The organism is Flexivirga alba, assembly GCF_042661025.1.
Taxonomy (GTDB): Bacteria; Actinomycetota; Actinomycetes; order Actinomycetales; family Dermatophilaceae; genus Flexivirga; species Flexivirga alba.
Genome location: NZ_JBHSWH010000001.1, coordinates 4,247,984 through 4,303,815, shown reverse-complemented (window position 1 = coordinate 4,303,815; position 55,832 = coordinate 4,247,984). Strand labels below are relative to the sequence as shown.

General features: G+C 67.1%; 55 protein-coding genes and 4 pseudogenes (2 of these 59 running past the window's edge). 40 read left to right on the top strand and 19 right to left on the bottom strand.

Features of this window, described 5'->3' with window-relative positions; genetic code table 11:
- Window positions 1-1,410, bottom strand: the 5' portion of a protein-coding gene (locus ACFQDH_RS21465) for a nucleobase:cation symporter-2 family protein (protein WP_382404400.1). It extends 30 nt beyond the left edge of the window; the window shows 1,410 of its 1,440 coding nt (coding positions 1-1,410); its start codon is at window positions 1,408-1,410; the stop codon falls past the left edge of the window.
- Between the two features lie 266 nt (window positions 1,411-1,676).
- Between ACFQDH_RS21465 and ispG the strand changes: the two genes are divergently transcribed.
- Window positions 1,677-2,819 (top strand): flavodoxin-dependent (E)-4-hydroxy-3-methylbut-2-enyl-diphosphate synthase, encoded by a 1,143-nt coding sequence (gene ispG, locus ACFQDH_RS21460; RefSeq protein WP_382404927.1) that lies wholly within the window; start codon window positions 1,677-1,679, stop codon window positions 2,817-2,819.
- Here ispG and ACFQDH_RS21455 read toward each other — a convergent pair.
- On the bottom strand, window positions 2,812-3,735 hold the full coding sequence (locus tag ACFQDH_RS21455; RefSeq protein ID WP_382404399.1) for a hypothetical protein: 924 nt from the start codon (window positions 3,733-3,735) through the stop codon (window positions 2,812-2,814). The two genes, ispG and ACFQDH_RS21455, sit on opposite strands and share 8 nt — an antisense overlap.
- On the bottom strand, window positions 3,732-4,238 hold the full coding sequence (locus tag ACFQDH_RS21450) for a DUF2867 domain-containing protein (protein ID WP_465253898.1): 507 nt from the start codon (window positions 4,236-4,238) through the stop codon (window positions 3,732-3,734). Before ACFQDH_RS21450 ends, ACFQDH_RS21455 begins: the two co-directional genes overlap by 4 nt.
- A gap of 226 nt (window positions 4,239-4,464) precedes the next feature.
- On the opposite strand from ACFQDH_RS21450, the gene ACFQDH_RS21445 reads away from it, so the two are divergent.
- The 4 genes and pseudogenes from ACFQDH_RS21445 (at window position 4,465) to ACFQDH_RS21430 (ending at window position 8,607) form a co-directional block, all read left to right on the top strand.
- The gene (locus ACFQDH_RS21445) at window positions 4,465-5,598 is read left to right on the top strand and encodes a sensor histidine kinase (RefSeq protein WP_382404398.1); all 1,134 of its coding nucleotides are present in this window, start codon (window positions 4,465-4,467) and stop codon (window positions 5,596-5,598) included.
- Window positions 5,574-6,221, top strand: a complete 648-nt coding sequence (locus ACFQDH_RS21440; protein WP_382404397.1) for a response regulator transcription factor — start codon at window positions 5,574-5,576, stop codon at window positions 6,219-6,221. The genes ACFQDH_RS21445 and ACFQDH_RS21440 overlap by 25 nt, the downstream gene beginning before the upstream one ends.
- Before the next feature lie 92 nt (window positions 6,222-6,313).
- Window positions 6,314-7,974, top strand: a pseudogene (locus ACFQDH_RS21435) (alpha/beta-hydrolase family protein).
- Between the two features lie 48 nt (window positions 7,975-8,022).
- A complete protein-coding gene (locus ACFQDH_RS21430; RefSeq protein ID WP_382404396.1) occupies window positions 8,023-8,607 on the top strand; it encodes a GNAT family N-acetyltransferase in 585 nt (194 codons plus the stop codon).
- Here ACFQDH_RS21430 and ACFQDH_RS21425 read toward each other — a convergent pair.
- Complete coding sequence (locus tag ACFQDH_RS21425) at window positions 8,604-9,185, bottom strand: DUF402 domain-containing protein (protein WP_382404395.1); 582 nt, start codon at window positions 9,183-9,185, stop codon at window positions 8,604-8,606. The genes ACFQDH_RS21430 and ACFQDH_RS21425 overlap by 4 nt on opposite strands.
- Before the next feature lie 82 nt (window positions 9,186-9,267).
- Here ACFQDH_RS21425 and ACFQDH_RS21420 point away from each other — a divergent pair, with 82 nt between their 5' ends.
- Genes ACFQDH_RS21420 through ACFQDH_RS21410 form a run of 3 tightly spaced genes read left to right on the top strand, consistent with a single transcriptional unit; the run spans window position 9,268 to window position 10,512 of the window.
- Complete coding sequence (locus ACFQDH_RS21420) at window positions 9,268-9,990, top strand: DUF4081 domain-containing protein (RefSeq protein ID WP_382404394.1); 723 nt, start codon at window positions 9,268-9,270, stop codon at window positions 9,988-9,990.
- Window positions 9,885-10,109: a GNAT family N-acetyltransferase gene (locus ACFQDH_RS21415; protein ID WP_382404925.1), complete on the top strand. Its 225-nt coding sequence runs from the start codon at window positions 9,885-9,887 to the stop codon at window positions 10,107-10,109. Before ACFQDH_RS21420 ends, ACFQDH_RS21415 begins: the two co-directional genes overlap by 106 nt.
- A gap of 13 nt (window positions 10,110-10,122) precedes the next feature.
- Window positions 10,123-10,512, top strand: a complete 390-nt coding sequence (locus ACFQDH_RS21410) for a DoxX family protein (RefSeq protein ID WP_382404393.1) — start codon at window positions 10,123-10,125, stop codon at window positions 10,510-10,512.
- A 7-nt stretch (window positions 10,513-10,519) separates the two neighbouring features.
- On the opposite strand, the gene ACFQDH_RS21405 is transcribed toward ACFQDH_RS21410, so the two are convergent.
- Genes ACFQDH_RS21405 through ACFQDH_RS21395 form a run of 3 tightly spaced genes read right to left on the bottom strand, consistent with a single transcriptional unit; the run spans window position 10,520 to window position 13,305 of the window.
- Entirely contained in the window at window positions 10,520-11,863 is a 1,344-nt protein-coding gene (locus tag ACFQDH_RS21405) for a CoA transferase (protein WP_382404392.1), read from the bottom strand.
- Window positions 11,860-12,513 carry an MSMEG_1061 family FMN-dependent PPOX-type flavoprotein gene (locus ACFQDH_RS21400; protein ID WP_382404391.1) on the bottom strand — a complete coding sequence of 218 codons (654 nt, stop codon included), beginning with the start codon at window positions 12,511-12,513 and terminating at the stop codon, window positions 11,860-11,862. The genes ACFQDH_RS21405 and ACFQDH_RS21400 overlap by 4 nt, the downstream gene beginning before the upstream one ends.
- A 6-nt stretch (window positions 12,514-12,519) precedes the next feature.
- The gene (locus ACFQDH_RS21395) at window positions 12,520-13,305 is read right to left on the bottom strand and encodes a maleylpyruvate isomerase family mycothiol-dependent enzyme (RefSeq protein ID WP_382404390.1); all 786 of its coding nucleotides are present in this window, start codon (window positions 13,303-13,305) and stop codon (window positions 12,520-12,522) included.
- 48 nt (window positions 13,306-13,353) lie between these two features.
- Here ACFQDH_RS21395 and ACFQDH_RS21390 point away from each other — a divergent pair, with 48 nt between their 5' ends.
- A complete protein-coding gene (locus ACFQDH_RS21390; protein WP_382404389.1) occupies window positions 13,354-15,009 on the top strand; it encodes an acyl-CoA dehydrogenase family protein in 1,656 nt (551 codons plus the stop codon).
- Here ACFQDH_RS21390 and ACFQDH_RS21385 read toward each other — a convergent pair whose 3' ends face one another.
- From ACFQDH_RS21385 to ACFQDH_RS21370, 4 genes are read right to left on the bottom strand one after another with little or no spacing between them, the layout of a single operon-like run.
- Window positions 15,010-16,644 (bottom strand): phospholipase C, encoded by a 1,635-nt coding sequence (locus tag ACFQDH_RS21385; protein WP_382404388.1) that lies wholly within the window; start codon window positions 16,642-16,644, stop codon window positions 15,010-15,012. It lies immediately after the preceding gene.
- A gap of 37 nt (window positions 16,645-16,681) precedes the next feature.
- Window positions 16,682-17,899, bottom strand: a complete 1,218-nt coding sequence (locus ACFQDH_RS21380; RefSeq protein ID WP_382404387.1) for a Dyp-type peroxidase — start codon at window positions 17,897-17,899, stop codon at window positions 16,682-16,684.
- On the bottom strand, window positions 17,896-18,321 hold the full coding sequence (locus ACFQDH_RS21375) for a hypothetical protein (RefSeq protein ID WP_382404386.1): 426 nt from the start codon (window positions 18,319-18,321) through the stop codon (window positions 17,896-17,898). Before ACFQDH_RS21375 ends, ACFQDH_RS21380 begins: the two co-directional genes overlap by 4 nt.
- Before the next feature lie 14 nt (window positions 18,322-18,335).
- Window positions 18,336-19,055: a hypothetical protein gene (locus tag ACFQDH_RS21370; protein ID WP_382404385.1), complete on the bottom strand. Its 720-nt coding sequence runs from the start codon at window positions 19,053-19,055 to the stop codon at window positions 18,336-18,338.
- Between the two features lie 252 nt (window positions 19,056-19,307).
- On the opposite strand from ACFQDH_RS21370, the gene ACFQDH_RS21365 reads away from it, so the two are divergent.
- Together ACFQDH_RS21365 and ACFQDH_RS21360 are read left to right on the top strand one after the other, a co-directional pair.
- Window positions 19,308-21,083, top strand: a complete 1,776-nt coding sequence (locus ACFQDH_RS21365) for a proline--tRNA ligase (RefSeq protein WP_382404384.1) — start codon at window positions 19,308-19,310, stop codon at window positions 21,081-21,083.
- The gene (locus tag ACFQDH_RS21360) at window positions 21,080-21,787 is read left to right on the top strand and encodes an HAD family hydrolase (RefSeq protein ID WP_382404383.1); all 708 of its coding nucleotides are present in this window, start codon (window positions 21,080-21,082) and stop codon (window positions 21,785-21,787) included. Before ACFQDH_RS21365 ends, ACFQDH_RS21360 begins: the two co-directional genes overlap by 4 nt.
- On the opposite strand, the gene ACFQDH_RS21355 is transcribed toward ACFQDH_RS21360, so the two are convergent.
- Together ACFQDH_RS21355 and ACFQDH_RS21350 are read right to left on the bottom strand one after the other, a co-directional pair.
- Window positions 21,743-22,252 (bottom strand): vitamin K epoxide reductase family protein, encoded by a 510-nt coding sequence (locus ACFQDH_RS21355; RefSeq protein WP_382404382.1) that lies wholly within the window; start codon window positions 22,250-22,252, stop codon window positions 21,743-21,745. The genes ACFQDH_RS21360 and ACFQDH_RS21355 overlap by 45 nt on opposite strands.
- On the bottom strand, window positions 22,249-23,100 hold the full coding sequence (locus ACFQDH_RS21350; RefSeq protein WP_382404381.1) for a DUF929 family protein: 852 nt from the start codon (window positions 23,098-23,100) through the stop codon (window positions 22,249-22,251). The genes ACFQDH_RS21355 and ACFQDH_RS21350 overlap by 4 nt, the downstream gene beginning before the upstream one ends.
- 92 nt (window positions 23,101-23,192) lie before the next feature.
- Here ACFQDH_RS21350 and ACFQDH_RS21345 point away from each other — a divergent pair, with 92 nt between their 5' ends.
- Window positions 23,193-23,705, top strand: a complete 513-nt coding sequence (locus ACFQDH_RS21345; RefSeq protein ID WP_382404380.1) for a MauE/DoxX family redox-associated membrane protein — start codon at window positions 23,193-23,195, stop codon at window positions 23,703-23,705.
- A 103-nt stretch (window positions 23,706-23,808) separates the two neighbouring features.
- Window positions 23,809-24,582: a DsbA family protein gene (locus ACFQDH_RS21340; protein WP_382404379.1), complete on the top strand. Its 774-nt coding sequence runs from the start codon at window positions 23,809-23,811 to the stop codon at window positions 24,580-24,582.
- Here ACFQDH_RS21340 and ACFQDH_RS21335 read toward each other — a convergent pair whose 3' ends face one another.
- Window positions 24,583-25,503, bottom strand: a complete 921-nt coding sequence (locus ACFQDH_RS21335; protein WP_382404378.1) for an aminoglycoside phosphotransferase family protein — start codon at window positions 25,501-25,503, stop codon at window positions 24,583-24,585.
- Window positions 25,500-26,405 carry a DUF4439 domain-containing protein gene (locus ACFQDH_RS21330; RefSeq protein WP_382404377.1) on the bottom strand — a complete coding sequence of 302 codons (906 nt, stop codon included), beginning with the start codon at window positions 26,403-26,405 and terminating at the stop codon, window positions 25,500-25,502. Before ACFQDH_RS21330 ends, ACFQDH_RS21335 begins: the two co-directional genes overlap by 4 nt.
- A gap of 116 nt (window positions 26,406-26,521) precedes the next feature.
- Between ACFQDH_RS21330 and ACFQDH_RS21325 the strand changes: the two genes are divergently transcribed.
- From ACFQDH_RS21325 to ACFQDH_RS21280, 10 genes and pseudogenes are all read left to right on the top strand, one after another.
- Window positions 26,522-28,165, top strand: a complete 1,644-nt coding sequence (locus ACFQDH_RS21325; protein WP_382404376.1) for a nitrite/sulfite reductase — start codon at window positions 26,522-26,524, stop codon at window positions 28,163-28,165.
- Window positions 28,162-28,854, top strand: coding sequence for a phosphoadenylyl-sulfate reductase (locus ACFQDH_RS21320; RefSeq protein ID WP_382404375.1), 693 nt, complete (start codon window positions 28,162-28,164; stop codon window positions 28,852-28,854). Before ACFQDH_RS21325 ends, ACFQDH_RS21320 begins: the two co-directional genes overlap by 4 nt.
- An 88-nt stretch (window positions 28,855-28,942) precedes the next feature.
- A pseudogene (cysC, locus tag ACFQDH_RS21315) lies at window positions 28,943-29,379 on the top strand (adenylyl-sulfate kinase); the annotation flags it as partial.
- 3 nt (window positions 29,380-29,382) lie between these two features.
- On the top strand, window positions 29,383-29,514 hold the full coding sequence (locus tag ACFQDH_RS21310; RefSeq protein WP_382404949.1) for a hypothetical protein: 132 nt from the start codon (window positions 29,383-29,385) through the stop codon (window positions 29,512-29,514).
- Window positions 29,511-30,425, top strand: coding sequence for a sulfate adenylyltransferase subunit CysD (gene cysD, locus ACFQDH_RS21305; RefSeq protein ID WP_382404374.1), 915 nt, complete (start codon window positions 29,511-29,513; stop codon window positions 30,423-30,425). Before ACFQDH_RS21310 ends, cysD begins: the two co-directional genes overlap by 4 nt.
- Before the next feature lie 2 nt (window positions 30,426-30,427).
- Complete coding sequence (locus ACFQDH_RS21300) at window positions 30,428-31,723, top strand: sulfate adenylyltransferase subunit 1 (protein ID WP_382404373.1); 1,296 nt, start codon at window positions 30,428-30,430, stop codon at window positions 31,721-31,723.
- A gap of 28 nt (window positions 31,724-31,751) precedes the next feature.
- A complete protein-coding gene (locus ACFQDH_RS21295; RefSeq protein ID WP_382404372.1) occupies window positions 31,752-32,162 on the top strand; it encodes an ABC transporter substrate-binding protein in 411 nt (136 codons plus the stop codon).
- Window positions 32,156-32,848 carry an ABC transporter substrate-binding protein gene (locus ACFQDH_RS21290; RefSeq protein WP_382404371.1) on the top strand — a complete coding sequence of 231 codons (693 nt, stop codon included), beginning with the start codon at window positions 32,156-32,158 and terminating at the stop codon, window positions 32,846-32,848. Before ACFQDH_RS21295 ends, ACFQDH_RS21290 begins: the two co-directional genes overlap by 7 nt.
- On the top strand, window positions 32,845-33,636 hold the full coding sequence (locus ACFQDH_RS21285; RefSeq protein ID WP_382404370.1) for an ABC transporter ATP-binding protein: 792 nt from the start codon (window positions 32,845-32,847) through the stop codon (window positions 33,634-33,636). The genes ACFQDH_RS21290 and ACFQDH_RS21285 overlap by 4 nt, the downstream gene beginning before the upstream one ends.
- On the top strand, window positions 33,623-34,501 hold the full coding sequence (locus tag ACFQDH_RS21280; protein ID WP_382404369.1) for an ABC transporter permease: 879 nt from the start codon (window positions 33,623-33,625) through the stop codon (window positions 34,499-34,501). The genes ACFQDH_RS21285 and ACFQDH_RS21280 overlap by 14 nt, the downstream gene beginning before the upstream one ends.
- A gap of 69 nt (window positions 34,502-34,570) precedes the next feature.
- Here ACFQDH_RS21280 and ACFQDH_RS21275 read toward each other — a convergent pair whose 3' ends face one another.
- Together ACFQDH_RS21275 and ACFQDH_RS21270 are read right to left on the bottom strand one after the other, a co-directional pair.
- Window positions 34,571-34,987, bottom strand: coding sequence for an SRPBCC family protein (locus ACFQDH_RS21275; protein ID WP_382404368.1), 417 nt, complete (start codon window positions 34,985-34,987; stop codon window positions 34,571-34,573).
- A complete protein-coding gene (locus ACFQDH_RS21270; protein WP_382404367.1) occupies window positions 34,984-35,301 on the bottom strand; it encodes an ArsR/SmtB family transcription factor in 318 nt (105 codons plus the stop codon). The genes ACFQDH_RS21275 and ACFQDH_RS21270 overlap by 4 nt, the downstream gene beginning before the upstream one ends.
- Window positions 35,302-35,318: 17 nt before the next feature.
- Here ACFQDH_RS21270 and ACFQDH_RS21265 point away from each other — a divergent pair.
- The 8 genes and pseudogenes from ACFQDH_RS21265 to ACFQDH_RS21230 form a co-directional block, all read left to right on the top strand.
- A pseudogene (locus tag ACFQDH_RS21265) lies at window positions 35,319-35,690 on the top strand (hypothetical protein); the annotation flags it as partial.
- Window positions 35,691-35,991: 301 nt separating this feature from the next.
- Complete coding sequence (nusA, locus tag ACFQDH_RS21260; RefSeq protein WP_382404366.1) at window positions 35,992-37,002, top strand: transcription termination factor NusA; 1,011 nt, start codon at window positions 35,992-35,994, stop codon at window positions 37,000-37,002.
- A complete protein-coding gene (locus ACFQDH_RS21255) occupies window positions 36,983-37,345 on the top strand; it encodes a YlxR family protein (RefSeq protein WP_382404364.1) in 363 nt (120 codons plus the stop codon). The genes nusA and ACFQDH_RS21255 overlap by 20 nt, the downstream gene beginning before the upstream one ends.
- A 202-nt stretch (window positions 37,346-37,547) precedes the next feature.
- Window positions 37,548-40,442 carry a translation initiation factor IF-2 gene (gene infB / locus ACFQDH_RS21250; protein ID WP_382404363.1) on the top strand — a complete coding sequence of 965 codons (2,895 nt, stop codon included), beginning with the start codon at window positions 37,548-37,550 and terminating at the stop codon, window positions 40,440-40,442.
- Window positions 40,443-40,567: 125 nt separating this feature from the next.
- The gene (locus ACFQDH_RS21245) at window positions 40,568-41,440 is read left to right on the top strand and encodes a Gfo/Idh/MocA family protein (RefSeq protein WP_382404362.1); all 873 of its coding nucleotides are present in this window, start codon (window positions 40,568-40,570) and stop codon (window positions 41,438-41,440) included.
- A 118-nt stretch (window positions 41,441-41,558) separates the two neighbouring features.
- Window positions 41,559-42,179, top strand: a complete 621-nt coding sequence (locus ACFQDH_RS21240; protein ID WP_382404361.1) for a hypothetical protein — start codon at window positions 41,559-41,561, stop codon at window positions 42,177-42,179.
- An 84-nt stretch (window positions 42,180-42,263) separates the two neighbouring features.
- A complete protein-coding gene (locus ACFQDH_RS21235; RefSeq protein WP_382404360.1) occupies window positions 42,264-43,196 on the top strand; it encodes an NAD-dependent epimerase/dehydratase family protein in 933 nt (310 codons plus the stop codon).
- A complete protein-coding gene (locus ACFQDH_RS21230; RefSeq protein WP_382404359.1) occupies window positions 43,193-44,116 on the top strand; it encodes an RNA polymerase sigma-70 factor in 924 nt (307 codons plus the stop codon). Before ACFQDH_RS21235 ends, ACFQDH_RS21230 begins: the two co-directional genes overlap by 4 nt.
- Window positions 44,117-44,118: 2 nt before the next feature.
- Here ACFQDH_RS21230 and ACFQDH_RS21225 read toward each other — a convergent pair whose 3' ends face one another.
- Both ACFQDH_RS21225 and ACFQDH_RS21220 read right to left on the bottom strand, forming a co-directional pair.
- Window positions 44,119-45,093 carry a zinc-binding dehydrogenase gene (locus ACFQDH_RS21225; protein ID WP_382404358.1) on the bottom strand — a complete coding sequence of 325 codons (975 nt, stop codon included), beginning with the start codon at window positions 45,091-45,093 and terminating at the stop codon, window positions 44,119-44,121.
- Between the two features lie 51 nt (window positions 45,094-45,144).
- Entirely contained in the window at window positions 45,145-45,525 is a 381-nt protein-coding gene (locus ACFQDH_RS21220; protein WP_382404357.1) for a VOC family protein, read from the bottom strand.
- 58 nt (window positions 45,526-45,583) lie between these two features.
- Here ACFQDH_RS21220 and ACFQDH_RS21215 point away from each other — a divergent pair, with 58 nt between their 5' ends.
- From ACFQDH_RS21215 to ACFQDH_RS21175, 9 genes and pseudogenes are all read left to right on the top strand, one after another.
- The gene (locus ACFQDH_RS21215) at window positions 45,584-46,492 is read left to right on the top strand and encodes a DUF6597 domain-containing transcriptional factor (protein WP_382404356.1); all 909 of its coding nucleotides are present in this window, start codon (window positions 45,584-45,586) and stop codon (window positions 46,490-46,492) included.
- Window positions 46,493-46,494: 2 nt separating this feature from the next.
- Window positions 46,495-47,523, top strand: a complete 1,029-nt coding sequence (locus ACFQDH_RS21210) for a TRM11 family SAM-dependent methyltransferase (protein ID WP_382404355.1) — start codon at window positions 46,495-46,497, stop codon at window positions 47,521-47,523.
- Window positions 47,524-47,575: 52 nt separating this feature from the next.
- Complete coding sequence (gene rbfA, locus ACFQDH_RS21205) at window positions 47,576-48,019, top strand: 30S ribosome-binding factor RbfA (protein ID WP_382404354.1); 444 nt, start codon at window positions 47,576-47,578, stop codon at window positions 48,017-48,019.
- A 9-nt stretch (window positions 48,020-48,028) separates the two neighbouring features.
- On the top strand, window positions 48,029-48,931 hold the full coding sequence (gene truB, locus ACFQDH_RS21200; protein ID WP_382404353.1) for a tRNA pseudouridine(55) synthase TruB: 903 nt from the start codon (window positions 48,029-48,031) through the stop codon (window positions 48,929-48,931).
- A gap of 106 nt (window positions 48,932-49,037) precedes the next feature.
- Entirely contained in the window at window positions 49,038-50,162 is a 1,125-nt protein-coding gene (gene nicT / locus ACFQDH_RS21195) for a Nickel transporter NicT (protein WP_382404352.1), read from the top strand.
- A gap of 9 nt (window positions 50,163-50,171) precedes the next feature.
- Window positions 50,172-51,137: a bifunctional riboflavin kinase/FAD synthetase gene (locus ACFQDH_RS21190; RefSeq protein WP_382404351.1), complete on the top strand. Its 966-nt coding sequence runs from the start codon at window positions 50,172-50,174 to the stop codon at window positions 51,135-51,137.
- Between the two features lie 32 nt (window positions 51,138-51,169).
- The gene (locus ACFQDH_RS21185; RefSeq protein ID WP_382404350.1) at window positions 51,170-53,002 is read left to right on the top strand and encodes an AMP-dependent synthetase/ligase; all 1,833 of its coding nucleotides are present in this window, start codon (window positions 51,170-51,172) and stop codon (window positions 53,000-53,002) included.
- Between the two features lie 181 nt (window positions 53,003-53,183).
- Window positions 53,184-55,138: pseudogene (locus ACFQDH_RS21180) on the top strand (TIGR03960 family B12-binding radical SAM protein).
- A 56-nt stretch (window positions 55,139-55,194) separates the two neighbouring features.
- On the top strand, window positions 55,195-55,832 hold the 5' portion of the coding sequence (locus ACFQDH_RS21175; protein ID WP_382404348.1) for a phosphotransferase. It continues 346 nt past the right edge of the window; the window shows 638 of its 984 coding nt (coding positions 1-638); it begins with the start codon at window positions 55,195-55,197; its stop codon lies beyond the right edge, outside the window.

The following is a 55,832-nucleotide window of genomic DNA, read 5'->3' as shown; positions in this document are numbered from 1 at the left end:
GGACCTTCGGATGTCGTCCTCCAGTCGGTCGCCGAACTGCTCGACGCGGTTGTCGCGCTCGGCGAAGACCGAGGCGCCCGGCTTGTTGCCCCACTTCCATTCGTTGAAGAAGAGGTTGAGCGCCACGGCACTGATCGCGGCGGCACTGATACCTGAGCCCATGATCACGCCGAACCAGTCCGGGAACTTGTCCCAGAAGGTCGGCATCGCGATCGGGATCACGCCGAATCCGAAGGTCACCGAGATGATGACCAGATTGAGGCCGTTCTCGTAGTCGACCCGCGCCAGGGTTCGTATGCCGCTGGCGGTGACCGAGCCGAACAGGATGATGCCCGCTCCGCCCAACACCGGGGAAGGGATGCCCGCGACTATCGCACCGACGACGGGCAACAGGCCGAGCACCACCAGCACACCGCCGCCGGTCGCCACGGCGAACCGGCTCTTGATGCCGGTGAGTGCGACCAGCCCTACGTTCTGCGCGAACGCGCTCGCCGGGAAGCTGCCGAAGAACGGCGCCACAGTCGTCGCCGCCATGTCTGCCCGCAGTCCTGCCGCGACGCGCTTGTCGTCGACCTCGGTCCCTACGATCTCGCCGATGGCCAGGATGTCAGCGGTCGTCTCGGTCATGATTACCAGGATCACGATGGTCATCGAGATGATCGCGCCGATCTGAAAGGTCGGCGAACCGAAGTGCAGGAATTGCGGCAGCGCGACGATCTTGGCGTCTTTCACGCCGGAGAAGTCTGCATGCCCGGTGGCTGCGGCGACGATTGTGCCGATCACCATGCCGATCAGGATCGACAGCCGCGAGATCGCTCCCTGGAAGAGCCTGCTGATCAGCACGATGATCAGCAGCGTGAGCCCGGCGAAGCCGATGTTCGTGGGCGACCCGAAGTCCTTTGCGGTCGAGTCGCCGCCCATGCACCAGCTGAAGGCGGTCGGCATCAGAGATGCGCCGATCACCGTGATGATCGACCCGGTCACCACTGCCGGGAAGAAGCGCACGATCTTCGCGAAGTAGGTCGAGGCGATGACACCCACCAGGCCGGCCACGATGATCGCGCCGAGCACCGGTCGCACGCCGTCCTTGCTCGCGATCGAGACCATCGTCGACACGCTGGCGAACGACACGCCTTGCACGATCGGCAACCGACTGCCGACCGGTCCGATGCCGAGGGTCTGCAGCAGGGTTGCGATGCCGCTGATGAACAGGCCGGCGGTGACGAGCAACGCGACGTCGGACGTCTTCAAGTGCGCGGCTCCGCCGATGATGATGGGTGGGGCGATCACTCCGCCATACATGGTCAGGATGTGTTGGGTTCCGTAGATGAGCAGACGGCCGGGACCATACATCGTGTCCTCGGGTCGGCCCTGATACTTCGGATTGCCCTCGCGTCGTAGGAGTTTCACGGCGCTCATCCCTCGGTCGGTGCCCGATGGGGCGGGCTCAGCGGTAGCTGGGCGGGAGGTTTGCTCACTCGGGTCGACACTGGCGCCACCCTCTCACTATGTGGAAGATTGATTTCGATGGATGAAATAGTGACACCAGGCACACTGTTCGTCAACGGTTTGTTGAAATTGGCTCGGTGGGTGGTATGACGCCACCGTCCTACTCGGCCACATTTCGGCCGATGGAAGCCGCGAGTCATACTGAAGGGGTGACAGTTTCTCTCGGTATGCCGAGCGCTCCGGCGCCCGTGCTCGCGCCCCGCCGCAAGTCTCGCAAGATCAAGGTCGGGAAGGTCGAGGTCGGGGGAGATGCGCCGATCTCGGTTCAGTCGATGTGCACGACGCCGACCACTGATATCAACGCAACCCTGCAGCAGATCGCCGAGCTGACTGCGACCGGTTGCGACATCGTGCGTGTCGCGTGCCCGAGCCAGGACGATGCCGACGCCCTGCCGGCGATCGCGAAGAAGTCGCAGATCCCCGTCATCGCCGACATCCACTTCCAGCCCAAATACGTCTTTGCCGCGATCGATGCCGGCTGCGCGGCGGTCCGCGTCAACCCGGGCAACATCCGCAAGTTCGACGACCAGGTCAAGCAGATCGCGAAGGCAGCCAAGGATGCCGGCGTCTCGCTGCGCATCGGCGTCAACGCGGGCTCGCTCGACAAGCGACTGCTGGAGAAGTACGGCAAGCCGACGGCCGAGGCGCTCGTCGAGTCGGCGGTCTGGGAGGCGAGCCTCTTCGAGGAGCACGATTTCCACGACTTCAAGATCTCGGTCAAGCACAACGACCCCGTCGTCATGGTGCGCGCCTACGAGATGCTGGCCGAGCGCGGTGACTGGCCGCTGCACCTCGGGGTGACGGAAGCAGGCCCTGCCTTCCAGGGCACCATCAAGTCCGCGACCGCTTTCGGTGCGCTGCTGTCCAAGGGCATCGGCGACACGATCCGCGTGTCGTTGTCCGCGCCGCCGGTCGAGGAGATCAAGGTCGGCAACCAGATCCTGCAGTCGCTCAACCTCAAGCCGCGCAAGCTGGAGATCGTCTCCTGTCCGTCGTGCGGCCGCGCCCAGGTCGACGTCTACACGCTCGCCGAGCAGGTGACCGCCGGCCTCGAAGGTATGACCGTGCCATTGCGCGTTGCCGTCATGGGTTGTGTCGTCAACGGTCCCGGTGAAGCTCGCGAAGCCGACCTCGGGGTCGCGTCGGGCAATGGCAAGGGTCAGATCTTCGTCAAGGGCGAGGTCATCAAGACTGTCCCCGAGGCGCAGATCGTCGAGACCCTCATCGAGGAAGCGATGCGCATCGCCGAAGAGATGGGCGAGCCGATCGACGAGGACTCTGCGGGCAGTCCGAGCGTCACCGTCAGCTGATTCGCCGTATGGCGAACAGCAGGCTCGCCCCCGTGAGCGCCTTCGCGGCCGACAACGCAATGTCGATGCCCGCAACCTGCCCGGTGACCAGATCGTTGGGAACCGTCTGCAGCACCAGGTGATAGACGCCCCACGCCGTCCAGGCGCCGGAAGCGGTCCACACCACAGCCATGGGGACGGCGCGACGAAGCCGACGCGGTCGCCCGGCGACACCCGACCAAAGCCCGGCCAACGCCATCAGCCCGATGACCGCGTCGATCGCTGGGCCCATCGCCTCGAGGGCGGAGTCCGCGAATGCGCTCCGGACCACGAGAGCCAGCACGAGCGTCGCAGTCGCAAGGGCTGGGAGCTTTGGCAGCCGGTCTCGGCGTACGCCGGCCAACCGCTCGCCCCATCCGCGATCGGCGCCCCAGCGCTGCCAGGCGTAGATCGCGAAGGCCGGCAGTAGGCAGAGGCCCAGGCCGCTGAACCCGGTGTAGACCGCGGCATACACCCAACCGGCGATGGGCGTCGCCGCGCTGCTGGCGTCCGTTGGTGGTCCGGTGGTCGCCTGGACAATCACCGACGGGCCGATGATCATCACGATCTGTCCCAGTAGTCCGTATCCCACCCACATCGTCGGCAGTAAGAACCAGCGCGGTGCCCGTGCGCCGGTGAAGAAGACCAGGGCGAGAGCCAGCGCGACCAGATCGAGCCCGAGTGTCGCAGTGTTGAGTAAGTGCATCGTGGCGCTGGTTCCGAACTTCGCATCCGACAGGCCTATCCGTGAACGGCACAACCAGGCGACCTTCAACGCGCTGTAGGGGAAGGTCGCGAGCACTGCACCGACCGCCAGGCGTCGCCGTACGCGGTCAGCAGTTGTCCGGTTCGAGACCTTCCCGGCCAGCGCGGGCCGCGCCGCGTGAACCGCGGTCATGGCTGGACACTCTCGTCGAGCGCGGCCCACGAGCGTTCGATCTTCCGCAGTAGTGCCGGATAGATCAGCGAGTGACGGAACGGCCGAATCCCGGCCATGTAGAGGCGCCCCTTGGTCCCGTTGGGTTTCGAAAGAATTGCCAATTGCGCTGTGTAGCAACCGGACTCGGTCTGGACCCACCCCATATGCAGCACACCGTGACACGTTGAGTTCGCCAGTTCGGCGGCGAACTCGTCACTCAGCAGGTAGAGCGAGGTGAAGGGCAGGCGCGCGAAGTCAGGCCCAATGGGCGCATCGACCAGGTCCGCCGGAAGTCGGGCGCGAAGGGACGGCACCCTGATGCCGACCCCGTTCTGCGGATCGTCCCAATGCAGCAGCTTGCCGAGGCCCCACCGAACCGACCAGACGAGGCGGACGATCGGTGAGTCGCCCCCTCCATGGTTCCGGCGGCGAAGATCTCCACCAGCCGGCGGAGGTCGCCCGGCCCGCCCGGCGTAGGCAATTGCCAGACGTCGATCAGGTCGAAATCACCTGCGATCTGATGGATCCGCCACGGGCGGTTGCGAAATTCGCTCTCCGGCAGGCGTCCCGCGATCTTCGAGGTCGTCGATGTACTCATGATCTTCACGATGCTGTGTACGTACGCCGATCCGCCTCACCTGGGCAGGGGTTCGTCGTCCCTCTTCCGGGGGAATCGCCGCTTCGTGGTCTCGTGACAGCATGGAACTCGTGAGGCGAGGGACACGTGGCGCGGCATACCTGGTGCTGGGTGCTGCGGGTGCAGCACTGCTGGGGTGGCTGGTCTACGCCTTCACCATCTCCGTTCAGGGAACGTCGGGACAGGACCGGGTGTTCGTGGTGGCGCTCGCCGGCGTGGCCGTGGCCGTCGCCGGCATCGTGCTGTTGAGCCCGCCGGTGCGCGACGCCGAGGTCGCGATGGCACGACCGCTGCTCGGGGTCGAGCTGCCCGCGGTTCGCGACAGGCATTCGTGGGACAGCAGATGGCACGGTGCCGCGTGGGCGGGGCTGGTCCTGGTTGTCGGGGCGGTCGCTGCGATCGTGCTGCTCGGTGGGGTTCCGGCCGGTGTCGGACTGGCCTCCGGGGGTGTCGGCGACGGCGTCCAGGTCCTCTGGCGTATGCCGCTGGGAATCGCCGTCGTGCTCGGATCCTTCGCCATACAAGCGGGTTTCGGCGGCATCCTCGTCTGGGCCGCGCCGCGCGTGCTGGGTCCGACGAGCGCCGACAAGCTGGCGTTGGCCGCCGAACGCGAGCAGGACCTGGCTCGTAGCAATCAGTTGGCTCGCGAACTTCACGACACGATCGGTCACTCGCTCACCGCGATCAGTGTGCAGGCCGAGGCCGGCAGCGTGGTCGGCCCGACCGACTCCCGAGTCGCTCTGCGTGCGTTGGAGCGGATCAGTGCCACCGCATCGGCAGCACTGGAAGAGCTGGACGAGGTGTTGGGCTCACTCCGCAGCGGTGGCACCGGGCGCACCGCGGCCGACCTGGCAGCTCTGGTGCGCAGTGCAGCGACCAGTGGGCCCTCCGTGCTTCAGTTGAGAGGGGACTGGGGGAGGCTGCCCGGGGAACTGTCCGGTGACGTGTTCCGAATCGTCCAGGAAGGACTGACCAACGCCGTGAAGCACGGCAGCGGCCCGGCCCAGGTGCGAGTCGCGATCGGCTCCGAGGTCGAGGTGAAGATCACGAACACGACCACGCAGCAACCAAATTCGCGAGCGGCGGGTGGACGCGGACTGGTCGGCCTGCGGGAGCGCGCAGCGCTCGCGGGTGGCGCCGTGGACGCCGGTCCGAGCGCGAGTGGGAAGGAGTGGCACCTGTGCGTCCGGCTCCCGAACCGGTGATCAAGGTCGTCATCGCCGATGACGACGAGATGGTCCGCGATGGCTTCGCAGCGATCCTCGGTGCGCAACCAGACATGGAGGTCGTCGGCCTCGCCGACGACGGCGTCACGGCGCTGCAGACGGTCCGAGCCGGCACACCGGACGTGGTCGTCATGGATGTGCGGATGCCGCGACTGGACGGCATCGAGGCGACGCGCCGGCTGCTGGCTGCGCCGGGCGCTCCGAAGATCTTGGTGGTCACGACGTTCGAGCACGACTCCTACGTGTATGACGCCCTGATGGCCGGCGCCCACGGCTTCCTGCTCAAGCGGTCCGGCGCCGCGCAACTGGTGTCCGCGGTGCGTGCGCTCGCGCATCTGGACGTCGTTCTCTTCCCGGAGTCGATCCGCGACCTGGTCGACTCCCGCCCGGCTCGTGGACGCACCCTGCCTCGACTCACCGAGCGCGAGCAAGAGGTGCTGCGGCTGCTCGCCCGCGGTATGACGAACGCCGAGATCGCCGCCGAACTCTTCCTCGGCGTGGAGACGGTCAAGTCCCACGTCGCGACACTGCTCGCCAAGCTGTCGGCACGCGACCGGACACAAGCCGTCATCGCGGCATACGAGAGCGGTTTCGTGGACTGACCGCAGCGGTCCGGCGTCATACCCGCTGGATACGCTGCGGGGTGACCGCCGCCGAGCCGACCGACGAGCCGCATGCTTTCGTCCGGTTCGTGATGCGACGTTCGGTGACCGGCCTGGTGCTCGGCTGGTTGGCACTGCTGGTCAGTTTCGCGCCCAGTCTGTTGCCGCGGCCGTGGGCTGTGCAGGCGGCGGCCTCCGCGCTGTCCGCCATCACCGGGTATGCCGCCGGCGCGTTGCTCGGCTCGGCCGCATCGGTGATCTTCGGCTGGCTCGGTGTGCGCGTGCTGGTTGCCGATCATGCCCACCGGACACGGCTGCACGGCGTGCTCTGGACGCTCGCGGTGGCGATCACGATCACGGTCTGGTTCGCGGGCTACCGCGGCCGCCGGCACAGCGCGCGTCTGGTCGACCTGCCCGAGCCGTCGCTGTGGAACGACGCGCTGTCGCTGGTCGCTGCCGTTGCGCTGACCGCCGTGCTGATGGCGATCATCTGGACGGTGCGTGGCGCGTTCCGAGCGTCGCGTTTCGTGCTCGGCTTCGCGCTGCCCAAGCCCGTGGCGGGTCTCCTCGCGGTCTGTCTCGTCGCGGGGTCGGTCACCTGGCTGACCCGCAGCGTCATCGCGGTGAAAGGCCTGGAAGCGCTCTCTGCTTCGGCAGCGAAGGTCAACGGCGCCCCGCCGCAGGGGCTGAGTGCACCGACATCGCCGCTGGTCTCCGGCAGCAGGGGGTCGACTCAGCCGTGGTCGAAACTGGGCCGCGAAGGTCAGATCTATACCGCTCACACCCCGGATCCGGCGGCGATCTCAGCTATCACCGGGCGACCCGCGAAGCAGCCGATCCGGCTGTATGCCGCGCCGGAGACCGGTGATGTCGATCCGCACCAGCTGGTGCAGACCATCGTCCAGGAGATGAAGCGCACCGGAGCGCTGGACCGCAAGTACGTCAACGTGGTGGGCACCACGGGCAGTGGCTGGGTCGACGAATACAACGTCCGGACGCTGGAAGTCCTGACTGGCGGCGATGTGGCGACCGTGGCGGTGCAGTACTCCTTCCTGCCGAGTGTCGTGCAGTTCCTGACCAACCGGACCCTTCCTGCCCAGGTCGGAACGGCGTTGGTCCGCAAAGTCATCGCGATGATCGATCAGCGGCCGGCCGGCGAGCGGCCACGTCTGTTGCTCTCCGGCGAGTCACTCGGCGCGCTCAGCACCGAGGCCGCCTTCAGCGATGCGGATCAGTTGCTCTCGGCGGTCGATGGCGCGCTCTGGAGCGGCACCCCGAACTCCACCCCCTGTGGCGTTCGATCACCAGCAGCCGGCAGCGCGGCAGCCCGCAGGTTGCACCGGTCATCGACAACGGACGGCACGTTCGATTCGCCGGCAACCCGCAGCAGATCGGCCGTGATGCCTACGGGCGACCGCTGCCGCAGGAGTGGGACTCGCCACGGGTGCTTTTCATGCAGCACCCGTCCGACCCGATCGTCTGGTGGGATCCTTCGCTGATCTACCGGCAACCTGCGTGGGCACGCGAACGCGCCGGCCACGATGTAGACAAGGATCTCACCTGGTACCCCCTGATCACCTTCTGGCTGACCACCGTCGACCTGATCTCGGCGAACTCCTCGGTCGGGGGCCATGGCCATCGCTATCGTGCCGAGATCATCGACGGATGGGCAGGGGTGCTCGGCGTGACGGTCAGCCCACCGGAGAAGGCGGCGATCACCTCGGCGGTCGAGGCCTTCGACAACGAGGAGTGAGCGGATGGGACGAGGTCAGTTGTCGGTGCCGAGTGCCATGCTCGACGCGTGTCCAACGAGACAGGCGGGGCCTTCCGCACCGCGCCGCTGAGTGGTGACACCTGGGCCGACTTCGCGGCCCTCGTGGAGGCCAACAACGGCGTGTGGGGTGGCTGCTGGTGCATGGGGTTCCATCCCGAGGGACTTGACGGGACCAGCGCCGAGCGAAACCGCGACGCCAAGCACGCGCTTGTCCGCACGGGCTCGGTGCACCAGATCCTGGTCTATGACGGCGACGACTGCGTCGGATGGTGCCAGTTCGGGCGGCCCGTGGAGCTTCCGAACATCCAGAATCGCAAGAAGTACGCCGCGTCGGCCGGTGACCCGCCCGACTGGCGGATCGGTTGCATCTTCACCGGCAAGGGCCGCCGGCAGGCCGGTGTGGCAAGAGCGGCGGTGCGCGCGGTGCTGGATGCGATCCGAAACCAGGGTGGCGGCGTGGTCGAGGCCTACCCGGAGCAGGTCGACGGCCGGGGGCCGCAACGCGGTGCCTACTTCCACACCGGGCCGGAGACGCTCTTCGCCGATTTCGGCTTCGAGCGCGATCGCAAGATCGCCAAGTGGCGTTGGGTCATGCGCCGTGAGCTCGACTAATGCAGTGAGTCGGAGCGCTCAGCGGCGCCGGGTTCGACCAGCCGCCGCATCCATTGCCAACCGGCGCCGTCGAACGGCGCCCGACCGTCCCGGAGCCCCTCGAAGACCGACCGGGTGTCGGCCTCGGCCTGACGTATGACGTCGTCCGGGTATCCGAATTTCCGCTGGTGGTCAGCGAATTCGTCCTCGTCATCGACGTAGCTGAAGCCATTGGCCCGCTGGACGACATCCAGATCAAGATCGATCATCGTCACCTGCCAACCCCCGTCGTCGGTGCGTGACCAGACGGGTGGGGTGGTGATGTCGACATACACCACGACCTGCTCAGGGCGATCGGTCGGCCGGTTGAACGCAGGTGTGTAGCCCGCATCGGGGAAGAGGGAGACCGAGTCGCGGTCGAGATCGAACGCAGCCCCGGGTCGTTCGAAATGCGTGCCCTGCGGGAATCCGACCCAGCACCCGTTCTCATCGACCCCGAGCAGCGTGCCGTCACTCTGCCAGTGCGGCGTTCCGTCCCACTTGCGATAGTCGACATGAATGGGTGTCCCGGGACGGTCGGAGGCAGTGGGATTAGTCATCACCGGCACTGTAACCAGAGACGGCTCGAATCGATCAGCGGTTTTCGGTGTGCGCGGCGCCTGTCGGTGCAAGGCTGGTGCCGTGTTACGGACGCTCAGCGGCGCCCGCGCCCTGGGGCCGGGCGATTTCCCGGCGGCGTTGGACCTGTGTGCGGTTGACCCGCTGGCCAACGTCTTCGTTGCTGCGCGCCTGATCGAGGGTGGGCCCTCGTATGCCGGAGCGTTGCTCGGCACGGACGATGGCCGGCGGTTGCGCTCGATGTGCTGGACCTCGGCGAATGTCGTCCCGATCGGCGCTGACGAGGCGGCCTTGGACGCGTTCGCCACCCGATTGCGTCGCAAGCGCCGCCGTTGCTCGTCCATCTTCGGTGACGCAGAGCTGGTTCTGGGGCTCTGGGGGCGGTTGGAGAGACACTGGGGCGACGCTCGATCGTTGCGTCCAGACCAGCCGATGATGGCCGTTTCCGCCGTGCCCGCCGGTGGGTCCGGCCCGGTCGATGCCCGGGTGCGTCGGGCTCGCCTGGACGAGGTCGACCAAGTGCTGCCGGCATCGACGGCGATGTTCACCGAGGAGATCGGCTACCCGCCATACGTCGGCTCGGATCGCGAATATCGGCGCATGGTCACGTCCCTGATCAGGGCTGGGCACACCTTCGTGGTGACCGAGGGGCACGAAGTGATCTTCAAGGCGGACGTCGGATCGCTCGCGGCGGAGTCGCGCAGCTGCAGGGTGTTTGGGTCGCGCCCAGGCACCGCGGCAAGGGTTTGGCAACACCGGCGATGCGCGCCGTGGTGCGGCAGGTGATCGAGACGATCGCGCCGACCGTGACGCTCTACGTCAACGCCTACAACGAGCCGGCCCTGCGGACCTATCACTCCGCCGGCTTCCGCCAGGTCGGGAAATTCGCGACTGTCATTCTCTGACATCATTCGTCAGATGGTTTCCTCCCTGACGCCGACAGCAAAGATCCTCGTTGCGGCCTTCGCCACCTCCGGTGTCATCCACCTGGTCCGCCCACAGACGTTCGTCCCGAGTATGCCGAGCGTGGTGCCGCGCCAGGTCGACGTCATCCGCGCCTCCGGCGTGGCCGAGTTGGCGTGTGCTGCCGGACTTCTCGTTCCGAGCACACGCAGGGTCGCCGGTCGTGCGTCCGCAGCGCTGCTGATCGGTGTGTTCCCGGCCAACGTGCAGATGACGGCCGACGCGGTTCGTGTCGTCGCCAACCGCGGATCGTCGCCGAAACGAGTCGCCTGGTGCGCCGGCACCATTGCACGGCTGCCGCTGCAGTGGCCGCTGATCCGCGCGGGCTGGCGCGCCGGCCGTTGACGGCTGGTCAGTCCGTCAGCCACCACTCGGGCGGGTCCTGTCCATAGCGACGCGGCGGTGACGGGAAGTCCAGCGGGACGTCGCCGACAAAGAGCGGTGGGCGCACGTATTCGATTGCCCCGTATGACGATTCGGCAGTCGCCAGCCACAGAGGGCAGTCCGGTCCGTCGAAGGTCTGCTCCGCGTCGGTGGCCGACCCGTTGTGGTGCAGCAACCACTCGGCGGTGCGGGCCAGAGCGAGTTGCGCGCTTGCACCGCCTTCGTGCGGCCGCCGGTTGAGTAGCCGCAGAGCCGCGGCCGCCATCAGGTAGCCGGTGGCGTGGTCCAGCGCCTGCACCGGCAGGGCGCCCGGCCGACCGTCGGCGTCGGCGTAGGTGGTCGCGATCCCGCTGACGGCTTGCACGATGCTGTCGAATCCGCGCTCGCCACCCCACGGGCCGGAGTCACTCCAGGCGGACAGCTCAACGACGACCAGGTGTGGGTGCTCGGCCAGCAGCGACTCGCGGTCGAGTCCGAATCGGCGCAGGGCGCCGGGGCGGTAACCGGTCAGCACGATGTCGGCGGTGCCGGCCAGCTCCTGAGCAGTCGCCTGCCCGTCCGGGCCGGCGAAGTCGACGGTTGCGGTCCGCTTGGCGAAACCGGTGTCCAGGTGTTGGTCCAGCAGCTCGGGTGAGTCCGGCCGGTCGATGTGCAGCACGTCGGCACCGAGCGCTCCCAGGAAGCGCGCAGCGGTCGGCCCGGCGATGACACGGGTGAGGTCCAGGACGCGAATTCCCTGTAGTGGCAACGACGTTGACGGCACCAGCCGACGGGTTGCGCCCGTTGACGCACCTAGGGTCACCAGCGGGCGGTCCTGAATCGCCGCTGCGTGGTGTGGGTGTGCCCGCCATACGTCCGGGGTGCGAACGGCGCCCGCGATGCCGCCGGCCGCCCGCAGGGTCTCTTCGAGCGCAACCCCTTCCCACTCCTGTATGGCGCTCTCCGCACCCGACCGATTGGAGACGCCCAGAACGGACCGGATGACCGCGGCGTGGTGGGGGTAGTTGCCGTGCAAGCGGATCCAGCCGTCCGAGGTGCGGAAGAACCCGGACATCTCTCCCCAGCCCTTGACCGGTTCTCCGGCGACCCGCAGCCGACTGATGGAGCCGAACGACGCACCGACGAGGCCGCTGGGGACGAACGCGTTCCAGGACGAATCCCGGGTGGCAGCAAGTGCATTCGCTGCTGACGCAGCCGCAGAAACGCTGCCGACGGCGAGGCCCTCGACATCGAGCGGCCCGGCCCACCAACGCCGCGGGCCACGGGCGACCGCAGCGGTTGCCCAGGGAACGGGCAGCGTCGGCCAGCTCACGAGCCGGGGTAGAGCGCAGCGGCGTAGCGGTCGTCGCGGTAGTGCTCTTCGACGATGTCCGGGTCGTCGCCGGCCCGCCAGAGTGCTTTGGCGATATCGGCATACCGTGCCACGGCGTCTGGCTGCCAGGTCTCCGGCCGCCATGCCTTGGCACGCATGAACGCCTTTGGGCAGTGGTAAAAGACCTCTTCTATGTGCACGATGAGGACCAGCTCCGGCCGGTGGCCCTGCACGACGAGGTCGTCGAAGAACGGGCCGTCGGTCACCAACTGCCCGACACCGTTGACCCGCAACGTGTCCGGCCGTCCAGGGATCACGAAGTTCAAGCCCACGTGCGGGTTGGCCAGCAGATTGTGGAAGCCGTCCATGCGCTTGTTGCCGCTGCGTTCCGGGATCACCAGCGTGTTGTCGTCCAGGACCAGGCCGACGCCCGTCGGGTCGCCCTTGGGCGAGACGTCACATCGCCCGTCGGGAGTCGCGGTCCCGACGAACACCAGTGGTGAGACGGCGAGCCAGTCCTTGTCGAGCGCGTGCAAGTGGTCCCGAACCTTGTCGCGCACGGGCGGGTCCGGCAGGCCGAATTGCTCGAGCTGACCGGCCGACGTCACCGTGGGTAGGTCGCGATAGGGGTTGTTCTGCTCGTCATACATGTGCGATCAGTTCCATTCGATGCGGAGGCGCTCACGCCAGAAGGTGAGCACGTCGACACCTTCCTGGTGGATCTCGGTGCCGCGGTTCCAGAGTCCGAGGTAGAGCTGTGCCGCGGTGCCCGAGAGCCGTGCGTCCGGGCTCTGATCGGTCGTGCCTTCGTCGCACACAGCGGGCCCATCGGACAGGCGCAACGTCCACGACCGCCCAACGTCTGTGGCCTCGAAGACGACACTCACGGTTTCTGCCGACGTGGTGCGCAATTCCTCGTGCTCGCGGGTGGCGAAACCCCGCAACAGTTCGTCGATCCCGTCGGTGCCGACGGCTGCGAGTATCTCGGTCTCGGCTGCGGTCGGGAACTGCCCGAGCCGAGCACTAAGGCCGTCGACGGCATGGATCGAGGTCTCGTGGCATTGTCGGCGGGCCCAGGCGATCTTGCTGGGCGGCGCGTCGTTGAGGAAGAAGAATCGCTCCAGGTCGTCCGGCGCTTCCTCCAGGGCCTCCGCCAGGTCCCCTGCGCCGGCCAGCAACCAGCCACCGGGATCGTCGACCAGCATGCCGTCGACCTCGAAGCGGTCGGTCGCCGTCGTGGCATTGCGAGAGTTGATCTCGCCGCGGATGATCCCGGTCGCCCAGCGGTGCACCATCCCGGTATGGGCCACCAGCTGTCGCACGTTCCAGTCGCGGCACGTCGGGACGGGTTGGTCGGAGATGTCCAAAGCGTGCTCGCTCAGGCGCTCGGCGGCGGTGTAGAGCACGTCGAGGTAGTCGTCGAACTCGAGCATTGCGGGCATGTGTAGACCGTAACCTGTGGCGCCTGGCTCATGCGTAACCTGAGTCGTATGACGGAGAACAGCGATCCCTTCGCGCATGCCCCGAGCAACCAGCCGCCACTGCTGGTCGGTCACAACACCGTCACGGGTGACGCGGCGCTGCTGGACGCGGTCCACGCCCAGGCGGGTGACTCCGCCCCGCAGCTGATCGAGTCACTCCTGCCGCTGGGCGAGCTCGCCGGTTCGGCGGAGGCCCGGGAGTACGGAATGCTCGCCAACGCGAACGAGCCGATCTTCCGCCCGGTCGACCGCTTCGGTGCCCGCGTCGACGAGGTCGACTTCCATCCCAGCTGGCACTGGATGCTCGACAAGGGCGTCGGGTTCGGGCTGACCGGAGCTCCGTGGACGTCGCGCGAGCCGATGCCGCACGTGCGTCGTGCCGCGGCATACATCGCCTGGAGCGCGATCGAGCCGGGGCACGGCTGCCCGATGACCATGTCGTATGCCGCGGTGCCCGCGCTGCGGGCCGACGCCGCGCTCGCGGATGAGTTGGTGCCCGGATTGTCCTCTGCCACTTACGATTTCGGGCTGCGGCCGATCGCTGACAAGCGAGGACTGCTCGCCGGCATGGGTATGACGGAGAAGCAGGGTGGCTCCGACGTACGCACCAACACCACGGTCGCGGTGCCGCAGGCCGACGGTGCCTATCGGCTCACCGGGCACAAGTGGTTCACCTCGGCGCCGATGAACGACCTCTTCCTGGTTCTCGCCCAGGCACCGGGCGGGTTGACCTGCTTCGTTGTCTCGCGCGTGCTGCCCGACGGCAGCCGCAACGGCCTGCAGATCGTGCGGTTGAAGGACAAGTTGGGCAATCGGTCCAACGCTTCCAGCGAGTTGGAGTTCGTCGACGCTCATGCCCGTCGCCTCGGCGACGAAGGTGCCGGGGTGCGCACCATCATCGAGATGGTGGCCGCGACCCGGTTGGACTGTGTGCTCGGGTCGTCGGCGTTGATGCGGCGCAGCCTGGCGGAGGCGATCTGGCACGCAGAGCACCGCAGTGCGTTCGGTGGTCTGCTGGTCGATAAGCCCGCGATGCGAAATGTGCTGGCGGACCTCGCGATCGAGTCCGAGGCGGCCACTGCTCTCGGCCTCCGGCTCGCTCGTGCGGTGGAGTCTCCGGACGACCCGGCTCAGCGCGCCTTGCGTCGGATCGGCTTGCCGTTGGCGAAGTTCTGGGTCTGTAAGCGCACCTCCTTCCACGTCGCGGAGGCGTTGGAGGTGCTCGGTGGCAACGGCTATGTCGAGGATTCCGGGCTGCCGATGCTCTTCCGGGAGTCGCCGCTGAACTCCATCTGGGAAGGCAGCGGCAACGTCAACGCCCTCGACGTGCTGCGCGTCCTGCAACGTCAGCCGGAGGGCATCGACGCCTGGCGCGACGAGGTCGAGTCGGCCGGAGTGCCCGAGTTGCACGACGGTGTGACCGAAGTCTTGAAAGCCATTGCGAATCTTGTCGATCCGTCAGAGGCGGAGTATGTCGCCCGCTGGCTCGCCGCCCGTATGGCGGTCCTGTTGCAGGCCAGCCTGCTGGTGCGGCAGTCGCCGACGGCGGTGTCCGAGGCGTTCCTCGTCTCACGGGTCCTGGGGCAGCACGCCGGCGTGTTCGGGACTCTGCCTGCCGGGCTGGACACCGCCGCCATCGTGCGGCGGGCCAGCACCGAGAGGTGACTACTTCGCCGGCGGCGTGACGCTTGCGACCGAACCGTCGTCCTTGAGCAGCACGGTAGAGGCCCTTGGCTTCCCGAAGCTCAGCAGCGATGAGAACGACGTCGCCCGCGAGTCGAACGATCCGTTGCCCAGCTGCGGCAGCTTCCAGTTCTGCTCGACGAACTTGATCACCGAGGCCTGCTCGAGTGGCTGGTGGTTCACCGAGTTGACCTTCGAGTACGGCGAGATCACCAGGAATGGCAGCCGCGGTCCAGGGCCACAGCGGTCGTCCTGCGGGCCGCTGCTCGTGACCGGCTCCTTGACGCTCGTGCACATCGGTTCATTGAGCGATGCGTCCTTTGCGCCGGTGATGATCTTGGACACCTTGTGGTCGTACCAGCCATCCGAATCGTCATACGTCACAACGATTGCGGTGCTCTTCCACTCGGGTGACTGCTGGATCGCGTTGATCTCGCTCACCAGGAAGTCCTGCTCGTCGGTCGGGTCGGAGTAGCCGGCGTGCCCGTCCTGGTAGGAAGGCGCCTTCAAGAACGACACGGCCGGCATGTCGCCTGCCTTCAGCGCCTCGTTGAAGTAGCTCAGGTCGTACTGGTGGTTGGCCTGGCCGTTGTGGCCGACCTCGGCCAGCGACTTAGGCGGCAGGTGGTGCGGGTTGGCCGTCGACTTGTAGTACTGGAACGGCTCGTGATGCGGGCTGTAGTCCACGGAGGTGCCGCCGCCGACGTTGGCGTGAGAGGTGGTGCACTGGGCGTAGCTGCCGTCGCCGGCGTAGGGCGCGTTCGGAGTGAAGCCACCCTGGAACCAGCCCCACGAGACGCCGGCCGAGTTCAGCTCGTCGCCGATGTTCTTGCCCTGCATCACGCCGAGGTTATTGGTCGAGGTGTGGTTGTGACCCGAGCAGTCGTCGTATGCCGGGTCGGGGTCGTTCGTCATGGTGCCGACACCCTGGGCGTTCGGCGTCGAGACGACATAACCGTCGGAGGTTGATGCGCCGGTCGTGGGATCGACAGCGTGGATGCCCCAGGTGTTGCCGGACACGAGGTTGATCGCTCCAGGTGAGGACGGGCCGTAGTTCGAGCCGTAGTAGTTGTCGCTCATCGCGTAGTGCTGGGCGTAGTTCCACATCCCGGTGACGGTGTTGCCGTCGAAGTAGCCCATCGCCAGCCCGGGTGCGCCGAACTCACCGGTGCAGGTGTCGACGCTGGTGTTCTCGATGACCTTGTCGTTCTTTCCGCCGTTGGCGGCCTTCTCCTCCGGCTGGTAGGCGTGGTTCTGGTCGCAGGTGACGGCTTGGTCGGGAGTCAGTCGGAACGGCTTGTAGAGGTTGGGATTCGACCGGATCAGGCCGGCGTTCTGCTCGGTGTTGGCCCGCGGTGTATGCCGGGCCGCGGTGAATTTCGTGCCGTCGGTGTTGGCGGCGTTCGGATAGGTGCCGAAGTAGTGGTCGAACGAGACGTTCTCGTCGAAGAGCACCACGACGTGCTTGATCGGGGTGCTCGCGTGGTGAGCCACGTGCTGCTTCGTGTGCGTTGGGCTCGCGGCGTTTGCAGTGGCCTGTACGGCGACAGTGGTGCCGGCCGCGAGGATCACGGCGCCCGCCGATGCTGCGGCGAGTAGTGCGGATTTCTGCTGCACTGTGCTTCCTTCCTTCCAGGGTGATGATGCGAGGTCGCTACGTGAACAGGGCGCTCCCGTAGAAGTCGGTGGTGTTGCGCACGCCGGGCAGAGCGAAGAAATAGCCGCCGCCGACGGGCGTGATGTAGTCGACGAGCGGTTCGTCGGCCAGCCGTTTCTGGACCGTCACGAACTGGCGGTCCAGATCCGCGTTGAAGGCGCCGAACATCAGACCCATGTCCAGGTTGCCGACCGAGTCGACGCCCGCGTCATACGAATAGGCGCGGCGCAGGAACTGCGACTTCGCCGTCTTCGGCGTGCGCGGGTTCGCCAGCCGGATGTGGCTGTCCAGCGGTATGGCGTTCCCGTTCGGATCGTTGCCGTAGTCCGGTAGGGAGTTCTCCGCGCCACCGGTCAACGGCGCCCCGGTGTCCTTGCGCCGCCCGAACATCCGCTCCTGCTCGGAGGTGGAGACCCGGTCCCAGAACTCGACGAGCATCCGGATCCGGCGCATGACGTAGTAGCTGCCGCCGGCTGCCCAGGCCGGCTCGCCGGCATCCACCCAGACGAGCGAGTTCATCTGTTTGTCGTCCGTGGGGCTGGGTCCGGCGATGCCGTCCTTGAAGCCGAGCAGGTTGCGGGGATGGCCGGTCGGCCGTGGGGCAGAGGTGAATCCGTCCTGTTTCCAACGGATCTGCATCGCGCCCCGGGTAGCTCGGCATACCTCGCGCAACGCGTTCGTCACGACATCACGGTCGTGACCCTGCAAGGTGAGTAGCACGTCGCCGCCGCACCACGCCGGGTCGAGCTGGTCGTTCGCGAAGGTGTCCATTGCGCGCAGGTGCCGCGGTTTGGCCGTTGTCAGGCCGAACGCGTCAGTGAAAACACCCGTACCGAGGGCGACAACGGACTCGAGCGCCCGTGCGGGAGCGGCCGGCCCGAGGATCCCGGTGCCCGCTGTGTCAGTGATGCCGGGGGAGGGCGAGATGCCGCCGGCGGTGAGCGAGCGAATCGTCGTGGTCAGCGTCTGCAGGAGTGTCGTCAGTCCCGATCGTCCCGTGACGGTCAGGTCGAACGCGACGATCGTTGCGGCGGGGAGCGGATCGCCCAGCACGCCGCTCTGGTGCGGACCGTGGAATGGTCGCAGTGCACGCCGCGATGCATCGTGTGCCGCGTTCGTTTCGGCCAGCGCTGGTCCAGCGGCGGCCGCGACAACACCCGCGCCACCGGTGAGGACTCCGGCGCGGAGCATGGTGCGGCGATCAGGTTGTCTCATGACACTCTCGGCTCGAGCATGGTGGGGATCGGGGTGAGCAGCTCGGCGAGCTGGCCGATGTCCGCATCGACGAGGCGGTGGCCGGCATCCGCCGCGCCGCCGGGCGGTGTCACCTGCCAACCGCGTTGGGTACGAATGTCCTTGCGCGACTTCGCGATCCAGCCGTCGACCTTGGAGAGCTGCGGATATCGTGGGGCGAGCAGCGGACGCAGCACCTTCAGCAAAGCACCGGTGCCGTCCAACTGTGCGAGCGCGTCGGACAGCTCGACGCGTGCGCCGTAGTCGTCGTGCCCGGTGAGTGTCTGCTGCAGCGTGTCCTCGGTGATCTCGTGCGTGCGTCTCACGACGTCGAGGGGCTGGAACTGCGTGGTCTGCAACTGCTTTCCGAGTGCCTCCAGGTCCTTTTCCAGCAGTCCGCTCATTCCGACCAGTGAGGTCAGCGGCTGGCCGTGCCAGAGGCCGTATTCGATACGCAGCAGCCCGGTCCAACGGGAGTCGTGTACACCGCGCGGGAACGGGAGGCGTTGCCGGCGATGCCATTGCCGACACCGCCGAACGCCTCGTACGCGCCGCCCATGGTGTTCCAGGTCCGGTTCGCCTTGCGCCAGGCTGCCTGCGCCGTGCCCCGATTACCCGATCGCAGCGCCACCGACAGCGTCTTCGTTTCGCTCTGCAGCACTTTCAGTCGGCCCTTGACCCAGCGTTGATAGCCGATCACTTTCGGGGCGAGGTCCGCAGATGTGACCGGCTGCACCCCACGCACGCCCTGTGCGTCACCGGTGACCGAGACCTTCGGCCCGTGCGCCGGTGTGCCGTCGTTGACCGAGCACACGAGGTGGTAGGTGCCCGCGGACAATTCGGTGCGCAGGATGGCCGTTGTGCCCGGGGCGAGGGGGTCGATCTCGCCATACAGCTTGCCGGCGGAGTCGGCGAGGTAGACCTCTTCGGCGTTGACATCGGTGTTGCGAAGTCGCACTTGCACGATGCCCGACGTTGCGTGCGCCCACCCCTGCCCGCAATGGCTACGTGACGCCTGCGCCTCAGGTATGGCGGTCGCGGCGGACGTCGCAGCTCCGGTCGGATCGTCGGCCCGGCAGCCCGACAGCGCGATCAGGGCGACGGCCATCGCGGCGAGCGGCCACATCTTCAGCGGCACTCGTGTCACGCTACCGCTCGCAAGGTCACCGGATGAGCTTACGAAGCATCCAACTTGAAATGTGCTGTCGTTCAACGGTGTTCAGCTAGGTACGCCCGGAGTTCACTCCGACGTCGCCGATCTCCCAGGTCATTGCCAGCTTTGTCCACAGGGCTCCGGGTAGACGGTCGGCGGCACACGGCTGGCTCGCCGGATACGCTTCGGTGTTATCCACAGAACCTTTACCAACGCCATACCTTCCGAAGGAGCCCCGTGGCACTGCGCATGTCGACCCTGTTCCTGCGAACCCTGCGCGAGGACCCGGCCGACGCGGAGCTGCCGGGCCACAAGCTGCTGGTGCGCGCCGGCTACGTCCGCCGCGTGGCGCCCGGCGTCTACACCTGGCTGCCGCTGGGGATGAAGGTGCTCGGCAAGGTCGAAGCCATCGTCCGTGAGGAGATGGAACGCATCGGCAGCCAGGAAGTGAAGTTCCCGGCACTGCTGCCGCGCGAGCCCTACGACGCGACGGGCCGCTGGAGCGAGTACGGCGACCTGCTGTTCCGCCTGCAGGACCGCAAGGGTGCGGACATGCTGCTCGGCCCGACGCACGAGGAGATGTTCTGCCTGACGGTGAAGGACCTGTATTCGTCATACAAGGATTTGCCGCTCGCGCTCTTCCAGATCCAGAACAAATACCGCGACGAGGCGCGCCCGCGGGCCGGCATCCTGCGCGGCCGCGAGTTCATCATGAAGGACTCCTACTCGTTCGACGTGAATGAGGCCGGCCTGCAGAAGGCGTATGACGCCCACCGCGAGGCCTACATCCGCATCTTCGACCGGTTCGGCTTCGAATACGTGATCGTCAAGGCCGACTCAGGTGCGATGGGTGGCTCCGCGTCGGAGGAGTTCCTCGCGGTCAGCCCGCACGGCGAGGACACCTTCGTCCGCGACGACAGCGGGTATGCCGCCAACGTCGAGGCCATCGAGGTCCCGCAGGCGCCCGAGGTCGAGGTCACCGCCGGCCCCGCGCACGTCGAGCCGACCCCTGACACGCCCACCATCGAGACGCTGGTGGCCGCGCTCAACAAGGACCACCCGCGTGCCGACGGCCGCGAGTGGACCGCCGCCGATTCGCTCAAGAACGTCATCGTGATGCTGGTGCACCCCGACGGCACCCGCGAACCGCTCGCGATCGGGCTGCCCGGTGACCGCGAGGTCGACGCCAAGCGTCTCGAGGTCAAGGTCGCACCCGCCGAGGTGGAAGCCTTTGAGGAGAAGGACTTTGCGTCATACCCGATGCTCGCCAAGGGTTACATCGGACCCGGCGTTCTAGGGGAGAGCAAGAGCAGTCACATCAAATACCTGCTCGACCCCTCCGTCGCTGTCGGCTCGGCCTGGGTCACCGGTGCGGACGAGCACGGGCACCACGTGATCGACCTGGTCCACGGCCGCGACTTCACCGCCGACGGCACCATCCAGGCAGCGGAGATCCGCGAGGGCGACGCCTCGCCGACCGGTCACGGCACGCTCAAGCTGGCCCGTGGCATCGAAATGGGCCACATCTTCCAGCTCGGCACCAAGTATGCGGAGGCGCTCGGCCTGAAGGTGCTCGACGAGAACGGCAAGCTCGTCACGGTCACCATGGGCTCGTATGGCGTGGGTGTGACCCGCGCAGTCGGCGCGATCGCCGAGGACAACCTGGACGACATCGGGCTGATCTGGCCGCGCAACATCGCGCCTGCCGACATACACGTCGTGGCGACCGGCAAGGACGAGGAGGTCTTCGTCAAGGCCGAGGAGATAGTCCGCTCGCTGGAAGCCACCGGCATCGAGGTGCTCTTCGACGATCGCCGGAAGGTGTCGCCGGGCGTGAAGTTCAAGGACGCCGAACTCATCGGTGTGCCAACGATTCTCGTGGTTGGCCGCGGCCTGGCCGATGGCAAGGTCGAGCTCAAGGACCGGCGTTCGGGCGAGCGTCGCGAGGTCCCGGTGGACGACATCGTCGCCGAGGTCACCGCAGAGATCGCCGAGCCCGACTCGAACCTATGACGCAAGAAGTCCAAGCCGTCATCTTCGACTGGGGCGGCACGCTGACGCCCTGGCACGACATCGATTTCGAAGCCGAGGCGATGTCGTATGCCGCCGCGTATGGCGACCCGGCGCTCGCGCAGCGGCTGCTCGACGCGACCACCGTCGCGTGGGCACGTGCCCACGAGGAGCACACGAGCGCCCGCATCGAGGAGATTCTCGTCGAGGCGGGCGCGGACCTGCACGGCGAGGCGCATCGGTCGGCGCTCGCGGCATACCGCGCCTTCTGGGAGCCGCACACCGCGACTGACCCGCAGGTTCGGCAGGTCTGGGAAGGATTGCGCGATAACGGGATTCGCGTGGGCGTGCTGTCCAACACGATCTGGGAACGTGACTACCACCGGGATCTCTTCGAACGCGACGGCGTGCTCGACCTGATCGACGGCGACGTCTACTCCAGCGAGATCCCGTGGGTGAAGCCGCACCACGAGGCGTTCCTGACGGCCGCCGACGCCGTCCGGGTCGACCCGACGAAGTGCGTCTACGTCGGCGACCGGCTCTTCGAGGACATCCACGGCCCGCAGCAGATCGGCATGCGGGCGATCTGGATCCCGCACTCGGTGCTGCCCGAGGCGCAGGTCGTGGCGACCGACGCCCGCCCGGACGCCGTCGCGCACGAACTACTCGACGTGCTGACGATCGTGAGCGGCTGGTCCGCTGCCTGAGTCGTCAGACAGGGTCGGCACCCGCAGGATCTGCCCGACTATCAGCACGAAGAACAACACGAACGTGATCACGTGAACACCGGTGCACCACAAGCAGATTGCGTGGATCTTCACGAACTCCGCCCACACTAGGTAGAAGACCATCAGCAGGCCGACACCCGCGGCGCCGATCCGGAGGTTGTCCAGCATCGGTGTCGTACGTCGCCATACCTGGGGCAGGCAGAGCACCGTCATACCCACGAAGAACAGCAGGCCGAGCAACGCGACCGGCACACCGGCGATCGACGACCACTGGCTGGTGGTGACCTTCGCGCAGTCGACCGTGCCGCTGTCCGAGCAGGCCAGCGAGGTCGACCCGCTGTAGTGCTCGAAGGTCAGGTATGCCGAGTCCGCCAGCCCGAGGACGCTCAACACCAAAGTTGTCGGCGCGAGCCATCGGGGGTGACGCAACGTCAGGACGGTCATCGCTTCAAGGCGCCCGCTCGCGCGACTCCGATCGACGTGCACACCGACGCCGGCTCGCCCTTCGTCAGCTGGCACAACTGATTGGTGATGACGTTGGCGGCGCCCAGGATGTTCTGTGACTCGGTTGAATTCGGGTCCTTCAGCTTCGCCGCGATCGCGTTGCCCGAGACGTTCTGCATGAAGCTCGCGCCCTGGTACGTCGCACCCGAGGTGACCGCGACGTTGCCGTAGTCGACGAACGGGATGCTTCCGCCGCTGTACTTCTGCGCCAGCGACTGCGCCTGCGTACTCGGTGCCTGCAGGGGATTTTGATCCCGGTCCTCGGTCTCAAAGGACGTGAAGGTGAGGTACTTGCTCGTGTACGTCGCCTTCAGATAGGTCATCGTCGGGATGTTCACGACATTGTCGCGTTGGGTCGACACAGCTGTCTTGAGTCCGCTGAACGTGCCGAAGCGCGACAGCGCCGCGGTGAGCGCCCACCGCTCCATGCCGCAGTAGGGACAGAACTCCGCGCCGACGTAGAGCACCTCGGGCTTGCCGTCCTTGGTCAAGGGCGTGTCCTTGATCTGCTTGGGCGCGCCGCTCGCCGAGCCGGCGCCGACGGTGTCGAACGTCTTCGCCGGGATGTTCTGCACGGTCTTGAGGTATGCCGCGTCAGCGGTGGCCGAGACGGCCTTCTTGTTCGCCGAGTCGGCGTTGCTGCGGCCGACGAGATAGAAGACGGCGACGATCGCGAGGACCACGACGACGGCGCCCGAGGTGAGCGCGAGCAGCTTCTTCTGGCGAGCCGCCCGGGCTTGCTGGGCCTGGAGGGCAGCGAGTTTCTCGCGGCCGGTGGGTGTCGACATGGTGGCGTACGGACCTTTCCGATGACTGTGATGGCACTCGCCTGCCGCCTGGTAGCGCGGCGCCGACAGATTAGTCGTTTAGTCTGTCTCGCGTGGCAGAGCAGACCCAGTCGGTGTCATCGGGCACGACCGCGACGACCAAATGGCACCAGCATCCCGCGATGGAATGGGTAGGGGTCGCAGCCCGGCTGATCCTCGGCGTGACCTACCTGGTGGCAGGGATCCTCAAGGCCCGCGAACTTGAGGCGACCCGGATGGACACTCGTGCGTTCCGCATCCTGTCCTACGACCTCGCCAACATCTGGGGCACGTTCATGCCGTTCCTGGAGATCATCCTCGGCCTGCTGCTCATTGCCGGGCTGATGACGCGGATGACCGCGGTGCTCGGTGGACTGTTGATGATCGCCTTCATCATCGGCATCAGCTCGGTGTGGGCACGCGGCATCGTCATACAGTGCGGCTGCTTCGGCAGCAACGGCAAGCTGCCCACCACTGCGGCATACAAGTGGGACATCTTGCGCGACGTCGGGTTGTTGCTGTGCGCCGCCTGGCTGGTGATCTGGCCGCGCACCAAGCTGAGCGCCGACCGCGCTCTGTGGGGCTGACGCGCAGCTCGGAACCGCCGGCCCAAGCCGCTCGTTCGTATCGACGCAGTCGTGTCAGATTCAGAGACCTCCAGTTAAATAGACCTCCAGTTAAGGTGACTCCATGCCACGCCCTGATGCATCGCAAAAGCTTGCCGCGACCAAGCCCAAGGACGGCCCGTCCAAGGGCCTGATCGGCGGCGTCATCGCCGCCATCCTTGTGGTGGCCGTGGTGGTTGCGGTGTTCGTCACGCAGGCGAGCAAGAGCGGGTCCTACTCCGGGTCGGTCCCCAAGAGCGGCTCCTCCAATGCCGACGGACTGCGCGCCTACCCCGACGTGAAGCTGAAGTCGGGTGCGCCCACGGTCGACATCTACGAGGACTTCCAGTGCCCGATCTGCAACGACATGGAGAAGGCCAACGGTGAGCAGATCCTGGCCGACGCCAAGTCCGGCAAGATCAAACTGGTCTGGCACCTGATGACGTTCCTCGAGGACAACATGAAGAACCAGCCCGCGTCGACGATCGCGGCGAACGGGCTCTACTGCGCATCGGACGCGGGCAAGGCGGCCGAATATCACAAGGCGACCTTCGCCGGGCAACGGCCCGAGAGCCAGGAAGCGAAGGGCGACACCTTCAAGAACGCGGACATCAAGAAGTACGGCAAGCAGGCCGGCATCACCGGCGCCGCGCTGACGAAGTTCAACTCGTGTGTCGACAAGGGCACCTACACGAAGTACGTCAAGGCGACTGCCGACAAGGCGGGTAAGAACGGCGTGACCGGCACGCCGACGCTCTTCTTCAACGGCAAGGAGCTCAGTAACAGCTCGGCGGACTACACGTCGCTCCTGCAGACCAAGAACAGCTTCGACAGCGTGCTGGCCAAGCACACCAAGTAGCTAGTCCGTCATCGCCTTGGCGATGGTGATCCAGCGGGAGAGGGCGTCCTTGTCGGGCGCCCTTTCTTGCGTTTCCCAGATCGCATTGGTGACCATCCGCACGAAGCTCCACGCCAGCGCCCGGTCTTCGTCGATGCCCGCGGCCTCACTGACGACCCCGAGCCGCAGGCGCAGATGCGTCCGCACGTTGTATGCCGCGCTCGCTTCGTCCCAGCGGTTCCACAGCACCGGTGCGACGGCGAATGCCCACTCGCCGGAGAGCGGCTTCGGGTCGATCGCCAGCCACGGCTCGCGCTCTGCTGCGAGGACGTTCTGGAAGTGCAGGTCCTGGTGGATCAGCCGTCCGTCGCAGCCATCCCGTAGGTCGGCCAACAGACTCGCAGCCTGCTCGGTCAGCCGACGAGGGACCAGCGGAGAACCGTTCTGGCACAACGGGATCCAGCGATCCAGCTCGTGGCTGAGTCGGGTGAACTGCGGTGTCGCCGGCCGATCCAGGCGGCGCATCAGGCCGCCGATGACCTCGCACGCCTCGAGCAACTCCGGTGCGTCGAGGTTGCGGTCGTGCACGAGCGGCTCCAGCAGCATCGCCCAACGGGCTGGATCGGCCGCGATGAGTCGCACCGCGCCCTGGCCTGCCCAGGCCTGGAGCGCAAGATGCTCCAGCCGAGCTTCCTCGTGCGGCCAGCTGACCTTCAGGACCACTGGCTCGTTGCCGCGGTGACACGGTATGACGACGGCGCACACTCCGTGCCAGACCCGCCCGTCGGCGACGAGATCCCACTCGTCGGCGAGCTCGGCGACCTGCGCGGGCAGGTGCGCCAGCCAGTCGTCGCCGCTGATGGCCGGTTCGGCCGGGCGCCCCTGCACCAGTTCCCGGAACGCGGCCGGGATGCTCGGACCGAAGTCGTGCAGAACACTCATTGCAGGCCGGGGAAGGGAGTCGGTTTCGCTCCCCACTGCCACAGCTGAGCGGTGCTGTCCGCCCACAGCGTCGTGAGTCCGATGAACCCGCCACGGTCCGAGCGCGTCGCCGTGACCTGGCCCGCGCATGCATCGACCAGGTCGGTGAGCACCAGCTGGGCGAGCTGCTGTCGTCGGGCGTTCGTCGTCGGTTGCACCGGCAGGGTGAAGCCGTCGGGGGACGTCGGGAGATCCTTGCCGAGCGAGGCCTCCCAGGTCGCGCGGACGGCGTGCAATCCGGTGAGGGTCGCCTCGGCGCGCTTGCGGGCCTTCAGTGGCGTCTTGGCGATGATCACCTCGAACGCGTAGATCGCGGCGCGCAACGACGGCAGAATCGCTTGCACGACAGCGGGTTTCGGCACGACGCCACCGTTGACGGCGACGCGGTGGCCGAGCAGCGCGGCGCCTGCGTTCTGCGTGACCGCGATGGCCGCAGCCATCGGGAGGTTTCGCGCCGACAGGGTCATCAACGACCCGATGGCACGCGCTCCGGCCTGCTCGAACCTGAACATTGCACCGGGATCGACGGCAGGTCCGGTCGGCTGCGCCGTGGTCGCGGCGGGCGTCATACCTTGTGTGGCCATGACGGCGAGGAGCCTGGTCCGTTGGGCGCGGTGCACGCCGGCGAGCGTGGTTTCCCAGGCGGAGTGCCCCGCTGCACTGATCGCAGTATCGATCGACGTCACGAGCACGCGCAGCGTCGCCTGGTCGGGCGGTGGACCCTGCTTCTGGATGCCGGGGATGTGAGGCGCGTCACCTTCCATGCGGATGCCGCAGCCGGCCAGTCCCGCCACCGAACCGGTGAGGACGGCAGCCAGGAGCGCGCGGCGGCCCAGCATGGCGCGCTGATCGGCGTTCGGCATGCTCGCATCTTCGCACGCGACCGGCATCCGCCTCCGGACCGCTTCCGCGGCGCGCGGTGTGCCACCTGGTGAACATCATTTGACGTTTGGGATGTCCAAATGGAATGTTATGCAACGTGGTAACCAAGACCAACGGGCAATGGGCCCTCGGCGAGCACGAGCCCCTGAACCATAACGAGCAGTTCAAGCGGGACGACGACAGTCTCAACGTGCGGGCGCGCATCGAAGAGACCTATGCCCGTGAGGGTTTCGCATCGATCCCGGCCGATGACCTGCGCGGCCGCATGCGCTGGTGGGGTCTCTACACCCAGCGCAGGGACGGCATTCCCGGTGGCCAGACCGCGACATTGTCGCCGGAGGAGCTCGAGGCGCCTTACTTCATGATGCGGGTGCGAATCGACGGCGGCGTGCTGAGCACGGAGCAGTTGCGGGTCATCGCCGGAATCTCGCAGGACTTCGGTCGGGGCACGGCCGATCTCACCGACCGCCAGAACGTGCAGTTCCATTGGATCGAGATCGAGAACGTCCCGGAGATCTGGCGCCGGCTCGAAGCCGTCGGGTTGGAGACGACCGAGGCGTGTGGAGATTGCACCCGGGTCGTCATGGGCTCGCCCGTTGCCGGGCTGAGCGTCGACGAGGTCGTCGACGTTTCTCCGGCTGTCGAGGAGATCAATCGGCGCTACGTCGGCGATCCCGACCTCTCAAACCTTCCGCGCAAGTTCAAGACGTCGATCGCTTGGTTGCCCGACGCAGCACCCGAGATCAACGACGTGTCGTTCGTGGGTGTGCAGCACCCCGAGCTCGGGCCGGGGTTCGACCTACTCGTCGGCGGTGGCCTGTCGACCAATCCGTTCCTCGCTGAGCGGCTCGGCGTTTTCGTCACCCTGGAGCAGCTTCCGGAGGTCTGGGTGTCCGTTGTCCGGCTGTTCCGCGACTACGGATATCGCCGCAGCCGGAATCGGGCGCGGATGAAGTTCCTGGTCGCGGACTGGGGTGTCGCCAAGTATCGAGAGGTCCTCGAATCGGAGTATCTCAAGGCAGCTCTGCCGGACGGCCCCGCCGCGACGTTGCCCGCCACGAAGATGGACCACGTCGGCGTCCACGATCAGCGCGGCGGCGGCAAGTATGTCGGCTTCAGCGCCGTCGCGGGCCGCGTCAGCGGATCGACCCTTGAATCGGTTGCCGACGCCGCGGAAGCGGCCGGATCGAGGCGGGTGCGGCTGACGCCATACCAGAAGCTGATCGTGGCCGACGTGCCCGACGATGCTGTCGACGGTCTCATCGAGGCGTTGAAGCCCCTTGGCCTGAATGCGGATCCGACCCCGTGGCGTCGCAACCTGATGGCCTGCACCGGTGTCGAATACTGCAAGCTCGCGATCGTCGACACCAAGGAACGCGCGCACCGCCTCCTGCCGGAGCTGGAGCAAAAGGTTGCGGACCTCTCACCGGACACGCCGATCTCCGTGCATCTCAACGGTTGTGCCAACTCGTGCGCCCGGGTCCAGGTCGCCGACATCGGTCTCAAGGGGCAGATCGTCACCGACGCGGACGGCAATCGGGTCGAGGGCTTCCAGGTGCAGCTCGGTGGGCGACTCGGCCAGCAGGCCGACTTCGGCCGGAAGTTGCGTGGCCACAAGGTCACCTCGGCGGAGCTGGGCGACTACATCGAGCGGGTGGCCCGCAACTTCATCGCGGGACGCACCGACGGCGAGACCTTCTCGGACTGGGCAGTTCGTGCCGACGAAGAGGTGCTGCGATGACCCGAACAGCGACGGAACTTCGCGAGCTCGCGGCCGAAGGTGCTGCGACGCTTGCCGATTCGTCGGCGACCGACGTGCTGCGTTGGGCAGTGGACTCCGGCCTGCGACTGGCCGTCGCCGGGTCGATGCAGGACACCGTCCTGGTCCACCTGGCCAGCGCCGTTCTACCCGGGGTGGACGTGCTCTTCCTGGACACCGGCTACCACTTCGCCGAGACGTTGCAGACGCGGGCCCGGGTCGCTGCGTCATACCGGGTGCACCTGCGGACCATCACGCCACGGCAGACGGTCGCCGAGCAGGACGCCGACCACGGCGTTGCCTTGCACGAGCGCGATCCGGACCTGTGCTGCGCACTGCGCAAGACACAGCCCTTGGACGAGGTTCTCGACGAATATGACGCGTGGGCAACGGGATTGCGCCGCGTCGAGTCCGAGTCGCGTCGTGACACTGCCGTCGTGTCGTTCGACGAGCGCCGGGACAAGATCAAACTCGCCCCGCTCGCTGCGTGGACCGACGAAGACGTCGCGGCATACATCGAGAAGCACGACCTGATCAGCAATCCACTGCTGGCACAGGGGTATCCGTCCATCGGCTGCGGTCCGTGCACCCGACGCGTGGCTGCGGGCGCCGACGCCCGAGCCGGGCGCTGGGCAGGGACCGACAAGACAGAATGCGGGATCCACTTGTGAGTAAACGAAAAGACTGGTCATCGGATCACGGGGTCCCCGCGAAGTATTCGGGGGAGCGAAGCGGAGGAGAAACTTCGTGGGGTGTGGAATGCGGGATCAACCTATGACGAGTCGAGACGCGAGCGGCGTTGGCGCCACCGTCTGGCTGACGGGGCTGTCCGGGGCCGGCAAGAGCACCATCGCCGAGGCGGTTGCCGGCGAGCTGGCCGAGCGCGGGCATCGGGTGCAGATCCTGGACGGTGACGAGCTGCGTACGAATCTGTCTGCGGGGCTTGGTTTCTCGCGGGAGGACCGCAATACGCACGTGATGCGGGTCGGCTTCGTCGCGGAGCTGCTCGCCCGGCACGGAGTGATCGCGCTGGTGCCCGTCATCGCGCCGTATGCCGACGCTCGCGAGGCGGTCCGCGCACACCACGAGCAGCATGGCACGCCGTATCACGAGGTGTATGTCGCCACCCCTTGCGGGAGTGTCAGCGTCGCGACGTCAAAGGCCTGTACGCCAAGGCCGCCGCCGGGAAGCTCACCGGTATGACCGGCGTCGACGACCCCTACGAGCCGCCGCGGCAACCGGACCTGACCATCGACACCGAGCACGTGGACCTGGCCGACGCGGTGACCGTCATCGGCACCCTGCTGAGCCCCCTCAAGGAGACTGCATGAGCACGCCAACGTTGTCCGCGACCGACGTGTCGCTCCGCGAGCTGGAGGCCGAGTCGATCGAGATCATCCGGGAGGTGATCGCCGAATTCGACCGTCCCGCACTGCTGTTCAGCGGTGGCAAGGACTCTGCGGTGCTGTTGCACCTTGCCCGCAAGGCGATCCGTCCGGCACCGCTGCCGATCACTTTGTTGCACATTGACACCGGCCACAACCTGCCGGAGGTCCTTGAGTTCCGCGATCGGGTCATCGCCGAAGGCGGTCATCGACTGGTCGTCGCCGAGGTCGAGAAGTGGCTCGCGGACGGCCGGCTCACCGAGCGTCCGGACGGCACGCGAAACCCACTGCAGACCGTCCCGCTGTTGGACACGATCGCCGAGCAGAAGTTCGACGCGCTGCTCGGTGGCGCCCGCCGCGACGAGGATCGGGCGCGGGCGAAGGAACGCATCTTCTCCGTGCGTGATGCCTTCGGCGGCTGGGACCCACGCAAGCAGCGTCCGGAACTGTGGCGGATCTACAACGGGCGCCACGCGCCGGGGGAGAACACCAGGGTCTTCCCGATCTCCAACTGGACCGAGCTGGACGTATGGCGCTACATCGAGGCAGAGAACGTCGAGTTGCCCAGCATCTACTACGCCCACCAGCGGGATGTCTTTCAGCGCGACGGGATGTGGCTCACGCCGGGACCATGGGGTGGCCCGCGCGGCGAGGAGTCGTTGGAAACATTGAGTGTTCGTTACCGCACGGTCGGAGACGGCTCATGTACCGGCGCTGTGCTCAGCACGGCAACAACGGTGGGTGAGGTGATCGAGGAGATCGCGGTCAGCACGCTCACCGAGCGAGGTGCGACCCGGGCCGACGACCGGCTGTCGGAGGCTGCCATGGAAGACCGTAAGCGGGAAGGCTACTTCTAAACATGACTCTCGAGACCACGACCGCCGAGACCGGGCTCACCGAGCGCGACCAGTTGCGACTGGTGATTGCCGGGTCCGTGGATGACGGCAAGTCGACGCTTGTGGGTCGGCTGCTGCACGACACCAAGTCGATCTTGCCTGACCAGTTCGAGGCAACCCTCCACGCGAGCCAGGGGCGAGGTGCGACCGAGTTCGACCTGGCGCTGCTGACCGACGGACTGCGTGCCGAGCGGGAGCAGGGCATCACGATCGACGTCGCCTACCGCTATTTCGCAACGCCACGAAGGAATTTCGTGCTCGCGGACACACCCGGTCACGTGCAATACACCCGCAACACCGTGACCGGAGCCTCCACCGCCGAGGCGGCCGTCGTGCTGGTCGACGTCCGCAACGGCGTCTCGGCACAGACCCGGCGGCACGCCGCGGTCCTGTCGCTGCTGCGCGTCCCGCAGGTGGTCTTCGCGATCAACAAGATGGACGCCGTCGGCTGGTCGGAGGACCGCTTCGCCGAGGTTGCCGACGAAGTCCGTGCCTTGGCCGAACGCGTCGGTCTGGAGGCCACGCACATCATCCCGGTGAGTGCTCTGACCGGGGAGAACGTCGCCGCACCGGGACCCGACTGGTATGCCGGACTCCCGCTGCTCGATGTGCTGGAACAGCTGCCGGCAAGGACCACCCCGGACAGCGAACCGTTCCGGCTGCCAGTGCAATTGGTGATCCGGCCACGCACGCCCGAGCACCCGGACTACCGGGGTCTTGCCGGACGTGTTGCGTCCGGCACGGTCCGGGTAGGTGACACGGTGACGGCATACCCAAGCGGGCGTAGCTCGACGGTCGTGGCGATCGACGGCGCGACCGGTGAGGTGCCGCAGGCGGCCTCCGGCGACTCGATCACGATCCGGCTCGCGGATGAGCTCGACGTGGGTCGCGGTGAGGTGCTTGCCACTGAGCCCGTTCGGGTCACGCAAGAGCTCGACGCTGTGCTCACCTGGCTCGACGAACGGCAGTCGGCGTCGCGCCAGCGTGTCCTGGTCAAAGTCGGCACCAAGACCACCCGGGCCTTGCTGGCCGCACCACACGCGGTCTGGCACGTCGACGACCTGGAGTGGCAGGACAGCTCAGCACCACTGCAACTGAACGACATCGGCCGCATCCGGCTCCAACTCGCTGAGCCGGTCGCGGTGGATGACTATGCGCAACTGCGCGCCACGGGCGCCTTCGTGGTGATCGACGCGGACACCGGCGCGACCCTCGCGGCCGGCCTGACCGGGTCGGATCTCGGTTCGCTCGCAAGCTGAATCTTCCTCAACCGCAAGGACTTCTGTCATGAAACCCGCCCGCAAGGTGAGTGTGCTCACCGTGCCCGTCATCGCTGCGCTCGCGATCGCGTCGCTCAGCGGCTGCTCCCGCAGAGCGGATGCCGCAGGCACTCCGTCCGCCGCAGCCACGCACGGGACGCCCGCTGCAACGCTCCGGCTCGGCTACTTCCCGAACGTCACGCATGCGGTGCCGGTGCTCGGCGTCGCCGACGGCGAGTTCGCCAAGGAACTGGGCAAGACCAAGCTCTCCACCCAGACTTTCAACGCCGGCCCCGCGGCGACCGAAGCATTGCTCGGCGGCTCGATAGATGCGGTCTACCTCGGGCCGAGTCCGGCAATCAACGCCTTCGCGAAGACCGGTGGCAAGGATGTCCGGATCGTCGCCGGCGGGCCTCCGGCGGCGCTGCGCTCGTGGTGAAGCCGTCGATCAAGTCGGTCTCCGAACTGGCCGGAAAGACCCTGGCCACACCGCAATTGGCCAACACGCAGGACGTAGCGTTGAAGTACTTCCTGAAGCAGGAGGGCTTCACCGTCAACGGCAAGGCCACGAAGAACGTCAATGTCATCGCCCAGGACAACGCGCAGAGCCTGCAACTCTTCCAGCAGGGCGCGATCGACGGTGCATGGCTGCCCGAACCTTGGGCGACCCGGCTGGTGAAGCAGGGCGGCGGCAAGGTCCTCGTCAACGAGAAGACTCGTTGGCCGAAGGGTCAGTTCGTGACCACGAACCTGCTGGTCTCGACGAAATTCCTCCAGGAGCACCCGCAGACGGTCAGAGCCTTGATCACCGCTCAGGTCAAAACGGCGGAGCAGATCACGAAGGACCCGTCCGGGTCGGCGAAGCAGCTCGACGCCGCTCTCACGAAACTCAACGGGAAGGCCTTGCCGGCCGGCGTGACCGCCGCTGCGCTGAAGAACCTGACGCCCGGCTGGGATCCCTACGCGGCGTCGCTGCGCGGTTCTGCAGAGCACGCCGAGTCCATCGGGCTGTTGAAGAAGACCGATCTCAACGGAATCTATGACCTGTCGATCCTCAACAGCGTGCTGAAATCGCAAGGTTTGAAACAGGTTTCGGACGCGGGACTGGGTCAGGAGTCGAAATGACCAGCACGCTGACAGCCGATCGTCCGGAGGTCGCTGACTCGTTGACAGCTCGAGTCGAGGTTCGCGCGGTACGCAAGGATTTCCGCCAGCGGGACAACGTCGTCACTGCGCTGGACGGTGTCAACCTGAGCGTCGCGCCAGGCGAGTTCGTGACGGTGGTCGGTGCGTCCGGTTGTGGCAAGTCGACTCTGTTGCAGCTCATCGCCGGGCTGGACAAGCCGACGTCCGGCAGTATCCGGACCACCGAACGTCCCGCGCTGATGTTCCAGGAGTCAGCCCTCTTTCCGTGGCTGACGGCCCGAGGAAACATCGAGTTGGCGCTGAAGCTCGGTAGGACTCCGGCGAGCGAGCGTGCGGACCGGACCCAGGAACTGCTCGATCTGGTGCGGCTCGGCACTGCCGGCGATCGCAGAGTGCACGAGCTGTCCGGCGGTCAACGGCAGCGAATCGCGTTGGCGCGCAGTCTTGCTCAAGGTTCACGCCTGTTGCTGATGGACGAGCCGTTCGCCGCGCTCGATGCGATCACCCGCGACGTGTTGCACGAGGAGCTGAGTCAGCTCTGGCAGGAGACCGACCTGAGTGTCGTCTTCGTGACGCACAACGTCCGGGAGGCCGTTCGGCTCGGCCAACGCGTCGTGCTGCTCTCATCCCGGCCGGGTCGAGTGCTGCGCACGTGGGACGTCGACCTGCCCAACACACGATCACTCGAGGATCGCTCGGTGATGGAGCTCGCCGCCGAGATCACCAGCTCGCTGCGATCGGAGATCAGTCGCCATGCCGGTGCGTGACGAGGAACGTACGAAGAGCGAATTCGCCCGGATCAGTGACGGACTTGACGCACTGGAGGACAAACCGCGCCGCCGTCGACGCATCGATCCGGTGGCGATCATCGCTCCCATCGTGGTCGTCCTCGCGTTCATCGGTATCTGGCAGGCGCTGTGGGCCTCGGCCATCAAGCCGGAGTACGTCATACCCTCGCCGTCAACGGTGTGGCACCAGCTGTGGCAGATGGTCACCGACGGCACGGCGTGGGACGCGACGTCGACCAGCCTGCGTCGGGGTGTGCTCGGGTTCCTGCTCGCGTTGGTGATCGGCACGGTGCTCGGACTGGTGGTTAGCCAGATCAGCTTCCTGCGCAAGGGGTTTCGGCCGATCCTGAGTGCTTTGCAGTCGATGCCGTCAGTGGCGTGGGTGCCGTTCGCGGTGCTGCTGCTCGGACTCAGCCCGTCCGCGATGTATGTCGTGATCCTGCTCGGTGCCGTGCCGTCGATCGCCAACGGATTGGCCGGCGGGCTGGATCAGACGCCGCCCATCCTGCGGAGGGCGGGCACCGTCCTCGGCGCCCACGGATTCTCGTTGGTGCGGCACGTACTCGTGCCGGCTGCATTGCCGGCATACCTGACCGGTCTCAAGCAGGGATGGGCGTTCTCGTGGCGGTCACTGATGGCGGCCGAGCTCATCGTCAACAGCCCCGAACTCGGCACCGGCCTTGGCCAGGTCATGCAGAACGGTCGCAACCTGAGCGACATGCCGACCGTGATCGCCGTCATGGTGCTGATCCTGGTGGTGGGCATCATCGTCGAGCTCGGAGTCTTCGCTCCGATCGAACGAAAGGTCCTGCGCGACCGCGGTCTCGCACCAACCGGCCTCTGACGGTCGCTAAGAGCGGTGCGCTGGACCAGCAGCACGTGCGCTCGCCAGCACCTTCGCCGTGAGGTGGACTCAGGGGAGCGCCGTGACGGCCAGGCGGTCGAGGACGTCGCCCCAGCCTTGCCGCAGGCCTTCCCCGGTGTCGCCGGGCTGGTTCACCTGGTGGGTGACCGTGACTGAGGTGCCGTCGCCGTCGGGCCGTAGGTCAACGCGCACGTGATCGGGCACGTCCTGGACATCGCCGCCGATCCACATCCAGGTCAGTTCCAGCCGGCGCGGCTCGTCGACGGTGCTGAATTCGCCGTGCACGCCGATGCCGGCCGCCTTCGACTCGAAGTGATAGCTGCCACCAACTCGGGGCTCGAGTTCGTATGTCGTATCCGGCAACTGCGGCCACCACCACGTCGCGATGCCCTCCCGGGTGGTCCAGGCACGCCATACGGCCTCGACGGGGGCTTGGACGTGGCGCTGCAGGGCGAAATCGGTCATTGCTGCTCCAAAGCGGTTGCGAGTGAGTCGAGTTGGGTCGTCCAGAAGGCCTGTAGGTCGCGCAGCCAGTCCGACGCGTCGGCGATCGCCTCGGGGGTGACCGAGCACCAGACCGTGCGGCCGACCTTGCGTCGCCGGACCAGGCCGGCGTCCTCGAGGACTTGCAGGTGTTTGCGCATGCCGGTCAGCGTGATCGGAGCACAGGCGGCTTGCAGTTGCGACGTCGATCGCGGGGCGCGGCAGCACTCGGTGATCACACGCATCCGAGTGGGGTGCCCGAGTGCCGCGAAGACGGCTGCCTGTTGCTGAACCATATGGTTCAGTATTGATCATGACGGCCCAGGTGACAACCTCCGATCGCGATCGGGCGGCCGGTGCGCCAACTGCGTGTCGCGCTCGCCTGGGACCCCGCTCGGTGCCCTGTAGGCTGGGCATTCCACTCGAGAACAGCAGGAGCGCGTCAGTAATGAGCGAGAACCAATCCGCCCGGACGGAACGCATCTCCGCCGACCTCACCGAGGTCCTCGCCCCGCTGGATCTCGTTGTCGAGGACGTCAGCGTCATGCCCGCGGGCAAGCGCCGGCTCGTGCGAGTGCTGGTCGATAGGGACATCCCCGCCGAGAGTGACCCGACCGCCGCCATACCTCCGCTGGACCTGGACCAGGTCGCGTCTGCCACCCGAGTGGTCAGCGATCGCCTCGACGAGACCGACGCCATGGGAGAGCAGGCCTACGTGCTCGAAGTGAGCTCGCCCGGCACCGACCGGCCGCTCACCCTGCCGCGCCACTTCCGTCGCAACGTCAGCCGGCTGATCGAGCTGAACGTGCCCGATCAAGGCGCGGTGACCGGTCGCATCACCCGCGCCGACGACGCCGGGTTCTCCTCGAGGTCGCCGGCGCCAAGGGCGCGACGACCGAGCAGACTTTTTCGTATGACGACGGCCTGCACGGTGCAGTGCAGGTCGAGTTCAACCGCAGCAGCGACTCAGAAGGAGACGACCACTGATGGACATCGACATGGCCGCGTTGCGGGCGCTGGAGCGCGAGCGGGACATCCCGATGGACGTGATCGTGCCCGCCATCGAGCAGGCACTCCTGACGGCATACCACCGGGAGGACGGCACCTACCGCAACTCCCGCGTCGAGCTGGACCGCAAGTCCGGCCACGTCGTGGTCTGGGCGCGCGAGGACGCTCCGGTCGACGACGAGGGTGTGCGCGGCGAGCCCGGCCCCGAGTTCGACGACACACCCACCGACTTCGGGCGCGTCGCTGCCGCCACCGCACGCCAGGTGATCGTGCAGCGTATGCGCGACGTCGAGGACGAGGCGATCCTCGGCGACTTCCGCGGCCGTGAGGGCGACGTCGTGGCCGGCGTCATCCAGCAGTCCAGTGATCCGCATGCCGTGCACGTCGACTTCGGCACCGTCGAGGGCTTGCTGCCGTCGGCGGAGCAGGTCCCCGGCGAGCGTTACGTCCACGGTGAGCGGTTGCGTGCGTATGTCGTCAGCGTCAAGCGTGGTCCGAAGGGCCCCCAGATCCTGCTCTCCCGCAAGCACCCCAACCTGGTCCGCAAGCTGTTCGCCCTGGAAGTTCCCGAGATTGCTGATGGCACCGTCGAGATCGCCGCGCTGGCTCGCGAGGCGGGTCACCGCAGCAAGATCGCCGTGCACGGCAAGCAGCAGGGAGTCAACGCCAAGGGCGCGTGCATCGGACCGATGGGGTCGCGGGTGCGCGCGGTCATGACGGAGTTGCGCGGCGAGAAGATCGACATCGTCGACTTCTCGCAGGACCCGGCGGAGTTCATCGCCGCGGCGCTTTCGCCGTCCCGGGTGGAGTCGGTCGACATCGTCGACGAACGTGCACGCTCGGCGCGCGTGGTCGTCCCCGACTTCCAGCTCAGCCTGGCGATCGGCAAGGAAGGGCAGAACGCCCGCCTCGCGGCCAAGCTGACCGGCTGGCGGATCGACATCCGTCCGGACACCGACGTCCCCGGCGATGCCGGGGCAACCGACTGACTGCGGTAGGCTGGTAGTGAGCGGTCGGACGCGAGCCCGCCGCAACCCACCCATTACCCCCACTCGGCACGCCGGGTTGCGGACGTGTGTGGGGTGCCGGACTCGCGACGAACGATCAGTTTTGCTGCGGGTGGTCGCACTCGTCGGGAATGACGTGGCGCAACGAGAAGTTGCGGTGCTCGTGCCCGACGAACGCGGCCGGTTGCCTGGTCGAGGGGCCTGGCTGCATCCCCGGCTGGACTGTCTGGAGAAGGCAACCCAGCGGCGAGCTTTTCCCCGTGCGTTACGGATCACCCAGGTGGTGGACGCGGCGCAGGTCCGGGAGTGGATCGCCGAGCGATGATGCCCGTCATACAGCCGGTATGACGAGTGAACTGTGACGCGTGGACGGCAACGTCCACGCTGGCAACAACAACCGAAGGCGGGTTTTGACGCTGATGAGCACCCGATGAGTACTCAGCGATGAAGCACCCAAACTGGCGGTTTGTGCTGCCCGGCTGACTTGGCCGGCCAACCTGGACCGCCGCAATCCGACAAGGAGAAGTGTGGCTAAGGTTCGGGTTCATGAGCTCGCAAAAGAGCTCGGAATGCCAAGCAAGGATCTGCTGTCCTACCTCAAGGAGCAGGGAGAGTTCGTCAAGACGGCGAGCTCGACCATCGAAGCTCCGGTAGTCCGCAAGATCAAGGAGAACCCTCCCGCCGGCGCACATGCCGGCGATGGAGCGACCGAGAACAAGGCTCCGGCGAAGAAGGCGGCCCCCCAGCCCCCGACCGCCGAGAAGTCCAGCTCAACGACAACGACGCCCGCACCTGCGGCGCCCGGTAGCAAGGCTGCGCCGCAGCCTGGCCCGCGGCCTGGCCCCAAGTCGGCGCCTCAGCCGACCCAGGCACCAGAAGCACCTCAGGCACCAGAAGCACCTCAGGCACCGGCGCCTGCTGCACCCAAGCCGGCAGCCGAGAAGCCCGCGGCGGCTGCGCCGGAGGCGACAGCACCTGCCGCCTCGGCGACGCCCGAAACTCCGGCGGCCCGTAATGCAGGTCCGCGTCCGGCGGCTCCCGGCCCGCGCCCCGAGCGTCAGCAGGGATCCCCACGTTCCGGCGGCGGCCGTGGCGGTGCGCCGCGTCCAGGCGCTCCGCGTCCGGGTAACAATCCGTTCTCGTCGAATCAGGGCATGCGCTCCGGCGGCAGCGGTGGTGGCCCGGCACGGCCGGGTAACAACCCCTTCGCGCCCAGCCAAGGTATGCCGCGCCCGGCCTCCGGCCGAGGTGGCGCCGGTGGCGCAGCCGGCCCCCGTCCGGGTGCCGCTCGTCCCGGTGCGCCGCGTCCGGCTGGTGCCGGAGCAGGCGCAGCTGGTGGCGCGCGTCCCAACCCCGGCATGATGCCGGACCGCGCGGCGGTCCGACCCGGCGAACGCCCGGCCCGTGGTGGCCGCGGTGGTCCCGGTGGTGCCGGCGGTGGTCCCGCTCGCGGTGGATTCGGCGGTCGCCCCGGCGGTCGTGGTCCCGCTCGCGGCGGCACTGCAGGTGCGTTCGGACGTGGCGGTGGGAAGGTCCGCGGTCGCAAGTCCAAGCGCGCGAAGCGCCAGGAGTTCGAGCAGATGCAGGCGCCGTCCGTCGGCGGTGTGACTGTTCCCCGCGGCGACGGCAAGACCGTCGTGCGGATGCGTCGCGGTGCGTCCCTGACGGACTTCGCCGATCGCATCGACGCCAACCCGGGCTCGCTGGTGACCGTGCTCATCCACCTCGGCGAGATGGCCACGGCCACTCAGTCGCTGGACGAGGACACGTTCGCGCTGCTCGGCTCGGAGTTGGGCTACGACATACAGATCGTGTCGCCGGAGGAGGAGGAGAAGGAGCTGTTCGACTCCTTCAACATCGACCTCGAGGCCGTGGAGGACGAAGAGAACCTCAAGGCGCGTCCGCCGGTCGTGACCGTGATGGGCCACGTCGACCACGGTAAGACGCGCCTGCTGGACGCAGTCCGTCACGCGGACGTGCAGTCCGGTGAGGCCGGCGGCATCACCCAGCACATCGGTGCCTACCAGGTGCACGTCGAGCACGAGGGCCAGGACCGCGCGATCACCTTCATCGACACCCCGGGTCACGAGGCGTTCACCGCCATGCGTGCTCGTGGTGCGAAGGTCACCGACATCGCGATCCTGGTTGTCGCCGCCGACGACGGCGTCATGCCGCAGACGGTGGAAGCGCTCAACCACGCGCAGGCCGCGGACCTGCCGATCGTCGTCGCGGTCAACAAGATCGACGTCGACGGTGCCAACCCCGACAAGGTCCGCCAGCAACTGACCGAGTACAACCTGATCGCCGAGGAGTATGGCGGCGACACGATGTTCGTCGAGGTCTCTGCCAAGCAGGGCCAGAACATCGACGGTCTGCTCGAGGCAGTGCTGCTGACCGCGGACGCTGCACTCGACCTGCGCGCCAACCCCGACCGTGACGCCCAGGGTGTCGCGATCGAAGCCAACCTGGACCGCGGTCGCGGTTCGGTGGCGACGGTTCTGGTGCAGCAGGGCACGCTGCGGGTCGGTGACGGCATCGTTGCCGGCACCGCGCACGGACGTGTTCGCGCCATGCTCGACGAGCACGGCAACAACGTCTACGAGGCAACGCCGTCACGGCCGGTGCAGGTGACCGGTCTGGCATCGGTGCCGCGTGCGGGTGACACCTTCGTGGTGGCCCCGGACGACCGCACCGCCCGGCAGATCGCCGAGAAGCGTGAGGCTGCCGACCGGCAGGCCGCGCTGGCGAAGGTCCGCAAGCGGATCAGCCTGGAGGACCTCAACGAGCAGCTCGAGGCCGGCAAGATCGAGACGCTCAACCTCATCCTCAAGGGCGACGTGTCCGGTTCGGTCGAGGCGTTGGAAGACGCTTTGCTGCAGATCGATGTCGGCGACGGTGTCGACCTGCGGATCATCGACCGTGGCGTCGGTGCCATCACGATGAACAACATCAACCTTGCGGTGGCCTCGGAGGCGGTGATCATCGGCTTCAACGTGCGAGCCGAGGGTCAGAACGCCGAGTACGCCGACAAGGAAGGCGTCGAGATCCGCTACTACCCGGTGATCTACCAGGCCATCGAGGAGATCGAGCAGGCTCTGAAGGGCATGCTCAAGCCGATCTACGAAGAGGTCGAGCTCGGCACTGCGGAGATCCGCGAGATCTTCCGGTCCAGCAAGTTCGGCAACATCGCCGGTTCGATCGTCCGGTCCGGCGAGATCAAGCGTGGCTCGAAGGCGCGGATCACCCGCAACGGCACCGTTGTGTCCGAGAACGTCGAGGTCGCCGGTCTGCGGCGCTTCAAGGATGACGTCACCGAGGTCCGTGAGGGCTTCGAGTGCGGTATCAACCTCGGCTCGTACAACGACCTGCAGCTGGGTGACCTCATCGCGACATACGAGATGCGCGAGAAGCCCCGCGACTGATGCAGGGCTGCTCTGATTGAGCGGCATACACACGCATGGAGCGGCGTACCGATTCGGCCCGAATCGGTACGCCGCTCAATTCATTGGTATGCCGGTCAATCGCCGGGTGTGTGCCAGGCTAAGGCATGCGATTCGGACTGGTCGGCACGGGATATTGGGCACGTGAGACGCACGGGCCCGGCATACAGGCATCGAGCAATGACCTGGTCGGCGTGTGGGGCCGTGATGCGGCCAAGACTTCCGACGTCGCGGAAGTCCTTGGCGTGGAAGCATTTTCGACTCATGAGGCGCTACTGGACGCCGTTGATGCCGTCACGTATGCCGTGCCGCCCGACGTCCAGGCGCCGCTTGCGATCGACGCGGCGCGCGCCGGCCGGCACCTGTTGCTGGACAAGCCCGTCGCGCTGGACGCGAGCACTGCACGGGAGCTGCGTGACGTTGCGCGTGCGTCCGGCGCCCGCTCCGCGGTCTTCTTCACCGCTCGATACACACCCGAAACCCGTTCGTGGCTGGGCGAATTGGCGACCACCGAGGGTTGGCGCGGCTCCTGGACCGAGTGGATCGTGGCGAACCAGCGACCGGAGAGTCCCTACAAGGACTCACCGTGGCGGCAGCGCGAGGGCGCGCTCTGGGACCTCGGGCCACACCTGCTGGCGACGTTGATTCCGGCACTGGGTGCGGTGAAAACCGTTGCGGCACAGCAGGGGATGGGTGACGCCGTACATCTGACCCTCACGCACGAGTCGGGCGCGGTGAGCACGGCCAGCCTTGCATTGTGGGGTCCTCCCGCGGCATACACCTGGGGGATGCGGGTGTGGGGCGACTCCGGTGTCAGCGCTGCGCCGGTGTCGGAGACGCCGGCTACGACAGCGCTCGCCACGGCGGCTGACGAGCTCACCGCGGCGGTGGCGACCGACACCGAGCACCCGCTCGGCCTGGACCTCGGCGTGCAGGTGGTCGAGATCATCGACGACGCCGCGGGCCAGCTGAGCCGATAGGGCAACGGTCAGCGGCGTCGGCCGCCGCTGACCGGCCCACGCCTTCCCCTCGATTGAGTGAGGCAGTTCCCTCCGCAGAGGGGTGATCGTCGAGTCGGCGGCCGCCAATGTGGAGCTCATGACCAACCTCACGCTGTGGATCCTCGTCGGTCTCTTCGTCGCCGTCTTCCTGCTCCCGCTGCCGGCCGTCGCCCCAGGGCGTATGCCGGACAGGGGCGCTCGGCGTGCCGCAGACGTGGCGCTGGGGTGGGTGGTGCTGTTCTTCGCCCTTCACGTCTACTGGTATTGCGGAGGGCATTTCGCAAGCCCGGGCGAGGTGCCTCCCCTGAGTACACCGAATCGGGTCGAGGGCGCAGCCGGCCTGCACTCGGTCGTTCCCTGGGTCCTCAACGCCGTCATCGAACTCGCCTGGCCGGTGGGTGCGCTGGTCTGCCTGACGATCGCTCGAGGACGGGCACGAGGCCGACTCGCGTCGGCCGCCCAGGCGCTCGTCTGGGTCGGCTGCGTGCTACTGCTCCTCCGCGGGGTCGCCGGGCTCCTCGACGACGTGACCCGCGCAACCGGCGTCCTTCCGAACGGAATCACCGGTCTTTCACTCCAGGACACCACCGGCCATGCCCATCTTCAATGGTCCGGCTGGGCCATCGACGGATACTTTTTGGTGGGCGGAATCGCCTTCTTGCTCCTCGCGATTCGGCATCGTGGCCGGCAACCTGGGCTTGTCGCGCGTGGCGGATGACGATGACCGTCACGGCGGCTCGTGTCACACGTTCGGCAAGCGGTTCGTCTCAAGGGAAGACATTCATTGAGCGAGGAGATGCCGATGCGAGTTTTCGTGGCGGGTGGTTCGGGTGTCCTGGGGCGGCGACTGGTGCCGCAACTCGTGGCTCGAGGCCATCAGGTGACGGCGACGACGACGAGCGCGGACAGGGTGCGCTCGCTGGAGCAGCTGGGCGCCGAGGGGGTGGTGATGGACGGTCTCGACGCCGCCTCGGTCGGCGAGGCGGTGGCCGCCGCGCGGCCGGATGTGATCGTGCACCAGATGACCGCGATCTCGGTTGCCCATGCGGGCAAGGCGGACATGAAGCACATGGACCGATGGTTCGCCACCACCAACCGGTTGCGCACGGAGGGAACGGATCACCTGCTGGCCGCAGCGGAGGCGGCCGGTGTCTCTCACGTCGTGGCCCAGAGTTACGGCGCGTGGAACGGCATACGTTCCGGTGGCTGGGTGAAGAGCGAGGACGACCCACTGGACCCGATGACCGGTACACCGGCGCAACCGGGAATGGCGGCGATCGGCCACGTTGAGGACGCGGTGGTGAAAGCTGGTGGCGCAGCGTTGCGGTACGGCTGGCTCTACGGACCGGGAGCCATGAGCGACCTGGTCGAACCCGTGCGGAAGCGCCAGTTTCCGGTCGTCGGCGGCGGTGCCGGCCACTGCTCATGGGTCCATCTGGACGACGCGGCTCGCGCTACTGTCTTGGCAGTGGAGCAACAGGCGCAAGGCGTGTTCAACATCGTCGACGACGAGCCGGCGCCGGCCGGCGACTGGCTGCCCTACCTGGCCGAATGCGCCCGGGCGAAGCGACCGATGAGAGTGCCCACCTGGCTGGCTCGGCCGCTGGCCGGGCAGGTGGCGGTGCTGATGATGACCGAGGGACGCGCCTTCTCCAACGCCAAGGCCAAGGTCGCGTTGGGCTGGACGCTGCGCTACCCGTCATGGCGGCGAGGATTCAAGGAGGAGCTGGCATGACCAAGGCCGAGGAATTCGAGGACCTACGACCGTTGCTGTTCTCGATCGCCTACCGGATCCTGTCCAGCGTGACCGAGGCCGAGGACGCGGTCCAGGAGACCTGGCTGCGCTACGCCGCTTCTGACACGGAACCGAGGTCGACCAAGGCGTTCCTGTCGGCCGTCGTGACCCGAGTCTCCATCGATGTCCTGCGCTCGGCCCGGGTCCGCCGGGAGAAGTATGTCGGCGCCTGGTTTCCCGAGCCACTGCTCACCGACCCGTATGACGATCCAGCCCGTTCGGCAGAACTGGCCGACTCGGTGTCGATGGCGGCCCTGTTGCTGCTGGAGCGGCTCAGCCCGCTGGAGCGAGCAGTTTTCGTGCTGCACGAGGTGTTCGGGTTCGACTTCGGCGAAGTCGCGTCGGCGGTTGACAGGTCGGAGGCAGCCTGCCGTCAGCTCGCGGTGCGGGCGCGACGCCACATGGACGAGGGCCGCCCTCGGTTCGAGGCCGACCGCATCGTGCGCAACGAGCTCGCAGCACGCTTCTTCGACGCCCTTCACGACGGCGAGCTCGATGACCTGCAGGATCTACTCACTGCCGACGTGACGATGGTCGGAGACGGCGGCGGCAAGGCCCCGCAATGGGCGCGAACCATCGTCGGTGCCGACAACGTGGCTCGGATTCTCACCTCGACGATGCCCTGGTTCTTCCAGATCGGCGGACGGTTGGAGTTGCGCGAGGTCAACGGCCAGCCGGGAGCGCTCTTCCGGGATCGTGACGGCAGGGTGCTCAACACCTGGTCCCTCGACGTACTCGACGGACGGATCCAGACGATCCGCACGGTGCTCAACCCCGAGAAGCTCGAGCACCTGGGCCCGGTGGCCGATCCCTGGGCGATCTACGAGGAGGCCAAACAGGCCCGCCGACCGACGGACTGACCTCAGCCGCCCGTCGTCAAGACGATCTTGCCGAAGCTGTCCCCGGCCGCGAGGCGGGCGAAGGCATCTCGCGCCTCCGCGAGGGGCATCGTGCGATCGACGACAGGCGAAATGCTCTCCCGCGCAACGAAATCGACCAGTCGGCGCAACTCGGTGATCGAGCCCATGGTGGACCCGATCACCCGCAGTTGCTTGAAGAAGATCTTGGTCAGCTCCGCCTTCTCCGGGGCATCTCCGGACGTTGCGCCGCAAATGACGATCGTGCCGCCCGGGTTGAGCGAGTTGACCGAGTGGCTCCACGTGGCGGCACCGACCGACTCCATGACGGCATTGACCCGCTCGGGCAGCCGCGCGCCACTGGCGAACGCACGGTCCGCCCCGAGCTCGACGGCCTGCGCGCCGCGCTCCTCGTCCCGGGAAGTGACCCACATGCGCAGCCCAGCAGCCGATCCCAGTTGCACGAGCGCTGTCGAGACGCCACCGCCGGCGCCCTGCACCAGCACTGTGTCGCCGGGAGAGACACCGGCATTGCTGAACAGCATCCGGTATGCCGTGAGCCATGCCGTCGACAAGCATCCCGCGAGCTCCCAGGGCATCGCCGCCGGCTTGGGCACGAGGTTCGCGGTCGGCACGACGACCTGCTCGGCGAGAGTGCCGTCATACAGCTCCGACAAGAGGGTCCGGCGCGGATCGAGCGTTTCGTCGCCGGACCATCCCTTGCTCGGTATGACGCTGTGCAGGATGACCTCACGTCCGTCGTCGGTGACCCCAGCACCGTCGCAACCGAGGATCATCGGCAATCGGTCCTCGCCCAACCCGACGCCTTTCAGCGACCAGAGGTCGTGCCGGTTGAGCGCTGCGGCCCGCAGGTGCACCCGGGACCAACCGTCCGGCACTTGCGGGTCGGGCCGCTCGCCCACCTCGAGGGCGGAGAGCGGGTCGTTGCGGTCGAGTCGGGCGGCATACGCGGCGAGCATGTGCCACACCCTACGAGCGAGGGACGCGGCGTGCGTGAGCGCCGGTCGTGCTCAGCCCCAGTTGGCGAGTTTGGTGATGCAGAACGGGTGACCCGACGGGTCGATCAGGACGGTCCAGGTCTCGCCGGGCTGCTCCTCCGGCTTGGTCGCCCCGAGCTCCACACATCGTGCGATGGTCGCCTCGATGTCATCAGCGCCGAGGTCGAGGTGGAACTGCTTGTGCCCGTCATCCGGCCACGATGGCCGCTGATAGTCCGGAGTCTCGCCGAAGCCGAGACGCCGGCCGTCCTGCTCCAGCATCGCGTATCCGTCTTGCTGGTAGGTGATGGGCCAGCCGAGCACGGCACTGTAGAACGTTGCCATTGCGGCAGAGTCGCTGCAATCGATGCTGACCATGCCGATGACGACGGTCGGTGTGGAGGTGTCGGTCATGTGCGGCTCCTTGAAATCTCGGAGGTGACTGTCGCCTCATCCTCCTAGGCTGCGAGGTATGCCGACTAGGACATTCGCGACAACGGATGGGGTCATCCTGGATCCGCGTCGGTTCGCCGAGCACGCGACGCTGACCCGGCCGGTCTGCCACCCCGCGCTGGACACCTGGATCGAGCACTACTGGACCGTCCAATGGAGTCTGCCCGCCGGGGCGTCATACCGCTCGTCGCTGGTGCCGGTCGCGCAGGCCAACCTCACGATCGAGCCGGGCGCGTGTCGACGTGCGGGAGCAAGCACGCCGGGGGTGTTCGTCACCGGTGTTGTCAGCCGCACGCGATTCGACGTGACGCTCACCGGATCCGGCGGCGCCGTCGGGGTGAAGTTCCGGCCGGGCGCGCTGACGGCGCTGACCGGCATCGCAGCGACCGGGCTGCGGGATCGGGTGGTTCCTGCCGGCGAGATCCTTCCCGGCGCCGAGCAGTTGCTCGACCTGCACGCCGACCAGCCCGATGCAATCGATCGGCTCGACGCCTTCCTGCTGCCGCTCGCGACCGGTGACAACATCGAGCTCGATGCAGTCGGTGCCGTCATCGCCACTCTGGAGGAGTCGATCCCCGCAATGTCCGCGGCCGAGCTCGCCGAGCGCTGCGAGATGGGGCTGCGGTCCCTGCAGCGCCTCTGTCGTCACTACGTCGGTGTCGGCCCGCAGTGGCTGGTCGCACGATCGCGGGTGCACACCGCCATAGCCCGGTTGCACGCCGGTGACTACGACACGCTCGCCGAGCTGGCCGTCGAGCTGGGCTGGTTCGACCAGGCGCACATGGGCCGCGACTTCACGGCGCTCGTGGGTGAGTCGCCTGGCGCATACCGTGACCGGATCAACGCTGACTCCGATTGCCGGGGTCCCCACGAAGTATCGGGGGAGCGGAGCGGAGGAGAACTTCGTGGGGCGGGGCTAGATTCGTAGGCGTGCCCGAACACCTCATCCTGCTCGCACCGTCCGCCAACCGGGTGTATGCCGCAGACGCGCCCCGCCTGGCCGAAGCCGAACTCCGTGCCATGGCAACGGGTTTCGAGCTGCCGGATGCAGATGTGAGTGCGACCCAGGTTGCCGGGGTCGACTACCTGGCGCTGCGCACCAGCGATGTGTTGACCGAATCTGCGCTCCGGGTGCTGTCAGATTTGTCGGCGACGCACGCGATCTTCCGCCGGGAGGATGACCTTCTCGCACCGGTCCCGGCGCAACGGCGCGCGCCATACCCGAGCGACCTGGTGACGATCCAGAAGTACCAGGGCAAGACCAACGAGCAGTGGACCCGCCTGCTGCTCAACGTGACAGCCGCCGCCACCCGCGCGCCGGGGCGCCTGCTCGACGGCACCCTGAAAGTGCTCGACCCGTTGTGCGGACGTGGCACCACCCTCAACATCGCGCTGTCGCTCGGACTGGACGTCACCGGCATCGACCTGGACAGCAAGGATTTTCAGGCGTATTCGGCGTTCATCAAGACCTGGATGCGTCAACACCGGCTGAAGCACACGGCCGACGAGTCCAATCTGCGCACCAACGGTCGGGCACGTGGGAAGCAGTTGCGGGTAGAGGTCGCTTCGTCCAAGGACGCGCACAAGGACGGCGACACACAACGCGTCACCTATCTGTCGACCGACACCACCGACATCGACGGGCTGCTGAAGCCGCGCACTGTCGACGTGATCGTGACGGACACCCCGTATGGCGTCCAACATGGCTCGCACGGCGACCGGCTGGCCCGCAGCCCGCTCGAACTACTGGGTCGCGCACTGCCGCAGTGGCAACGGTTGCTGCGCACCGGCGGCGCGATCGGCCTGTCCTACAACCGGCACGTGGCTCCGCGTGACGAACTGGCCGCGCTGCTGTCGGACAATGGCCTGACGCCGGTCGACGGACCGGCCGACGAGTTCCGGCACCGGGTCGATGCCTCGATCGACCGCGACCTCGTGGTCGCCCGCAAGGACGCTTGAACGTAGGGTGGTGCGTTGCCTGAACGACGACCGATTCCACCTGGAGGCTGAGATGGCTGACCCGGCACGCGCCCGCAAGATCGCCGAGCGCACCAAGACCCTTGTCGCCGACTTCGTCGAGCGCCGGGTCAAGGACGAGCGCCTCGGCTTCGTGACAATCACTGACGTCCGCGTCACTGGTGACCTGCAGCACGCCTCGATCTTCTACACGGTGTTCGGCACCGACGAAGAGCGCACGAACACCGCTGAAGCGCTTGAGGATTGGCGCGGCCGCATCCGCTCGCACGTCGGCAAGGGGCTCGGCATACGGCTGACGCCATCGCTGGAGTTCATCCCCGACGCGATCCCGGAGGGCGCGGCGAACATCGAGGAGGCCCTCAAGGCGGCCCGTGAGCGCGACGAGGAGCTGGCCAAGGCGAAAGCGGCAGCGTCATACGCCGGAGACGCCGATCCCTACAAGAAGCCCTCCGACGACTCCGCCGCCGAAGGCGAGTGAGCGCCCCGCATGACGGTTGACGGCCTGCTGCTGGTCGACAAGCCGGCCGGTTGGACCAGCCACGACGTGGTCGCCCGGACGCGGCGGCTGGCGCACACCCGACGCGTCGGACACGCGGGCACCCTGGACCCGATGGCGACCGGCGTGCTCGTGCTCGGCGTCAACAAGGCGACCAAGCTGCTGACCTTCCTGGTCGGTTGCGACAAGACCTACACCGCGACCATCCGGCTCGGGCAGTCCACCGTCACCGACGACGCCGAGGGCGATGTCACCGAGTCGTATGACGCAGCCGGTCTGACGGCGGAGCAGGTCGCCGCGGCGGTCGCGACGCTGACCGGTGACATCGAGCAGGTCCCCAGCGCGGTCAGCGCGATCAAGGTCGACGGCGTGCGGTCGTACGCGAGGGTGCGTGGGGGAGTCGAGGTCAAGCTTCAGGCGCGCCCGGTGCGGGTCAGCCGGTTCGACATCCTCGCCGAACGCGAAATCCCTTCCGACACAGGCGCATTGCGCGACATCGATGTCGAGGTCGAAGTGTCGTCGGGCACCTACGTCCGCGCCTTGGCGCGTGACCTGGGCACCGCGCTCGGTGTCGGCGGGCATCTCACGGCGCTGCGCAGGACCCGCGTCGGCCGGTTCGGCATCGACGACACGACGCCGCTGGAGGAGCTTGCCGCAATGGCCGATCGGGACGAGCCACTGCCGATCATCGGCATGGGTGAGGCGGCGGCGGCTCAGTTCCCCGTGCGCCACATCACTGCCCAGGAAGCCGTCGACCTGCGGCACGGCAAGCGGCTGACCCGCCGACCCGAGCACGTGGAGCTGTCGGCGGCGATCACCGACGCCGGTGAACTGGTGGCGATGCTGGACGAGAGCAAGCCGGTGCCCGTCTCGCGGGTGGTCTTCCCGGCCTGAGGCACTCGTCCGAACCCGGCCGATCGGGCCGACGGGCCTGATCGTTCGGACAGTCTTCACCTCCACATGCGACACCGTCGCGCTTTGTCGATATGCTCGGCGAATCATGGCTACCGTCACCGCACAGCAGGGGTCCAAAGCCGATCGCGCTCGCGCGTTCTTCGCCGATTTCACTCCTGCAGAACGCCGCTCGGCCCTCGGTATGTCGCTGGCGGTGCTCGCGTTGCACGTGCTCGGCTGGGGCACCCTGCTCGTGGTGGTGGCGCCGCAGCACCTGAAGTTCGGCGCCGACACAGCGCACGCGCAGGCGTTCGGGATCGGCCTGGGCGTGACGGCATACACGCTCGGTATGCGGCACGCCTTCGACGCAGACCACATCGCGGCGATCGACAACACCACCCGCAAACTGCTATCGGACGGCAAGCGACCGATGTCGGTCGGCTTCTGGTTCTCCCTCGGGCACTCCAGCGTGGTCTTCGGCCTGTGCTTCCTGCTCGCGCTCGGCATGAAGGCGCTCGCCGGCTCGGTCGAGAACGACAACTCCACGCTGCACACCATCACGGGCGTCGTCGGCGTCACCGTGTCAGGTGTGTTCCTGTGGATCATAGGCATCCTGAACCTCATCGCGCTGATCGGCATCCTGAAGGTATGGCGCCGCGCCCGGGAGGGTGATTTCGACGAGGACTCGCTGGAGCACTACCTGAATTCCCGCGGTTTCATCAACCGGTTCCTGGGTGGCCTGACCAAGTCGGTCACCAAGCCGTGGAACATGTACCCCATCGGGTTCCTCTTCGGACTCGGCTTCGACACCGCCACCGAGGTGAGCCTGCTGGTGCTGGCCGGTGGAGCGGCGGTTTCGCTGCCCTGGTACGCCATACTCACGCTCCCGGTGCTGTTCGCTGCCGGGATGAGCCTGCTCGACGCGGCCGACGGTGTCTTCATGGCCAAGGCCTACCGGTGGGCGTTCGCCAAGCCGTTGCGCCGGCTCTACTACAACGCCACCGTCACCTGGTTGTCGGTCTTCGTGGCGCTCGTGATCGGAACCATCGAGCTGTGCTCGGTGCTCGCGGATCGCCTGTCCTGGACCGCGGGACCGGTGGCCGCGATCGGCACGATCGACCTGAACGGCGTCGGATTCGTCATCGTCGGTGTCTTCGTCGTGACCTGGCTGCTGGCCGTCGTCGCCTGGCGGGTCCTGGGACTGTCGGAGAAGGAATTGTCCGCGGGCTAAAGTTGCGCCGTGCTGTGCGTTTCCCACCTGTCCGAGATCCCTGCCGACTTCGGTGCATGCGTGGTCACAATCGGCAACTTCGACGGCGTGCACCGCGGTCACGCGGCCCTGCTGAGGCAGGTCGTCGAGCTGGCCCGCGAGCGCGGTGTCCGCTCCTGTGCCGTCACGTTCGACCCGCACCCGCTGCAGCTGCTCTACCCGGAGCGCGCGCCGCAGCTCATCGCCTCGTCGGCGTCGCGTTTCGACCGGCTGGCGCAGACCGGCCTGGACGCCGTACTGGTGCTCGACTTCACCCACGAGCTCGCCGCGATGACCCCGGAGGAATTCGTCTCTGAGGTCTTCGTCGACGGGTTGCACGCCGTGGCGGCCGTCGTCGGTAGCGACATCCGCTTCGGCGCCAAGAACGCCGGCGACGTCACGACCCTGCGCGAGCTCGGTGAGCGATACGACTTCGGCGTCGAGGTGATGGCCGACGTCGGCGACGGGCACCGCATCTCCTCCACCGAGATCCGCTCGGCGCTCGCCGAGGGCGCCGTGGACGTCGCGGCGCGCGCACTCGGCCACCTGCACGACGTGCGTGGAATGGTCGTCCGCGGCCTGCAACGTGGTCGGGAACTTGGCTTCCCCACCGCAAATCTCGGGCGTATGCCGGAGGGCCTCGTCCCCGCCGACGGCGCGTATGTCGGCTGGCTGGTCCGCGAATCGGTGCCGGTCGGCGATCCGGAGCATCGGATGCCGGCAGCGATCTCGATCGGGACGAACCCGACGTTCGACGACGTGCCGGAGCGCACGGTCGAGGCCTACGTGCTCGACCGCGACGACCTCGACCTCTACGACGAGGTGGTCCGCATCGAGTTCGTCCGACGGTTGCGCGGCAACACCAAATTCGACTCGATCGACGCGCTGATCGAGCAGATGCACCGCGATGTGGACCAAGCCCGGGAGATTTGTCGAAAGCACCCGGACACTGCCTGACCGATCCGTGAACTGACCGGTAGGCTCCGGCCATGACCAAGTCGCTCAGCTCAGAGCAGCCCGACCTGGCGGTCGTCGAAGGCCGCGCCACCTCCGTGGCCCACCTCTTTGTGGACCGGGTCGCCAAGAGTCCGACCAGCGAGGCGTTCCGCTATCCCGTCGGCGAGCAATGGAAGTCCATCACCTGGGCGCAGGTAGACGAGCGCGCCAGGCGTATTGCGGCCGGACTGGTCTCACTCGGGGTCGAGCCCGAGGACCGTGTCGCGGTCGCCTCGGCCACTCGGCTGGAGTGGGCGCTCGCGGACCTCGGCATCATGTTGTGTGCCGCTGCGACGACCACGATCTACCCGTCGACCACGGCCGACGAGGTGCTCTTCATCGTCTCCGACTCCGGCAGCACCGTGGTGTTCGCGGAGAACGACGAGCAGGTCGCCAAGCTGCGTGGCGGTCGTGACGTCATACAGGCTGTCCGCAAGGTCGTGCAGATCGACGGTGACGGTGACGGCGACTGGGTGATCGGCCTCGCCGAGTTGGAGAAGCTGGGCGCGGCATACCTCGCTGAGCACGAGGACATCGTCGAGAAGCGCATCGCGCAGCTGACTCCGGATTCGCTGGCGACCCTGATCTACACCTCCGGCACGACCGGGCGCCCCAAGGGCGTGCGTCTCTCGCACGACGCCTGGACCTATGAGGCCGCCGCCGTCGACTCCGTCGGGATTCTGGGTGAGGACGACGTGCAGTACCTCTGGCTGCCGCTCGCCCACGTTTTCGGCAAGATCCTGCTCACTCTGCCGTTGCAGATCGGCTTCCCGACCGCGATCGACGGTCGGGTCGACAAGATCGTCGACAACCTCACGATCGTTCGACCCACCTGGATGGGCGCCGCGCCGCGCATCTTCGAGAAGGTCTATGGCCGCATCACCACGATGATGGCGAGCGAGGGTGGCGCCAAGGCCAAACTCTTCGACTGGGCCAGCGGCAACGCCCGCAAGGTCGCCGATGCGCGCGGCGCGGGTGGCAAGGTCAACCCGCTGCTCGGCGCTCAGCATGCGGTCGGCGACAAGGTCGTGCTGGCCAAGATTCGCGAGCGCTTCGGAGGCCGGGTGCGCTTCTTCATCTCCGGCTCGGCGGCACTCAACCAGGATGTCGCGAAGTGGTTCGACGCCATGGGTATGCCGATCTTGGAGGGCTACGGCCTGACCGAGACGTCGGCGGCGTCCTGCGTCAACCGTCCGTCGGCCAACCTGATCGGCTCCGTCGGCTGGCCGCTCCCGGGCACCGAGGTGAAGATCGCCGGCGACGGTGAGGTGCTGATCAAGGGTCCCGGCGTCATGCAGGGCTACCGCGGGCTCGACGACATCACCGCAGAGACGCTGGTCGATGGCTGGTTCCACACCGGCGACATCGGCGAAGTGCTGCCGACCGGGCACCTGCGGATCACCGACCGCAAGAAGGATCTCTTCAAGACCTCCAACGGCAAGTACGTCGCACCGAGCCTGATCGAAGCGACCTTCAAGGGCATCTGCCCCTACGCCTCGCAGTTCGTGGTTGAGGGCGACGGTCGCAAGTTCGTCTCCGCACTCGTCACCCTCGACGAGGAGGCCGTCGTGGACTGGGCTGCCGCCAACGGCATGGAAGGCTCCGATTACCGCACGGTCGTCTCATCCGACGCCGCTCGCGAGATGGTGCAGGGGTATGTCGATGAGCTCAACCTCGGCCTGAACCGCTGGGAGCAGATCAAGAAGTTCATCATCCTGCCGCGTGACCTGACGATCGAAGAGGGTGAGATCACGCCGTCGCTGAAGCTGAAGCGCACCGTCGTGACTCGCAAGTTCAAGGACGAACTCGACCACCTCTACGACTGAGCCGTCTGCTTCGACTCCTCGCACGCCAGGGAGGGCCTCACCCGAGCAAGCTCGGGTGAGGCCCTCCCTCGCGTGGTCGTCGTCTCGCTGGGCGTCCCCTTGCCCTTCACTCGGTTGATCTGGCCCGTTGCGCATCGGCTGAGAGTTTCGTCCGAGTCCCGTCTCGCCATACCCTTGCGGCATGGCAGGTGAGTCGCTCTTCCCGAAGCTCGAGCCGCTGCTGGAGAAGGTCAGCAAGCCGATCCAGTATGTCGGCGGCGAGCTCAACTCCACCGTCAAGGACTGGGACTGCGGCGGCTTCGGGGCGAACGGTGAGGAACAGACCGTCCGTTGGACGCTCATGTACCCCGACGCCTACGAGGTCGGGCTGCCCAACCAGGGCGTGATGATCCTCTACGAGGTCCTCAACGAGCGCCCGGACACCCTCGCGGAGCGGTCCTACGCAGTCTGGTCCGATATGGAAACGGCGATGCGCGACGCCGGCGTCCCGCAGTTCACGGTCGACGGGCACCGCGCCGTGCGGGACTTCGATGTCTTCGGCTTCTCCATGTCGACCGAGCTCGGCTACACCAACATGCTCACTGCCATCGATCTCGCGGGTATGCCGCTGCATGCGGCCGACCGCACTGAGGACGACCCGATCGTCCTGGTCGGCGGTCACGCTGCCTTCAACCCGGAGCCGGTGGCCGACTTCGTCGACGCCGCAGTGCTGGGTGACGGTGAAGAAGCATTGCTCGCGATCACGGACATCATCAAGTCGTGGAAGTCCGAGGGCGGCCCGGCGGCCGACACGAGTTGCTGCTGCGGCTGGCCCGCACCGGAGGCGTCTATGTGCCGGCGTTCTACGACGTCGACTACCTGCCCGACGGCCGCATCAAGCGCGTTGCTCCCGCACCGGCTGCCCACGGTGTGCCATGGCGCGTGTCCAAGCACACGGTGATGGACCTCGATGCGTGGCCCTATCCGAAGCAACCATTGGTGCCGCTGGCCGAGACGGTGCACGAGCGTATGTCGGTGGAGATCTTCCGCGGCTGCACCCGCGGTTGCCGCTTCTGCCAGGCGGGCATGATCACCCGCCCGGTGCGCGAGCGCTCGATCACCGGTATCGGTGACATGGTCGAAAAGGGTTTGCAGGCAACGGGGTTCGAGGAGGTTGGCCTCCTGTCGCTGTCGTCGGCCGATCACTCGGAGATCGGTGACATCGCGAAGGGTCTGGCGGACCGCTACGAGGGCACTCAGACTGGGTTGTCCTTGCCGTCGACTCGTGTCGATGCGTTCAACATCGACCTGGCCAACGAGCTGACCAGGGGTGGCCGGCGCTCCGGGCTGACGTTCGCGCCGGAGGGTGGCTCCGAGCGGATCCGCAAGGTCATCAACAAGATGGTCAGCGAGGACGACCTGATCAACACGGTCGCGGCGGCATACACCGCGGGCTGGCGGCAGGTGAAGCTCTATTTCATGTGCGGCCTGCCGACCGAGACCGACGAGGACGTGCTGCAGATCGCCGACCTCGCCAAGCGAGTCATCGAGACCGGCCGAAAGGTCAGTGGCCGCAAGGACATTCGCTGCACGGTGTCGATCGGCGGCTTCGTGCCGAAGCCGCACACGCCATTCCAGTGGGCGGCGCAGCTGGGCGCGGAGGAGACCGACGCGAGGCTGGCAAAGCTGCGTGAGGAGATCAAGTCCGACCGGCGGTTGGGCTCGTCGATCGGTATGCGCTATCACGATGGCAAGCCGGGCATCGTCGAAGGACTCCTCAGTCGCGGCGACCGCCGGGTGGGCGCGGTCATCGAGGCCGTATGGCGCGACGGTGGCCGCTTCGACGGGTGGAGCGAGCACTTCAGCTATGACCGCTGGATGGCCTGCGCGACAACGGCTTTCGAAGGCTCGCCGGTGTCGGTGGCGTGGTACACGACGCGCGAGCGTGACGAGAACGAAGTCCTGCCCTGGGACCACCTGGACTCCGGTCTCGACAAGGACTGGCTCTGGGACGACTGGCAGGACGCGATCGACGAGAACGAGGTCGAGGACTGCCGCTGGACGCCTTGCTACGACTGCGGGGTCTGCCCGCAGATGAACACCGAGATCCAGATCGGTCCGACCGGCAAGAAGCTGTTGCCGCTGACTGTGGTCTGAGGCGCTCCACGGGAAACTCGGGCGACGTGGCACCAGTCGCTGGCTAGCGTGGCGGGATGCGGGTCCCACCTCCGGATGTCTCCGACGCCGACGTTGCACGCTGCGTCGCGTCGGGTTGGGGAGTGCACGTCGACGAGATCGCTTATGCGCCGGTCGGATTCGGCAGTCATCACTGGCAGGTACGGTCTGGGGCCGAACGGCTCTTCGTCACCGTCGATGTGGTGCGGGACAGCGCGGAGCTCGCTGCAGCGCTCGGCACCGCGGCGGCGCTGAGAGCACAAGGGCTGGAGTTCGTGCACGCTCCGCGGCCCGATGCCAGTGGTGGACTACTGCAGACGGTGGCGGGTCGTCATACCCTCGCCGTCCACGAATGGCTGGACGGCACGGTGCTTTCGTCACTCGACGACGTGCCGCACGCGGAGACGATCCCCCTGCTGGCGAGGCTGCACGCCGTGTCGCTCGCCACGGTGCCGGCCCGACGGGCCGACCTGGTCGTGCAGGGGCGCGCCGGTTTCGAGGCAGCGCTGCAGCAGATCGACACCACCTGGCCGGGTCCGTATGGCGAGAGGGCTCGCTCCTTGCTGCGCCAGCACCGCGGTCGGTTGGGCGACCTGTTCGCCGTACATGACAGCGAAGCGGCGAAAATGCTTGCAAAGCAAGGAACGTGGGTCGTGACACACGGCGAGCCGCACGG

Coding starts and splice junctions, on each gene's coding strand:
- ispG (WP_382404927.1), top strand. CDS start 1,677: ATGCCGAGCGCTCCGGCGCCCGTGCTCGCGCCCCGCCGCAAGTCTCGC.
- ACFQDH_RS21455 (WP_382404399.1), bottom strand. CDS start 3,735: ATGACCGCGGTTCACGCGGCGCGGCCCGCGCTGGCCGGGAAGGTCTCG.
- ACFQDH_RS21425 (WP_382404395.1), bottom strand. CDS start 9,185: ATGACTAATCCCACTGCCTCCGACCGTCCCGGGACACCCATTCATGTC.
- ACFQDH_RS21410 (WP_382404393.1), top strand. CDS start 10,123: ATGGTTTCCTCCCTGACGCCGACAGCAAAGATCCTCGTTGCGGCCTTC.
- ACFQDH_RS21400 (WP_382404391.1), bottom strand. CDS start 12,513: ATGTATGACGAGCAGAACAACCCCTATCGCGACCTACCCACGGTGACG.
- ACFQDH_RS21395 (WP_382404390.1), bottom strand. CDS start 13,305: ATGCCCGCAATGCTCGAGTTCGACGACTACCTCGACGTGCTCTACACC.
- ACFQDH_RS21390 (WP_382404389.1), top strand. CDS start 13,354: ATGACGGAGAACAGCGATCCCTTCGCGCATGCCCCGAGCAACCAGCCG.
- ACFQDH_RS21380 (WP_382404387.1), bottom strand. CDS start 17,899: ATGAGACAACCTGATCGCCGCACCATGCTCCGCGCCGGAGTCCTCACC.
- ACFQDH_RS21375 (WP_382404386.1), bottom strand. CDS start 18,321: ATGAGCGGACTGCTGGAAAAGGACCTGGAGGCACTCGGAAAGCAGTTG.
- ACFQDH_RS21360 (WP_382404383.1), top strand. CDS start 21,080: ATGACGCAAGAAGTCCAAGCCGTCATCTTCGACTGGGGCGGCACGCTG.
- ACFQDH_RS21355 (WP_382404382.1), bottom strand. CDS start 22,252: ATGACCGTCCTGACGTTGCGTCACCCCCGATGGCTCGCGCCGACAACT.
- ACFQDH_RS21350 (WP_382404381.1), bottom strand. CDS start 23,100: ATGTCGACACCCACCGGCCGCGAGAAACTCGCTGCCCTCCAGGCCCAG.
- ACFQDH_RS21340 (WP_382404379.1), top strand. CDS start 23,809: ATGCCACGCCCTGATGCATCGCAAAAGCTTGCCGCGACCAAGCCCAAG.
- ACFQDH_RS21335 (WP_382404378.1), bottom strand. CDS start 25,503: ATGAGTGTTCTGCACGACTTCGGTCCGAGCATCCCGGCCGCGTTCCGG.
- ACFQDH_RS21330 (WP_382404377.1), bottom strand. CDS start 26,405: ATGCCGAACGCCGATCAGCGCGCCATGCTGGGCCGCCGCGCGCTCCTG.
- ACFQDH_RS21320 (WP_382404375.1), top strand. CDS start 28,162: ATGACCCGAACAGCGACGGAACTTCGCGAGCTCGCGGCCGAAGGTGCT.
- ACFQDH_RS21310 (WP_382404949.1), top strand. CDS start 29,383: ATGACCGGCGTCGACGACCCCTACGAGCCGCCGCGGCAACCGGACCTG.
- cysD (WP_382404374.1), top strand. CDS start 29,511: ATGAGCACGCCAACGTTGTCCGCGACCGACGTGTCGCTCCGCGAGCTG.
- ACFQDH_RS21300 (WP_382404373.1), top strand. CDS start 30,428: ATGACTCTCGAGACCACGACCGCCGAGACCGGGCTCACCGAGCGCGAC.
- ACFQDH_RS21295 (WP_382404372.1), top strand. CDS start 31,752: ATGAAACCCGCCCGCAAGGTGAGTGTGCTCACCGTGCCCGTCATCGCT.
- ACFQDH_RS21285 (WP_382404370.1), top strand. CDS start 32,845: ATGACCAGCACGCTGACAGCCGATCGTCCGGAGGTCGCTGACTCGTTG.
- ACFQDH_RS21280 (WP_382404369.1), top strand. CDS start 33,623: ATGCCGGTGCGTGACGAGGAACGTACGAAGAGCGAATTCGCCCGGATC.
- ACFQDH_RS21275 (WP_382404368.1), bottom strand. CDS start 34,987: ATGACCGATTTCGCCCTGCAGCGCCACGTCCAAGCCCCCGTCGAGGCC.
- ACFQDH_RS21270 (WP_382404367.1), bottom strand. CDS start 35,301: ATGGTTCAGCAACAGGCAGCCGTCTTCGCGGCACTCGGGCACCCCACT.
- nusA (WP_382404366.1), top strand. CDS start 35,992: ATGGACATCGACATGGCCGCGTTGCGGGCGCTGGAGCGCGAGCGGGAC.
- ACFQDH_RS21255 (WP_382404364.1), top strand. CDS start 36,983: ATGCCGGGGCAACCGACTGACTGCGGTAGGCTGGTAGTGAGCGGTCGG.
- ACFQDH_RS21245 (WP_382404362.1), top strand. CDS start 40,568: ATGCGATTCGGACTGGTCGGCACGGGATATTGGGCACGTGAGACGCAC.
- ACFQDH_RS21240 (WP_382404361.1), top strand. CDS start 41,559: ATGACCAACCTCACGCTGTGGATCCTCGTCGGTCTCTTCGTCGCCGTC.
- ACFQDH_RS21235 (WP_382404360.1), top strand. CDS start 42,264: ATGCGAGTTTTCGTGGCGGGTGGTTCGGGTGTCCTGGGGCGGCGACTG.
- ACFQDH_RS21230 (WP_382404359.1), top strand. CDS start 43,193: ATGACCAAGGCCGAGGAATTCGAGGACCTACGACCGTTGCTGTTCTCG.
- ACFQDH_RS21225 (WP_382404358.1), bottom strand. CDS start 45,093: ATGCTCGCCGCGTATGCCGCCCGACTCGACCGCAACGACCCGCTCTCC.
- ACFQDH_RS21220 (WP_382404357.1), bottom strand. CDS start 45,525: ATGACCGACACCTCCACACCGACCGTCGTCATCGGCATGGTCAGCATC.
- ACFQDH_RS21215 (WP_382404356.1), top strand. CDS start 45,584: ATGCCGACTAGGACATTCGCGACAACGGATGGGGTCATCCTGGATCCG.
- rbfA (WP_382404354.1), top strand. CDS start 47,576: ATGGCTGACCCGGCACGCGCCCGCAAGATCGCCGAGCGCACCAAGACC.
- truB (WP_382404353.1), top strand. CDS start 48,029: ATGACGGTTGACGGCCTGCTGCTGGTCGACAAGCCGGCCGGTTGGACC.
- nicT (WP_382404352.1), top strand. CDS start 49,038: ATGGCTACCGTCACCGCACAGCAGGGGTCCAAAGCCGATCGCGCTCGC.
- ACFQDH_RS21185 (WP_382404350.1), top strand. CDS start 51,170: ATGACCAAGTCGCTCAGCTCAGAGCAGCCCGACCTGGCGGTCGTCGAA.